The organism is Baekduia sp. (genome assembly GCF_035318805.1).
GTDB lineage: Bacteria > Actinomycetota > Thermoleophilia > Solirubrobacterales > Solirubrobacteraceae > Baekduia.
In genome coordinates this window covers 110,513-167,320 of sequence record NZ_DATHDY010000046.1, presented here as the reverse complement: position 1 = coordinate 167,320, position 56,808 = coordinate 110,513, and the positions used below count along the sequence as shown (strand labels likewise).

The 56,808-nt window shown below is 71.1% G+C and carries 50 protein-coding genes and 1 pseudogene (2 of these 51 only partly in view); 36 read left to right on the top strand and 15 right to left on the bottom strand.

Features of this window, described 5'->3' with window-relative positions:
- From VK501_RS11425 to VK501_RS11410, 4 genes are all read right to left on the bottom strand, one after another.
- Window positions 1-596 carry the 5' portion of an alpha/beta hydrolase gene (locus tag VK501_RS11425; RefSeq protein ID WP_324337539.1) on the bottom strand. 106 nt of this gene lie to the left of the window's left edge, so 596 of the gene's 702 nt are visible here — the first part of the coding sequence; it begins with the start codon at window positions 594-596; its stop codon lies off the left edge, out of view.
- Between the two features lie 189 nt (window positions 597-785).
- The gene (locus VK501_RS11420; RefSeq protein ID WP_349261000.1) at window positions 786-1,538 is read right to left on the bottom strand and encodes an amino acid ABC transporter ATP-binding protein; all 753 of its coding nucleotides are present in this window, start codon (window positions 1,536-1,538) and stop codon (window positions 786-788) included.
- Between the two features lie 11 nt (window positions 1,539-1,549).
- Window positions 1,550-2,515: an amino acid ABC transporter permease gene (locus tag VK501_RS11415; protein ID WP_349260996.1), complete on the bottom strand. Its 966-nt coding sequence runs from the start codon at window positions 2,513-2,515 to the stop codon at window positions 1,550-1,552.
- A gap of 6 nt (window positions 2,516-2,521) precedes the next feature.
- Window positions 2,522-3,445, bottom strand: a complete 924-nt coding sequence (locus VK501_RS11410; RefSeq protein WP_324337536.1) for an ABC transporter substrate-binding protein — start codon at window positions 3,443-3,445, stop codon at window positions 2,522-2,524.
- Between the two features lie 195 nt (window positions 3,446-3,640).
- On the opposite strand from VK501_RS11410, the gene VK501_RS11405 reads away from it, so the two are divergent.
- Window positions 3,641-4,000: a hypothetical protein gene (locus tag VK501_RS11405; protein WP_324337535.1), complete on the top strand. Its 360-nt coding sequence runs from the start codon at window positions 3,641-3,643 to the stop codon at window positions 3,998-4,000.
- On the top strand, window positions 3,997-4,521 hold the full coding sequence (locus VK501_RS11400; protein WP_324337534.1) for a hypothetical protein: 525 nt from the start codon (window positions 3,997-3,999) through the stop codon (window positions 4,519-4,521). Before VK501_RS11405 ends, VK501_RS11400 begins: the two co-directional genes overlap by 4 nt.
- Before the next feature lie 6 nt (window positions 4,522-4,527).
- Here the strand turns inward: VK501_RS11400 and VK501_RS11395 are convergent, their stop codons facing one another.
- From VK501_RS11395 to VK501_RS11385, 3 genes are all read right to left on the bottom strand, one after another.
- Entirely contained in the window at window positions 4,528-5,076 is a 549-nt protein-coding gene (locus tag VK501_RS11395; RefSeq protein WP_324337533.1) for a nuclear transport factor 2 family protein, read from the bottom strand.
- 47 nt (window positions 5,077-5,123) lie between these two features.
- A complete protein-coding gene (locus tag VK501_RS11390) occupies window positions 5,124-5,639 on the bottom strand; it encodes a universal stress protein (RefSeq protein ID WP_324337532.1) in 516 nt (171 codons plus the stop codon).
- A 95-nt stretch (window positions 5,640-5,734) separates the two neighbouring features.
- Entirely contained in the window at window positions 5,735-6,676 is a 942-nt protein-coding gene (locus VK501_RS11385; RefSeq protein WP_414641170.1) for a D-2-hydroxyacid dehydrogenase family protein, read from the bottom strand.
- A 171-nt stretch (window positions 6,677-6,847) separates the two neighbouring features.
- Here VK501_RS11385 and VK501_RS11380 point away from each other — a divergent pair, with 171 nt between their 5' ends.
- The gene (locus VK501_RS11380; RefSeq protein WP_324337530.1) at window positions 6,848-7,561 is read left to right on the top strand and encodes a nitroreductase; all 714 of its coding nucleotides are present in this window, start codon (window positions 6,848-6,850) and stop codon (window positions 7,559-7,561) included.
- On the opposite strand, the gene VK501_RS11375 is transcribed toward VK501_RS11380, so the two are convergent.
- The gene (locus VK501_RS11375; RefSeq protein ID WP_324337529.1) at window positions 7,539-8,171 is read right to left on the bottom strand and encodes a helix-turn-helix domain-containing protein; all 633 of its coding nucleotides are present in this window, start codon (window positions 8,169-8,171) and stop codon (window positions 7,539-7,541) included. The two genes, VK501_RS11380 and VK501_RS11375, sit on opposite strands and share 23 nt — an antisense overlap.
- A gap of 97 nt (window positions 8,172-8,268) precedes the next feature.
- Between VK501_RS11375 and VK501_RS11370 the strand changes: the two genes are divergently transcribed.
- The 12 genes and pseudogenes from VK501_RS11370 to VK501_RS11315 all read left to right on the top strand — a co-directional run.
- Window positions 8,269-9,987, top strand: a complete 1,719-nt coding sequence (locus VK501_RS11370) for an FAD-binding protein (RefSeq protein WP_324337528.1) — start codon at window positions 8,269-8,271, stop codon at window positions 9,985-9,987.
- 151 nt (window positions 9,988-10,138) lie between these two features.
- Window positions 10,139-11,725 carry a 4-hydroxyphenylacetate 3-hydroxylase family protein gene (locus VK501_RS11365; protein WP_349260995.1) on the top strand — a complete coding sequence of 529 codons (1,587 nt, stop codon included), beginning with the start codon at window positions 10,139-10,141 and terminating at the stop codon, window positions 11,723-11,725.
- Between the two features lie 6 nt (window positions 11,726-11,731).
- Window positions 11,732-13,300 (top strand): sugar ABC transporter ATP-binding protein, encoded by a 1,569-nt coding sequence (locus VK501_RS11360; RefSeq protein ID WP_324337526.1) that lies wholly within the window; start codon window positions 11,732-11,734, stop codon window positions 13,298-13,300.
- On the top strand, window positions 13,297-14,412 hold the full coding sequence (locus tag VK501_RS11355; protein WP_324337525.1) for an ABC transporter permease: 1,116 nt from the start codon (window positions 13,297-13,299) through the stop codon (window positions 14,410-14,412). Before VK501_RS11360 ends, VK501_RS11355 begins: the two co-directional genes overlap by 4 nt.
- Before the next feature lie 67 nt (window positions 14,413-14,479).
- Complete coding sequence (locus VK501_RS11350) at window positions 14,480-15,307, top strand: SDR family NAD(P)-dependent oxidoreductase (RefSeq protein ID WP_324337524.1); 828 nt, start codon at window positions 14,480-14,482, stop codon at window positions 15,305-15,307.
- A gap of 331 nt (window positions 15,308-15,638) precedes the next feature.
- Window positions 15,639-16,604 (top strand): substrate-binding domain-containing protein, encoded by a 966-nt coding sequence (locus VK501_RS11345; RefSeq protein WP_324337523.1) that lies wholly within the window; start codon window positions 15,639-15,641, stop codon window positions 16,602-16,604.
- A gap of 169 nt (window positions 16,605-16,773) precedes the next feature.
- Window positions 16,774-18,393: an FAD-dependent oxidoreductase gene (locus VK501_RS11340; protein WP_324337522.1), complete on the top strand. Its 1,620-nt coding sequence runs from the start codon at window positions 16,774-16,776 to the stop codon at window positions 18,391-18,393.
- Entirely contained in the window at window positions 18,390-19,955 is a 1,566-nt protein-coding gene (locus tag VK501_RS11335; protein ID WP_324337521.1) for an FAD-dependent oxidoreductase, read from the top strand. The genes VK501_RS11340 and VK501_RS11335 overlap by 4 nt, the downstream gene beginning before the upstream one ends.
- Window positions 19,952-20,899, top strand: coding sequence for a zinc-binding dehydrogenase (locus VK501_RS11330; RefSeq protein ID WP_324337520.1), 948 nt, complete (start codon window positions 19,952-19,954; stop codon window positions 20,897-20,899). Before VK501_RS11335 ends, VK501_RS11330 begins: the two co-directional genes overlap by 4 nt.
- A gap of 165 nt (window positions 20,900-21,064) precedes the next feature.
- The gene (locus VK501_RS11325) at window positions 21,065-22,153 is read left to right on the top strand and encodes a flavin reductase (protein WP_324337519.1); all 1,089 of its coding nucleotides are present in this window, start codon (window positions 21,065-21,067) and stop codon (window positions 22,151-22,153) included.
- A gap of 124 nt (window positions 22,154-22,277) precedes the next feature.
- Window positions 22,278-22,943 carry a response regulator transcription factor gene (locus tag VK501_RS11320; RefSeq protein ID WP_324337518.1) on the top strand — a complete coding sequence of 222 codons (666 nt, stop codon included), beginning with the start codon at window positions 22,278-22,280 and terminating at the stop codon, window positions 22,941-22,943.
- Window positions 22,944-24,917: pseudogene (locus tag VK501_RS11315) on the top strand (GAF domain-containing sensor histidine kinase); the annotation flags it as partial.
- 17 nt (window positions 24,918-24,934) lie between these two features.
- Here the strand turns inward: VK501_RS11315 and VK501_RS11310 are convergent.
- Together VK501_RS11310 and VK501_RS11305 are read right to left on the bottom strand one after the other, a co-directional pair.
- Window positions 24,935-25,819 (bottom strand): FAD synthetase family protein, encoded by an 885-nt coding sequence (locus VK501_RS11310; RefSeq protein ID WP_324337517.1) that lies wholly within the window; start codon window positions 25,817-25,819, stop codon window positions 24,935-24,937.
- A 150-nt stretch (window positions 25,820-25,969) separates the two neighbouring features.
- Window positions 25,970-27,553 carry an MFS transporter gene (locus tag VK501_RS11305; protein WP_324337516.1) on the bottom strand — a complete coding sequence of 528 codons (1,584 nt, stop codon included), beginning with the start codon at window positions 27,551-27,553 and terminating at the stop codon, window positions 25,970-25,972.
- 217 nt (window positions 27,554-27,770) lie between these two features.
- On the opposite strand from VK501_RS11305, the gene VK501_RS11300 reads away from it, so the two are divergent.
- From VK501_RS11300 to VK501_RS11275, 6 genes are read left to right on the top strand one after another with little or no spacing between them, the layout of a single operon-like run.
- A complete protein-coding gene (locus VK501_RS11300; protein ID WP_324337515.1) occupies window positions 27,771-29,168 on the top strand; it encodes an MFS transporter in 1,398 nt (465 codons plus the stop codon).
- Between the two features lie 59 nt (window positions 29,169-29,227).
- Complete coding sequence (locus VK501_RS11295; RefSeq protein WP_324337514.1) at window positions 29,228-30,508, top strand: acyl-CoA dehydrogenase family protein; 1,281 nt, start codon at window positions 29,228-29,230, stop codon at window positions 30,506-30,508.
- Window positions 30,508-31,440 carry an alpha/beta hydrolase gene (locus VK501_RS11290; RefSeq protein WP_324337513.1) on the top strand — a complete coding sequence of 311 codons (933 nt, stop codon included), beginning with the start codon at window positions 30,508-30,510 and terminating at the stop codon, window positions 31,438-31,440. Before VK501_RS11295 ends, VK501_RS11290 begins: the two co-directional genes overlap by 1 nt.
- A gap of 23 nt (window positions 31,441-31,463) precedes the next feature.
- Entirely contained in the window at window positions 31,464-32,387 is a 924-nt protein-coding gene (locus VK501_RS11285; protein ID WP_324337512.1) for a fumarylacetoacetate hydrolase family protein, read from the top strand.
- Window positions 32,384-33,271 carry a VOC family protein gene (locus VK501_RS11280; RefSeq protein WP_324337511.1) on the top strand — a complete coding sequence of 296 codons (888 nt, stop codon included), beginning with the start codon at window positions 32,384-32,386 and terminating at the stop codon, window positions 33,269-33,271. The genes VK501_RS11285 and VK501_RS11280 overlap by 4 nt, the downstream gene beginning before the upstream one ends.
- On the top strand, window positions 33,268-34,809 hold the full coding sequence (locus tag VK501_RS11275; protein WP_324337510.1) for a CoA-acylating methylmalonate-semialdehyde dehydrogenase: 1,542 nt from the start codon (window positions 33,268-33,270) through the stop codon (window positions 34,807-34,809). Before VK501_RS11280 ends, VK501_RS11275 begins: the two co-directional genes overlap by 4 nt.
- 9 nt (window positions 34,810-34,818) lie before the next feature.
- Here the strand turns inward: VK501_RS11275 and VK501_RS11270 are convergent, their stop codons facing one another.
- Complete coding sequence (locus VK501_RS11270; protein WP_324337509.1) at window positions 34,819-35,445, bottom strand: cysteine hydrolase; 627 nt, start codon at window positions 35,443-35,445, stop codon at window positions 34,819-34,821.
- A gap of 199 nt (window positions 35,446-35,644) precedes the next feature.
- On the opposite strand from VK501_RS11270, the gene VK501_RS11265 reads away from it, so the two are divergent.
- On the top strand, window positions 35,645-36,301 hold the full coding sequence (locus tag VK501_RS11265) for an HD domain-containing protein (protein ID WP_324337508.1): 657 nt from the start codon (window positions 35,645-35,647) through the stop codon (window positions 36,299-36,301).
- A gap of 130 nt (window positions 36,302-36,431) precedes the next feature.
- Window positions 36,432-37,913: a catalase gene (locus tag VK501_RS11260; RefSeq protein WP_324337507.1), complete on the top strand. Its 1,482-nt coding sequence runs from the start codon at window positions 36,432-36,434 to the stop codon at window positions 37,911-37,913.
- A gap of 34 nt (window positions 37,914-37,947) precedes the next feature.
- Here VK501_RS11260 and VK501_RS11255 read toward each other — a convergent pair whose 3' ends face one another.
- A complete protein-coding gene (locus VK501_RS11255; RefSeq protein ID WP_324337506.1) occupies window positions 37,948-38,595 on the bottom strand; it encodes a thymidylate synthase in 648 nt (215 codons plus the stop codon).
- A 238-nt stretch (window positions 38,596-38,833) separates the two neighbouring features.
- On the opposite strand from VK501_RS11255, the gene VK501_RS11250 reads away from it, so the two are divergent.
- Window positions 38,834-39,721, top strand: coding sequence for a LysR family transcriptional regulator (locus tag VK501_RS11250; RefSeq protein ID WP_324337505.1), 888 nt, complete (start codon window positions 38,834-38,836; stop codon window positions 39,719-39,721).
- On the opposite strand, the gene VK501_RS11245 is transcribed toward VK501_RS11250, so the two are convergent.
- The gene (locus VK501_RS11245) at window positions 39,687-40,565 is read right to left on the bottom strand and encodes a nitrilase-related carbon-nitrogen hydrolase (RefSeq protein WP_324337504.1); all 879 of its coding nucleotides are present in this window, start codon (window positions 40,563-40,565) and stop codon (window positions 39,687-39,689) included. The genes VK501_RS11250 and VK501_RS11245 overlap by 35 nt on opposite strands.
- A 148-nt stretch (window positions 40,566-40,713) precedes the next feature.
- On the opposite strand from VK501_RS11245, the gene VK501_RS11240 reads away from it, so the two are divergent.
- Together VK501_RS11240 and VK501_RS11235 are read left to right on the top strand one after the other, a co-directional pair.
- The gene (locus VK501_RS11240) at window positions 40,714-41,958 is read left to right on the top strand and encodes an aspartate aminotransferase family protein (protein ID WP_324337503.1); all 1,245 of its coding nucleotides are present in this window, start codon (window positions 40,714-40,716) and stop codon (window positions 41,956-41,958) included.
- A complete protein-coding gene (locus VK501_RS11235; protein ID WP_324337502.1) occupies window positions 41,958-43,445 on the top strand; it encodes an NAD-dependent succinate-semialdehyde dehydrogenase in 1,488 nt (495 codons plus the stop codon). The genes VK501_RS11240 and VK501_RS11235 overlap by 1 nt, the downstream gene beginning before the upstream one ends.
- On the opposite strand, the gene VK501_RS11230 is transcribed toward VK501_RS11235, so the two are convergent.
- Complete coding sequence (locus tag VK501_RS11230) at window positions 43,442-44,119, bottom strand: GntR family transcriptional regulator (RefSeq protein WP_324337501.1); 678 nt, start codon at window positions 44,117-44,119, stop codon at window positions 43,442-43,444. The two genes, VK501_RS11235 and VK501_RS11230, sit on opposite strands and share 4 nt — an antisense overlap.
- Before the next feature lie 104 nt (window positions 44,120-44,223).
- On the opposite strand from VK501_RS11230, the gene VK501_RS11225 reads away from it, so the two are divergent.
- The 9 genes from VK501_RS11225 to VK501_RS11185 are packed head-to-tail and all read left to right on the top strand — an operon-like array spanning window position 44,224 to window position 54,751.
- On the top strand, window positions 44,224-45,894 hold the full coding sequence (locus VK501_RS11225) for a PucR family transcriptional regulator (RefSeq protein ID WP_324337500.1): 1,671 nt from the start codon (window positions 44,224-44,226) through the stop codon (window positions 45,892-45,894).
- 52 nt (window positions 45,895-45,946) lie between these two features.
- On the top strand, window positions 45,947-46,945 hold the full coding sequence (gene speB, locus VK501_RS11220; protein ID WP_324337499.1) for an agmatinase: 999 nt from the start codon (window positions 45,947-45,949) through the stop codon (window positions 46,943-46,945).
- Complete coding sequence (locus tag VK501_RS11215; protein WP_324337498.1) at window positions 46,942-47,694, top strand: glucose 1-dehydrogenase; 753 nt, start codon at window positions 46,942-46,944, stop codon at window positions 47,692-47,694. The genes speB and VK501_RS11215 overlap by 4 nt, the downstream gene beginning before the upstream one ends.
- A gap of 19 nt (window positions 47,695-47,713) precedes the next feature.
- Window positions 47,714-48,826: an alcohol dehydrogenase catalytic domain-containing protein gene (locus VK501_RS11210; RefSeq protein ID WP_324337497.1), complete on the top strand. Its 1,113-nt coding sequence runs from the start codon at window positions 47,714-47,716 to the stop codon at window positions 48,824-48,826.
- 5 nt (window positions 48,827-48,831) lie between these two features.
- The gene (locus VK501_RS11205; RefSeq protein ID WP_324337496.1) at window positions 48,832-49,581 is read left to right on the top strand and encodes a hypothetical protein; all 750 of its coding nucleotides are present in this window, start codon (window positions 48,832-48,834) and stop codon (window positions 49,579-49,581) included.
- Window positions 49,581-50,531: a hypothetical protein gene (locus VK501_RS11200; RefSeq protein ID WP_324337495.1), complete on the top strand. Its 951-nt coding sequence runs from the start codon at window positions 49,581-49,583 to the stop codon at window positions 50,529-50,531. The genes VK501_RS11205 and VK501_RS11200 overlap by 1 nt, the downstream gene beginning before the upstream one ends.
- A gap of 34 nt (window positions 50,532-50,565) precedes the next feature.
- Window positions 50,566-52,170: an APC family permease gene (locus tag VK501_RS11195; RefSeq protein WP_324337494.1), complete on the top strand. Its 1,605-nt coding sequence runs from the start codon at window positions 50,566-50,568 to the stop codon at window positions 52,168-52,170.
- Between the two features lie 11 nt (window positions 52,171-52,181).
- Window positions 52,182-53,615, top strand: coding sequence for an aminobutyraldehyde dehydrogenase (locus VK501_RS11190; protein WP_324337493.1), 1,434 nt, complete (start codon window positions 52,182-52,184; stop codon window positions 53,613-53,615).
- A complete protein-coding gene (locus VK501_RS11185) occupies window positions 53,615-54,751 on the top strand; it encodes an MBL fold metallo-hydrolase (RefSeq protein ID WP_324337492.1) in 1,137 nt (378 codons plus the stop codon). Before VK501_RS11190 ends, VK501_RS11185 begins: the two co-directional genes overlap by 1 nt.
- 41 nt (window positions 54,752-54,792) lie before the next feature.
- Here the strand turns inward: VK501_RS11185 and VK501_RS11180 are convergent, their stop codons facing one another.
- Window positions 54,793-55,245 (bottom strand): hypothetical protein, encoded by a 453-nt coding sequence (locus tag VK501_RS11180; protein WP_324337491.1) that lies wholly within the window; start codon window positions 55,243-55,245, stop codon window positions 54,793-54,795.
- Between the two features lie 158 nt (window positions 55,246-55,403).
- On the opposite strand from VK501_RS11180, the gene VK501_RS11175 reads away from it, so the two are divergent.
- Window positions 55,404-56,808: the 5' portion of an NAD(P)/FAD-dependent oxidoreductase gene (locus tag VK501_RS11175; protein ID WP_324337490.1), read on the top strand. It continues 116 nt past the right edge of the window; the window shows 1,405 of its 1,521 coding nt (coding positions 1-1,405); its start codon is at window positions 55,404-55,406; its stop codon lies beyond the right edge, outside the window.

The following is a 56,808-nucleotide window of genomic DNA, read 5'->3' as shown; positions in this document are numbered from 1 at the left end:
GTCGCACCCGCCCGCTCAGCCATCGAGCGCTGGGCCGGCGGTGGGATCATCCGGTCGTCGGTTGCGACGAGGTACCAGCTCGGCTTGCTCCGCCATGCCGCCTCGCTGATCGTGCCACCCAGGGCGTCGACGCCCCACGGCACCTGTGAGTCGGCCATGAACGCGGCCAGTTCGGCCGGCACGTCGGCCGCGAACGACGCGTGGAACTTGTCCCGGTCGAGGAACAGGAAGCCGTCCTGCGGCGGCAGGATCGGCGGCACAGGCGCGCCGGGCGGCGGATCGGCGATCAGCGTGTTGACCGACTCGCCCGTGTCCGGCGCGAACGCCGCGATGTAGACGAGCGCCGCGACGTTCGGATCGTTGCCCGCCTCGGTGATCACTGCTCCGCCATAGGAGTGGCCGACGAGGATGACCGGTTCGCCCTGCGCGTCGATGACGCGCTTGGCCGCGGCGGCGTCCCCTTCGAGCGACAGCGTCGGGTTCTGGACGATGCTGACGCGGTAGCCGTCGTTCTTCAGCAGGCGGTAGACCTCCTGCCAGCCAGAGCCGTCGACGAAGCCCCCGTGGACGAGGACGACGGTGCCTGCTCCACTCATGATGGCCTCCTTCGAGAGGTACGAGAGACGACGCCGATCCTAGGTCGCGCGAAACACGGCGTCAATCGTGTCCCTGGTTGGGCGCGTGTCCCGCTGCTCCTTCGGAACGCGAGCGGTGGCGCCCGGGGCAACCCAGGGGGCCACCCGCCACAAGGAACTTGCCAGATGCCGAGGCTGAAATCGGGCTGGTCACAGGACCTTTGACAGGAACGACCGGGTGCGCTCGTGGCGGGGGTTGTCGAACAGCTCGGCGGGCGGGCCGGACTCGACCACAACGCCCTCGTCCATGAAGACCACCGCGTCGGCGGCGCCGCGGGCGAACCCGATCTCGTGGGTGACGACCACCATCGTCATTCCGGCGGCCGCCAGCTGGCGCATGACATCGAGCACGTCGCCGACCAGCTCGGGGTCCAACGCGGAGGTCGGCTCGTCGAAGAGCATGAGCTTCGGCTCCATCGCCAGCGCGCGGGCGATCGCCACACGCTGCTGCTGGCCGCCGGAGAGCTGCGACGGGTAGCTGCGCGTCCGGTCGCCGAGCCCGACGCGCTCCAGCAGGTCCGTGCCGCGCTCGATGGCCTGCGACTTGGACATCCGCTTGACGAGCATGGGCGCTTCGATGACGTTCTCCAGCGCGCTCATGTGCGGAAACAGGTTGAACCGCTGGAAGACCATCCCGATCTCCGCGCGCTTGCGGATGATGTCGGCCTCGTGCAGCTCGTAGAGCTTGTCGCCCTCCTCGCGGTAGCCGACGAGCTCCCCATCGACACGCAGGCGCCCGGCGTCGATCTTCTCCAGGTGGTTGATGCAGCGCAGGAACGTCGACTTGCCCGAGCCCGACGGCCCGAGCAGGCACATCACCTCGCCCGGCTGGACGTCGAGCGTGATGCCCTTGAGCACCTCGAGACGCCCGAAACGCTTGCAGACCGCCTCGGCCTTGACCATCGGTACGCCGCTCACGGGCTCGCCCCCTCCTCTCGGCGCTGCGGCGGCCGTATGTAGCGCAGGTTGGTTCGCAGCCGCTGCCACGGCGTCATCGGAGCCTGGCGCGCGGAGCCCCGGCCGAAGTGGCGCTCGACGTAGTACTGACCGATCGACAGCACGGAGGTCACGGTCAGGTACCAGAGGCTGGCGACGATCAGGAGCGGGATCTGCCGGTAGTTGACCGCGTAGATGAGCTGCGCCGAATACAGCAGTTCCTGCGTGGCAATGACGCTGACCAGCGAGGTGGTCTTAAGCATCGAGATCGTCTCGTTGCCCGTCGGCGGGATGATCACCCGCATGGCCTGGGGCAACACGATGCGGCGCATGGTCTGCAGCCGCGTCAGGCCGAGCGCCTGGGCGGCCTCGTTCTGGCCCTCGTCGACCGACAGGATGCCGGCGCGCACGATCTCCGCCATGTAGGCGCCCTCGTTGAGACCGAGCGCCAGGATGGCCGCCGCGAACGGCGTGATGATGGTGTTGGCGTTGCCGCTGATGAGCTCCGGGCCGCCGAACGGCACGCCCAGCGAGATGCGTGGATAGAGCGCCGAGATGAAGCTCCAGAACAGGATCTGGACCAGCACCGGCGTCCCGCGGAAGAGCCAGATGTAGAAGGAGCTGGCGACGGAGACGAGTGGGTTCGGCGAGAGCCGCATCACCGCGAGGAGCACGCCGAGCGCGATACCCACTGCCATGGCGATGGCGGTGAGCTCCAGCGTCAGCACGAGGCCGTGCAGAATGCGGCCGTTGAAGAGGTAGTCGCCGACCGTCCCCCAGCCGAACCGCGGGTTGGTTGCCACGGAATGCACGGCGACGACGATCAGGAACAGCACGACGGCGCCGGAAGCCCAGCGCCCCGGGTGGCGCAACGGCACGGCCCGGATCTCCTCGGGCCGCGCCGTGCGCGGAGGTTCGTGGGCGGACTCGCCGACGGTCGCCATCGCGTCTCAGCTGATGGCCCCGTTGATCACCGGCGTCTTGATGGCGCCGGACGTGATGCCCCACTTGGCGAGGACGTTCATGTACGCGCCGTTCTTGATCAGGTCCTGCAGCGCCGCCTTGACGACCGGCGCCATGCCGCTGTCCTTCGCCATCGCGATGCCGTACGGCGCGGTGCCGTAGGGCCGGCCGACGAGCTTGAACTGCCCGCTGGACTTCTTGACCTGATAGTCGGCGACGGGCGAGTCCGCCATGCCGACCTGCGCGCGCCCGCTGGAGAGCGCGAGGTTCGCGCCGTTCTGATCGGGGAAGGTCAGGACGGTCACCTTGCCGCCGCTGCACTTCTTGCTCTGGCCCTCGGCGTCGGCCTGCTGCGTGGTCCCCTTCTCCACGGCAACGGTCTTGCCGCAGAGGTCGGCGAGCGTATTGACGGTCAGCCCTCCCTGCGCCTTGACGTAGAACGAGGTCCCGGCCGAGAAGTAGGTGACGAAATCGACCGTCTTCTCCCGCTCCCTGGTGTCGGTGAACGACGACATGCCGAGGTCGTACTTGTGGGCGGCCAGACCCGGGATGATGCTGTCGAACGTCGCGTTCTTGACGTCGGCCTTGAGGCCCAGGACGCCGGCGAGCGCCTTGGCGAGGTCGGCGTCCATGCCCTCGACGGTCTTGCCGTCGGAGCCGATGAACTCGTTGGGCGGATAGGTGGCATCGGCGCCCACCGTGAGCGTGCCCTTGCTCCTGACCGCCGCCGGCACCTTGGAGGCAAGCGCGGCGACGACGCCGGACGCCGACGAGCCGGCGGTGCTCGTCTGTGCCGGCACACTCGATCCGGAGCTCGAGCTCTTGCTCGAGCTGCCGCAGGCCCCGACGGCGACCGCGCACAGCCCCACGGCCGCGGCCGTGGCGATCAGGCGGGAAACAGTCCTGGTCATTCTTGGTCCGCCCTTCCTACTCATGATGCGCCCGCTCAGCGCAACTTTACGCCTGTTCGAGAGCTCCCGGCGGGACATCCCGCGGGCCAAGACCTGGCGGAGCCGACAGCGCGCGCTGCCTCGGGGTTCCCTCTCGCGCCACGGAGCTCTACGGTCGAGGTACCACGGCCCGGGTTCCCGAACGAAGGAGAGCCGATGGACACGCTGGAGCGCTTGCGCGAGCTGCATCCCGACGGCGCCGCCCGGCTGGCGCACCTGAACACGGTCGCCTCGGGCGTGACCGATCCCCAGCTCCTCGCGCTCTGCGTCACGTGCGCCGACACGATGCTGCAGGGCGCGTCCTACGACATCCCGTCGGAGCTCGACGCGCGCGAGGTCGCCGCGCTCGAGTTCACCGAGCAATTCGTGACCTCGGTCGGCGACGTCTCCGACGAGCAGGTCCAAGCGCTGCTGGAGCACCTCTCCCCCGAGGAGCTCTACGGGTTCATCGGCGCGCTCTACGTGCGGGAGATGACGCGCCGCGTCGAGCTCGTCGCCGGGCGGGTGCTGCGATGAGCGCGCCCGGCTCTCGCATCGACGCCGGGAGCTCGGACTTCCTCGTCGGCGGCGCCCTGGACGAGGCGATGGCTGCGTTCACCCGGGCCGTCATCCTCGCCGACCGCGTCGACCCGCTGATCTCGGAGCTGGTGCGGTTGCGCTGCGCACAGGTCCACGACTGCCGTCTGTGCCGCTCGATGCGGATGCAGGACGCGCTCGACGCAGGGCTCGACGACGCGATGGCCGCGAGCATCGCTCGCTACGAGACCGGCGGCTTCTCCGGCGCCGCGGTCGCCGCCCTCCGGCTGACCGACGCCATCATCCTGGCGCCGTCGCTCGCGGACGATGCGCTTGCCGAGGAGCTGCATCGTCACTTCGACGATGCCCAGATCGCGGAGATCTGCCTGGACGTCATGAAGTGGAGCTACCAGAAGATCCTGGTGTCGCTGCGGCTCGAGACGCCGCCGTGGAAGGAGACCGCGATCCTCTCCTTCGATGCGCACGGCGACCCGGTGATCGGCGGGCCGGTCGGGACATAGTCGCCATCAGGCATCGCCACGGAACCGCCGCTGGAACACCGCGTAGGACGGGTCTTCGGGCGAGCGCCGAGCCGGCGAGTCCGACGTGCTGCCGGGCGCCGGCAGCACCTCGAGCTGGATCGCGACATCGTTCACGAGCCGGCGGGAGTCGACGGCCCAGGACCCGCCGCGGCACGACCAGCGGTCGATGTAGCGGATGCTCAAGACGTGCGGAGTGCGCCCGGTCATCTCGCGCAGGAAGACGATCGCCTGGGCCTCGCTCACCGCCGTCTCGGGTGTCGACAGCTCGATCAGGACGTTGGTGATGTGGTGGACGTGACCGAGAAACGCCTCGTGGCTCGCCCACACGAAATCGATGAGGCCGTCCGGGTCACCGCGGTAGTGGGGGCTGTAGTCCGCCGTTCCGTCCGCGTGCCACAGGTTGCGCGTCAGCGTTCGATCCATGCGATCGATGCCACGGCAGTAGGCGTAGAGCTGCTCGGTGATGGCCTGCTTGGCGAGCAGCTCGGCCATCGGATCGATAAGCGGTTCTGTGTGGATCTGCGTGTCGGACATGTCTGCTTTCTCGAGACGAGTGACAGGGTTCAAGGCTGTGTGAGCCCTCAGGCGGGCACCGACGAGAGCACCAGGACGGGCGTCAGCTCCGCGGTCGTACGGAGCAGCGCCCGACGGAGGCGGCGTCGCGCCAGGCGTCGTCCGACGGTGCGCCCGACGATCGCCAGTTGATGGCTGCCGAGGACGAGGTCGTTCCAGATCGCACCGCTGGCATCACCGCGCACGACACGGATCGCCACGTCGAGGCCGGCCGGCACGCTCCCACGCGCACGAGCGATCATCTGCCGTGCGTGCGCCGACGTGTCGTGATCGCCCTCGACGCGTGTCACGACGGCGACGGCGGTGCCGGAGGCCCACAGGACGAGCAGACGCTTGGCGGGTGCAGGAACCACCATCAACGTGAGCGAGCACCCTCGCGAGCGAGCGAGATCCACTCCGCATTCGAGCGCGGCCCACGACGACCGCGAGCCGTCAAGGACCACGAGGATGCGTCGCGGCACGAACGGGTCGAACGCGAGCGGTGCTTCAGCTACGTCAGAGGCGGAGAGCACGCTGCCGGTCATGGCCGTGATCTACCGGCTCAGGCACTGCGGCGCTACGAGCCCGCGACCAGGACTGGCGCAAGCGTCAGCGTCATGAGATCGCGAGCGCCGCGCGCTCACGGCGTCTCGATCACGCGAATCGGACGACCTGCGCGCCAGGCCAGGATGTCCTCCACGACCTGCTCGTACCAGACCTCGTAGGTCTGGCGCGTGACGAAGCCGATGTGCGGCGTGAGGACCGTGCGCGGGGCCGTGGCGAGCGGATGATCAGCCGCAAGCGGCTCCTGGTCGAAGACGTCGAGACCGGCTCCGCCGAGCTGGCCGTGGTTGAGCGCATCGACCAGCGCGTCCTGGTCGACGATCGGTCCACGCGAGGTATTGACCAGGATCGCGCTCGATTTCATCAGTGCGAGATCGTCGGCGCCGATGAGCCCACGGGTGCGCTCGCTGAGAACGAGATGGACGGTCACCACGTCGGAGCTGCTGAGCAGCTCGTGCTTGCTCACAGCGCGGACGCCCACCGCGCTCGCCGCGTCCGGCGACAGGTTCTGGCTCCAGGCCAAGACCTCCATGTCGAACGCCTGCCCGAAGCGGGCGACCTGCGTCCCGAGGCGCCCCAGCCCGACCACCCCGAGCTTCAGCCCGTTGAGCTCGGTTCCGATCGTGGTCTGCCATCGGCCTGCGCGCAACGCGCGATCCTCGTGGGGGACGTTGCGCATCAGCGCGAGGACCAGCGCCCATGTCAGCTCCGCGGTGCTCGAGCTCTTGGGAGACGCGGCCTGGCCCGGCGCAGCCGCCGTTCCGCATACGAGCACGCCGTGCGCGGAGGCGGCCTCGACGTCGATGGCCACGTTGGCGTGGCCCGTGGTCACCACGAGCGCGAGCTTCGGCAGGCGCGCGAAGAGCTCTGCTCCGAGCGCGGTCCGCTCGCGCATGGCCACCACCACGTCCGCGTCCTGCAGCGCTGCCGCGAGGACGGGGACGCCCTCGAGGTGGTCGTTGAAGGCGCTCAGGCGCAGATCCTCGCCGGCGGCGATCAGGCGGTCCCAGGGACCCATCGAACGAGCGACGTCTTGGAAGTCGTCGAGGATCGCGACGTTGAGCACGGCGGTCCTCCTATCAGGACGACGGGCTCCGCCTGGCGCATCCCGCGGCGGCGCTAGCGAAGGCGACAGGTCGACGCAGCAGCGCTGCCGCTGCCGATGCTGCGGCAGCTACGGTGGCGCCGGATGTCGACGACGATGCCCATGCGCAACCTCGCGGAGCAGCTCATCCGGTCGCGGCGCTCGGTCCGTGCCTTCCGGCCCGATCCGGTGCCACGAGACGACCTCGAGGCGATGCTCACGTTGGCTCGCTACGCGCCGTCGAACGCCAACATGCAGCCGTGGCTCGTCGAGGTCGTCGCCGGCGCGACCCGCGACCGGCTCAGCGAGGCGCTGGTGTCCGCGATGACCGAAGGTCGCTATTCGATCGACTTCCACAACAGCGACGAGATGTACACCGACAGCCATTCCCAGCGCCGTGAGGCGATGGGCGAGCGGCTGTACGAAGCGCTCGGGATCGCGCGGGACGACACGGAGGGACGAAACGCGTGGTATCTCGACAACCTCCGGTTCTTCGGCGCCCCCCATGCGGTGCTGCTGTTCATGTCTCCGAAGGCCAACGAGCGCATGGCCAACGACGTCGGGATGTACGGCCAGACGCTGATGCTGGCCATGGCGGCGCACGGCGTGAGCAGCTGTCCTCAGGCGATCCTCGGCTTCTTCGCCGACACCGTGCGCGAAGTCCTAGGGGTACCCGCGGACAACCGGCTGCTGTTCGGCATCTCCTTCGGCTACGCCGACGACGCGTCTCCCGTCAACAACATCGACATGCCGCGCGTGCCGCTCAGCGAGAGCACGCGCTGGCACGACTACCCCGTCAACCGCCGGAGCGCTTCGTGAGCTCGGCCGGCCAGACCAGCCGACGGTCGAGCGTGCCCCTGGCGCCGGCGTCGGCGATGGCCTCGAGCAGCAGGACCATCGCCCGCGTCGCGCGCTCGTCGAGCCGGTCCGTCTGCACGTGCACCGTGCCGGCGATCATCTGGATGAGGAGCAGGCTGTCCTCCAGCCGGAGGTCCGGTCGTACGCGTCCTGCGGCCTGGGCCTGGCGAAGCGGCTCGGCGAGCGCCTTCAGCCACTTGTCTCCGACCTCGACCTTGAGGTCGTCTTCGGCGCCGGGTCTCTGGAACACGTCGACGAAGCCTCGGTCGTGAGCCATCATCTGCGTGGTGGCCAAGACGCCGACGACGTAGGCGTCCGCGGGGTCCTCGACTTCTCGAACGATCTTGTCGAGTAGCTCGATGTTGTCGTCGAATATGCCGCGAACCAGGCTCTCGCGGGTCGGGAAGTGGCGGTGCTGGGTGGCGCGGCCGACCCCGGCCTCGCGCGCGACCGCGTCCAGCGGCGCGTCCAAGCCATCGCGGGCGAACACCTGGCGAGCCGCGACGAGGATGGCGTCGCGGTTGCGGATGGCGTCGGCACGCCTCGGACGTTCGCTGCCGGGGGTGGGCATATGCAGGGAATGGTAATGATGAGCGCAAGAAACGGGCACGACTGCCCGGTTAGTGGTAGTGTCGGCGCCGCGCCACGAACACAGGGGGAGATTTCGGGTGGCTGAGTTCGATCGAACTGTCGATGTGCTGATCGCCGGGTCGGGCGCGGCAGGGCTCGTCGCCGCGCTCGCGGCGGACTCGCACGGGCTCAGCTCGCTGCTCGTCGAGAAGTCCGACAAGATCGGTGGCACGTCCGCCTACTCGGGTGGCGGCGTGTGGATCCCGAACAACGTCGTGACGCAAGCCGACGGCTTGAAGGACTCCTTCGAGGAGGCCCTCACCTACATGGAGGACATCATCGGGGACGCAGGGCCGGCCTCCTCCAAAGAGCGCAAGCTGGCCTTCCTGGAGGAGGGTCCCAAGATGATCTCGTTCCTCGTCGATCTCGGGTTCAAGTGGCGGCGGGCCACCGGCTATTCCGACTACTACCCCGACCGGCCGGGCGGCAAGGCCGAGGGGCGCGGCATCGAGCCGCAGGTCTTCGACGTCAAGCTTCTCGGGGAGTGGCGGCAGCACCTGCGCCTGAGCCTGCTCCCGCCGCTGCCGATGTACACGAACGAGGCGGCGTCGTTCGCGCTGATGGTCAAGACCGGGAAGGGCCTGCGGACCGCGCTGCGCGTCGGCGGCCGCCTGGTCGGACGCCGGCTGATCGGGCAGCGCCCGATGACCAACGGCCACTCGCTCGTGGCGCAGCTCCTGCTCCTCAACCTCCAACGCAACCTCCCCGTCTGGCGGAGCTCGCCGCTCGTCGAGCTGATCGTCGAAGACGGCGAGGTCGTCGGCGGCGTGATCGAGCACGAGGGCAGGCTCCTGCGCGTCCGGGCGACGCGCGGGGTCGTCCTGACCGCCGGCGGCTTCGCCAGGAACGCCGAGATGCGCGCGAAGTACCATCCGGCGCCGGCCAGCGCCGACTGGACCTCCGCGCCTCCGGACGACAACGGCGATGCCATTCGCGCCGGCATCGGCATCGGCGCGGCGACGGCCCTGATGGACGACGCATGGTGGGGACCGACGCTCGTCGACCCGGCGACCGGTCACGCGAGCTTCATCCTCTGGGAACGCTCCTTCCCGCACGCGATCATCGTCGACGAGGCCGGCGAGCGGTTCATGAACGAGTCGGAGTCCTACGTCGACGCCGGCCACCAGCAGTACGAGCGAAACGAGATCGTCAAGGCGATCCCGGCGTGGCTGATCGTCGACTCCGACCATCGGCGCCGCTACCCGATGGCGACCCTTCCGCCGGGCCTGACGCCAAGGTCCGCGCTCAAGTCCGGCTTCATCACCAAGGCCGGATCGCTGGAAGAGCTCGCGCAGAAGATCGGCGTCGATCCGACGGGGCTTGGCAGCACCGTCGAGCGCTTCAACGAGATGGCGATCAGCGGCATCGACGAGGACTTCGGCCGCGGCCGCACTGCCTACGACAACTGGTACGGCGATCCGTCCAACACCCCGAACCCCAATCTCGGCACGATCGCCAAGGCGCCGTTCTACGCGCTGCAGATCTGGCCGGGCGACCTCGGGACGAAGGGTGGGCTGCTCACCGACGAGCTCGCGCGAGTACTGGATGAGGCCGGCGAGCCGATCCGCGGCCTGTACGCCGCAGGCAACACGAGCGCGTCGGTGATGGGCCGCACGTACGCGGGACCCGGCGCGACCATCGGGCCGGCCATCACGTTCGCCTACATCGCCGTCAACCACCTGGCCAGCGGGCGGTCGTTCTCGGCCGACGTCGCGGCCGAGTCGGTCGACGGCGCCGTCGTGGCCACCCCCCGGTAGCGGGCGAGACGCAGCGCGTCTCGCCATCGGTGTCGCTAGTCCCCGAGGGGAACGCGTATGCCGCCGTCGCCGCCGCGGTTACGGTCCGCGAAACGCCGGGTTCTGTCTCGTGGCAGCCCCGCCCAGGACCAAACGAAGGAGCCACTACGCGATGAGCACGACGGAAGATCCGGCTGCGACTGCTGAGGACGCATCGGGGTCGCGCCTGAACTCGCGTCGGCCGATGACCGGTGATGAGTACCTCGAAAGCCTCCGTGATGGCCGCGAGGTGTGGCTGAACGGAGAGCGGGTCAAGGACGTCACGAAGCATCCGGCGTTTCGGAACGCGGCACGGTCGACGGCGCGTCTCTACGACGCGCTCTGGGACGACAAGAAGGCCGACGTCCTGCGTGCCGAGACCTCGACCGGCAACGGTGGCTTCACCCATCCGTTCTTCCGCCCCGCGCGGAGCGTCGACGACATGGTGGCCGATCAGACCGCCATCGCCGAATGGGCGCGGATGATGCACGGCTTCATGGGCCGTACGCCCGACTACAAGGCGGGGCTGTACGGAGGGATGGAGCTCAACGCCGACTTCTTCTCCCCGTACGAGGACAACGCCCGGGCGTGGCATCGGCTCATGCAAGAGCGGATCCCGTACGTCGCGCACGCGATCGTCAACCCGCCCGTCGATCGCAACCTTCCGGCCGACGAGGTCGGTGACGTGTTCGTGCACGTCGAGGGCGAGACCGACAACGGGTTGATCATCTCGGGCGCCAAGGTCGTCGCGACGAACGTCCCCCTGACCAACTACTGCTTCGTCGGGTACGTGGGCGCGCCGCTGAAGAAGAAGGACTTCGCCGTCATCTTCACGGTCCCCATGGACGCTCCGGGGGTCAAGGTCATCGCGCGCTCCTCATACGAGCACGCAGCGGCGTTGCACGGCAGCCCGTTCGACTACCCGCTCTCCAGCCGCCTGGACGAGAACGACGCGATCTTCATCATGGACCGCGCCGTCATCCCGTGGGAGAACGTCCTCGTCTACGGCGACACCGAGAAGGCGAGCATGTGGGCCGGCGCGAACTCCGGCCAGGCGCACCGGATCTGGTTCCACGGCGCCACCCGCCTCGCCGTCAAGATCGACCTCATCGCGGGGCTGATGCTCAGGGCGGTGCACATCAACGGCACCGACAACTTCCGGGGCGTCCAGGCCAAGGTCGGCGAGATCATCGGCTACCGGAACCTGTTCTGGAGCCTCTCCTCCGCCATGGCTCGGACGCCGGAGCCCTGGCTGGACGGCCACGTCCTGCCGGACTTCGACGCATCGGTGGCCTACCGCCTGTTCTCGTCGACCGCCATGCCCCAGATCCGGAGCCTGGTGCAGACCTCGCTGGGCAGCTCCCTGATCTACCTCAACGGGCACGCCAAGGACTTCAAGACGCCGGAGCTGCGACCGCTGCTCGACCGCTACCTGCGGGGGTCCAACGGCCATGACGCGGTCGACCGGGTGAAGACCCTCAAGATGCTGTGGGAGACCGTCGGCAGCGAGTTCGCCGGCCGCAACGAGCTGTATGAGCGGAGCTACACCGGCAGCGAAGAGGACGCGCGCATCCAGGCCGGGTGGTTCTCCGACGCGCGCGGTCTCAGCGACCAGCTCCGCGGCTACGCCGAGGCGGCCATGGCCGAGTACGACCTGGACGGGTGGACCGTCCCGGACATGCTCAACCCCGACGACCTCGAACGCCTCGCCCGCGACTGACATCCCATGGCCAGCGCAGACGTCGTGACGACCGCTGAGCCAGCCGCCGGGGCGCCCCGTCCGTCGGGCCTGGTCATCGAGAACCTGAGCAAGACGTTTCCGAGCGTCGTCGCGCTGGACGAGTTCGGCGTGGACGTCGCGGCCGGCTCGGTGCACGCGCTGGTCGGGCCCAACGGGTGCGGCAAGTCGACCTTCGTCAAGGTCCTGGCGGGGATCCACAAGCCGGACGCGGGCGCGAGGATCTGGGTCGACGGCCAGGAGATCGACGCCGGATCGGGGAGCGCGGCCGACGCGGCGGGGGTGCGCTTCGTGCATCAGGATCTCGGCATCATCGAGCCGCTGGACGCCGTCGACAACGTCGCGCTGGGGCTGGGGTACCAGCGCGGCCGGCTCGGCGCCATCTCCTGGAGGTCGCAGCGTCGCCAGACGCAGGCGCTGCTCGATCAGTTCGGTGTCAGGGTCAGCATCGACGTGCCGTTGGCGCTCGCCAGCCCCGTGGAGAGGACGGCGGTGGCCATCGTCCGCGCGCTGGCGGGCGGCGCGCCGGGGCGTGGGCTGCTCATCCTCGACGAGCCGACGGCAGCGCTCCCCCATCGCGAGGTCGACCAGTTGTACAACCTGGTCCGCGACGTCAAGGCGACGGGCGTGTCGGTCGTCCTCATCTCCCATCGTCTCGACGAGGTGGTGGCGATCGCCGACACGGTGAGCGTGATGCGCGCCGGGAAGATCATCGGCGGCGGCCCGGTCGCGGAGATGGACGTGAGCACGATGGCCGGCATGATCGCCGGCGGGAGCCACCTGGTCGCCGGCGTTCCCGATCGCGCCGACGACGAGCCCGTGTCGGACCGGCCCGTCGTGCTCCGGGCCCGGCAGATCTCCGGCCGGCACCTTCGTGGGGTGGACCTCGAGCTTCGCGAGGGTGAGATCGTCGGCGTCGCGGGACTCCTCGGCTCAGGCCGTGAGGAGCTGCCGTACGCGGTGGCCGGCGCTGCGGGCGTCGAGATCGACGCGGAGTGGGAGGTCGACGGCGAGACGTTCGAAGCGATGACGCTCGAGCGCGCGGCGGGCCTCGGCATCGCCCTGGTTCCGGCGCAGCGAGCCCGCGAGAGCGTGGTCGCCCCCTTCGCGGTCTTCGAGAACCTGTCGCTCCCGGCGCTTGGGCGGCTGCGCCGCGGCCCGCTGCTGAGTCCCGGACGCGAGCGCAGCTTCGTCCGCGAATGGCTCACGGCGATGAACGTCCGTGCGAGCGCCGAGCGCAGCCCGATCACCGTGCTGAGCGGCGGCAACCAGCAGAAGGTGGTGCTGGCCCGCTGGCTCGCCATGAATCCGAAGCTGCTCGTGCTGTCGGAGCCGACCGCCGGGGTCGACGTCGGTGCGCGAACCACGTTGTATGAGTTGATCCGGGCAAGGGCCGCCGAGGGTCTGACCGTCCTCGTCGCGTCCTCGGACGCGCTGGACCTGGTGCACATGTGCGACCGCGTGCTGGTGATGCGCAACGGCGTCGCCGCGGCGGAGCTGCGCGGGGCTCGTATCACGGAGGCGGAAATGGTGGACACAATGGAGGGGGTCGTATGAGTCAGACAGTCACGCTGGACCCGGGGTCACCGGTCGAGAACCCCGCGGTGCCGGACATCGAACAGCCTCCGCGCCGGTCGCTGACGAGCAAGTTGTCCTTCGGCAACATCGGCGCGCTCTACGTGTTCGCGATCATCATCGTCGTCTTCTCCGTCTGGGCGCCCGACACGTTCCCGACCTGGACCACCGTCCGGACGATCGTCAACCAGAACGCGATCGCGGGCATCATCGCGCTGAGCCTCGTCATCCCGCTGTCGGCGGGGGCGTTCGACCTCTCGATCGGGGCGATCATGGGCCTGGCGAGCATCGTCTGCGCCTGGCTGCTGGTCAAGAAGGGCATGCCGGTCGTTCCGTCGATCTTGATCTCGATCCTCGTCGGCCTGCTCGCCGGGCTCATCAACGGGGCCCTGGTGGTGGTCGTCGGCATCGAGTCCTTCATCGCGACGCTGGCCACCGGCTCGCTGATGACGGCCGCCGTCTCGATGATCAGCGACTACACGCCGATCAACGGGCCGAAGCTGTCGGCTCCGGGCTTCAGCAACCTCGCCAACGCCTCCGTCGTCGGCGGCATCACCACGTGCGCGTTCATGTTCTTGATCGTGGGGCTCGTCCTGTACGTGTTCCAGGAATACACGGCCACGGGGCGCCGGATGTTCGCCACCGGGTTCAACCTCGAGGCGGCGCGGCTCACCGGCATCCGCACCAACCGGCTGCGCTTCGTCGGCCTCATGGTGTCGGCGCTCGTCGCGAGCATCGCCGGCGTCCTGATCACCGCGCAGATGCAGGTCGGTCAGCCGGACGTCGGGAACCCGTATCTGCTCAACGCCTTTGCGGCGGTGTTCCTCGGAGCGACGCAGTTCCGCAGTGGACGCTTCAACGCGGCCGGCACGCTGGTCGCCGTGCTCCTGCTGGGGACCGGCAAGACCGGGCTGATCCTGGTCGGGGCTCAGCCCTGGGGCGGTGACATGTTCGTCGGCGTGGTCCTCATCGGCGCGTTGGCGCTTGCGGCCTACGAGCGGGTTCGCGGCCAGCGCAGGCTCCTCGCCGCGCGCCGCCGCGCGTCGAAGCGGCGGCGGGGAAGCACGTCGCAGGGCAGCGCCGCGGCCGGCTGACGGCATCGAGCGTGTCACGCGCGCGTGTAATAAGGCACGCGCGGCCTGGGAGGATCGCATGGGGAAGTTGGACGGAAAGACCGCCTACATCACGGGCGGAGCGAGCGGCATGGGCCGCGCCAGCGCGCGGCTCTTCGCTCGCGAAGGAGCGTCGGTCCTCGTGGCCGACATCCAGGAGGCCGCCGGAGAGGCGGTCGTCGAGGAGATCGTCGCAGCCGGTGGGACGGCGGTGTTCCAGCGCACGGACGTCACGCGTGAAGGCGACATCGTCGCGTTGATCGGCCGAGCGGTCGACGAGTTCGGGGCGCTGCACATCGCCTATAACAACGCTGGGGTCGGCGGCCCGTGGGGCATCGAGAGCGCCTCGGTCGAGGAGCTCGACCGCGTCTGGGCCGTCGTTCTCCGCGGATCGCTGCTCGGCATGAAGCACGCCGTTCCCGCGCTCCGCGCGGCAGGCGGCGGAAGCATCTTGATGACGGCGTCCGGGGCCGGCATCCGCGGCCGCGGCGACCAGCCCGCCTACTCCGCGCTCAAGGCGGCCCTCGTGAACCTCGCCGCGAGCGCTTCACAGCCGCTCGCCCAAGACCGCATCAGGGTCAACGCCATCGCGCCCGGCTGGATCCGGACGCCGATGATGGAGGCTGGGTTCCCCGACGCCGGTGATCGCCTGCGTGACGCTCTGCGCCTCATCCAGCCCTATCCGGAGCAGGGCGCTGCCGAGCACATCGCGGCGGCGGCGCTCTTCCTGGCCAGTGACGACGCCGCGTTCATCACGGGCGTGACCCTGCCGGTCGACGGTGGCCTTCTCGGGATCGCCCCGGAGCTGCCCGACGGCGCGGCTGCCCTCGGCGCCCTCGCTGCCGACCCGAGCGCAGCTGCGGCGCCCCGGGGATGACTGGCGTCACCGCTAGTTTCAAACGGCACCAAGCCACTCACCCCGTCGAGCCTCGGTAGACAAGCGCTCAACCAAGCGAGCTGAACGCAAGCTCGCGCACAGGAGGAGAGTGTTGGCAGTGCACGTTCTTGAATGGGTCAGCTCGAGACGGTCCGGTGCGCGTCTTGCGCTCGGCACCGCGCTCGTCGCCTCGGCGGTGGGTGTCACCGCATGTGGCAGCAGCGGCGGAAGCGGGGCCAGCGGTGGCGACGCCACGGCGGCGTCGCAACCCGCCTCCGGAGACAACGCCGCGCAGATCGCGGCGTTGACCAAGCGTCCTACGCACATCGCCGTGACGGTTCCTGTCGGCAAGCCGATCCCGACGGGCAAGAAGGTCATCTACATCCCGCCCCCGTTGGGCGACCAGAAGCCTGCCGAGAAGATCCTGGGGCAGGCCGCGCAGGTCCTGGGCTGGACGTCGTCGGCGATCGTGCCGACCAGCGCCACGACGTCGGCGTTCGCGGCGAGCATCGACGAGGCGCTTCGCCAGAAGGCGGACGCGATCATCTTGGTGTCATTCCCCGGAACGGCGCTGGCGGGGCCGATCGGGCGAGCCAAGGCGCAGGGCGTCCCGGTCATCAACCTCTACGCCAGCGAGCCCCCGGGGACGGTGCCGGGGATCGTGGCCCAGCCCTTGGGGAAGAGCTACACGATCAAGGTGGCGGAGAAGACCGGCGAGCTCCTGGGGCTGATGGTGCCCCCGGGTTCGACGGTCGGTGAGGCCGCGCTGCTCGTGGTCACCAAGGCGAGTGACTACCAGCTGGCGACCGAGCGCGGCGTCAAGAAGTCGTGTCCGACGTGCAAGTACGCGGCGAACATCACGCTGGCCGCGCAGGCCAAGGACTATGTGCCGAACATGGTGACCTTCATCCGCAAGGAGAACCTCAAGGGCCTGTACATCCTGAACGGCCCGCTGAGCAACGGGCTGGGAGCCGCCATGCGAGCCGCCGGTGAGGATCCGAGCTCGGTGAAGGCGCTGGCGGGCGCGATCGGCTCGGGGGATGGCAGCGCCCAGCGCGTCAACAGCAGCGAGGCGCCGCTCGCGGCCGGCTACGTGTGGCCAGGCGCCGAGGGCATCTGGTACGGCGTCGATGCGGCAGTGCGCGCGCTGGCCGGCGTGCCGACCAAGCCGTCCGACGCGGACGCCGACCCGTACATCGTCCTCCCGGGGAAGATCCCGAGCGAGGTCTTGAACAGCCCGTCGCCCGTGGCGGTCACCGACTACCAGGCGGAGTTCGCGAAGCTCTGGGGCAAGTAGGCCAGCGCTCGCACCAAAGCCTCGTCGTGTCCGGGCCGCCCCTGTGGGGCGGCCCGGCGCTTGCGGTGGGGTGACTGGCGTCACCGCTAGTTCGAGCGCTTGTCCGGGGGTCGCGCCGACCGCGGGCCGGTAGACCAACGCCCGCAACCCGGACGGACAGGAGAGACGGTTGACCAGCAAGAAGGTTCGGACGAGGCCGCTGCCCGAGAGCGTGGTCGAGTCGTGGGATCACGAGGCGGACGTCGTCGTCGTCGGCTACGGCATCGCGGGCGTGTGCGCGGCCCTCGCCGCGGACGAGCGCGGTGCCGATGTCCTGGTCCTCGAGCGCGGTGGCGGCTCCGAGGGCCTGTGTGGCGCGATCTTCTACCTCGGTGGCGGCACGGAGATGCAGCACGCCGCCGGGTACGAGGACACGCCCGAGGCCATGCGGACGATGCTGCGCTCCGCGCTGGGTGCGGGACTCGTCGACGAGGTGAAGCTCGACGCGTACTGCGCCGGCAGCGTCGAGCACTACGACTGGCTGGTGCGGTCGGGCGTCCCGTTCGTCACGGGTCCGGACGAGGAGGGCACGGACTTCACGGCGGCGATGGAAGACGGCTACGTCGTCATCGGCGCGCAGGAGTACGCGGGCCATGGGCTCATCTGGGCGGGGGCGGAGGCGTCCTTCCCGAACGACGAGCTGGCGCCGCCCGTTCCGCGTGGGCACATCGCGCGGGACGTTCCGAAGGACGAGGACCTCTACGAGGGCGCTGCGACGAAGGCCCTGCTCCGCACCGCGGATGCCCGCGGGATCAAGGCGCTGTACAACATGGGCGCCGAGCGTCTCGTGATCGACGGCGCCGGCGTCGTCGTCGGCGTCGAGTGCCAGTCCTACGACACGACGGTCCGGGTTCGGGCGCGCTCCGGCGTCGTCCTCGCGACCGGCGGGTTCGGCTACAACGAGGAGATGATGGCGCTGCACAGCCCGCTGCTCGTGGAGCAGGGCGCCATGCCGCAGGGACACGAGGGGCAGGACGGGCTGGGGATCCGCATGGGCCAGGCCGCCGGCGCCAACGCCGTGCGGATGGACGCTGCGGACGTCACGCTGGCGATGACGCCGCCGATCACCGTCCGGGCAGGCCTGCTCATCAACGAGCTGGGTCAGCGATTCGTCAACGAGGACGCCTACTTCGGTCGCATCGGGATCGACGTGATGCGCAACCAGAGGGGCGTCGCCTTCCTCCTGTTGGACGACGCGACGTACCTCCCGGGCGCGACGTTCCGCCGGCCCCGATGGATCGCCGAGTCCTTGGAGGAGCTCGAGCGCGAGGCCGGCTTCCCGCCGGGGTCCCTCGTCGGCACCGTCGACTACTACAACAAGCACGCGGCAGACGGCAAGGATCCGCTGCTGCACAAGCGCCCGAAGTGGCTCAGGCCGCTGGAGCCTCCGTTCGCGCTCATGGACCTGAGCGCCATCCCGAAGCCGGGCGGAGGAGAGGGCGTCAGCTACGTGCGCATGCCGGGCGGGGACGTCGCGGATCTCCGCAACCTCGCCGGCATCGTGACGCTCGGCGGCCTGCACACGAACGTCGACAGCGAAGTCCTCGATCCGGAGGGCGAGGTCATCCCGGGCCTCTACGCGGCCGGTCGCTGCAGTGCCGGCCTCGCGGTCTACGGCTATTGCAGCGGCGTGTCGCTGGGGGACAGCTCGTTCTTCGGCGCCCGCGCGGGGCGGGTCGCCGCTGCCCGCGCGGCGGCGTTGAGCGGCACCTCGAGCCGCGTCTCGGCGCTCGGGGGTCTGGACGCATGAGCGGGAACGGAACCGCATCGCCGAGCTCGACGATGGAGTGCGACGTCCTGGTCGTCGGCTCCGGCGGAGGGGCGCTGACCGGTGCCTATGCCGCCGCGTCGGCCGGGCTTCGCACGATCGTCGTCGAGAAGACCGGGGTGTTCGGGGGCACGACGGCGTACTCCGGAGCAGGTCTGTGGCTGCCCGACACCCAGGTGCAGCGGCGGGCCGGCGTCGAGGACTCGGCCGAGGATGCCCGTACCTACCTCCGGGCAGTCGTCGGTGACTACGAGGTGGAGCGCCAGGAGGCGTACATCGCCACCGCCGGCGAGCTGGTGGCGCTGCTCGAGAGCGATCCGAACATCGAGTTCGAATGGCGATCCTTCCCCGACTACTACCCGGTGCCCGGCCGGCGCGAGAGCGGTCGAGCGATCTACCCCGTCGACCTGCCCGACGCGGACGTCGGCGAGCTCCGTGACCTCATCCGTCCGGATGCGGGGCCCGATCGCGCGGGAGAGGCCCATCGTGAGGACCCGTACGTGGGCGGCCGGGCGCTCGTCGGCCGGTTGTTGATGGCCCTGCGCGGCACGGGCAACGCCGAGCTGCTGACCGAGACGACCGCCCGAGCGCTGACCGTCGAGGACGGCCGGGTCGTGGGCGTCGAAGCGGTCGACGCCGGTGGCCGCTCGATCACGATCCGGGCCGCACGTGGCGTGCTCCTGGCGGCCGGCGGCATGGAGGCCGACGCGCTGCTGCGCACGGAGCATCGCATTCCCGGCAGGGCCGCTTGGAGCATGGGGCCGCGGGGGGCCAACACCGGCGATCTCGTCCAGGCGGCGATCGCCGTCGGCGCCGACACCGCCCTGCTCGAGGAGGCGTGGTGGTGCACCGGCGTCGAGCTGCCCGACGGCGCCGCCGCGTTCATGGTCGGCGTTCGCCGTGGCGTGATGGTCGACGACCGCGGGGAGCGCTTCGTCAACGAATGCCTGCCCTACGATCGCTGCGCCCGGGCCATGATCGAGCACGGAGCCGAGGTGGCTCACCTCGTCTTCGACTCGTCGGAGGGCGGGATCCTTCCCGCCGTGGTCATGCCCGAAGTGGCGGCGGCCGAGCACCTGGCGGCCGGGACGTGGGTGACGGCGGCGACCATCGAGGGTGTCGCCGAGCAGATCGGCGTGCCGGGCGATGCCCTGCGCGCCACGGTCGAGGAGTTCAACCGCAGCGCGGCCAACGGCGTCGACGAGGCGTTTCACCGCGGCGAGGACGCGTTCGACCTGTTCTTCTGCCCGCCGGGCGACGAGCCCGACGGGCCGGCCAACCCGGCGCTGCGCCCGGTCGCACAGCCCCCGTTCTACGCGGCCAGGATCGTCGTGAGCGATCTCGGGACCAAGGGCGGCGTGCGGACGGACGTCGATGCGCGCGTGCTGCGGGCCGATGGCTCGCCGATCGAAGGCCTGTACGCGGCGGGCAACACCAGCGCCTCGCTGACGGGTCACGCATACCCGAGCCCCGGCCTGCCGCTCGGGACCGCCACGGTCTTCTCCTATCGCGCAATCCAGCACATGACCAAGGAGCTCGTATGACATCGGTTGCCGTTCCGGCGGTCGTCCGGGGGCTCGTGCCGTCCCCCGACGACGACACGTTCGTCGTGCTTCGAGAGCTTCCGGTCCCGGAGCCGCAGGACGGCGAGGCGATCGTCGCCGTCGAGACGTTCTCGATCAACCGCGGCGAGGTCCTGATGCTGTCCGGACCGCCGCCGGGGTGGCGCCCGGGGCTCGACCTGGCCGGACGGGTCGTGCAGGCCGCCGCCGACGGAAGCGGCCCGCCGGAGGGTGCGCGCGTGGTCGGCCAGGCGCCACTCGGCAGCTGGGCGACGGCGGTCGCCGTGCCGACGAGCGCCCTGGCCGAGCTTCCGGACGCCGTCTCCTTCGAGCAGGCGGCGCCGCTGGGAGCGGCGGCGCTCACCTCCCTGCGGATGCTCCGCTACGCGGGCTCGGTGGCCGGCCAGCGGCTGCTGCTGACCGGCGCCGCCGGCGGTCTCGGCCACTTCTTCGTCGAGCTCGCGACGCTTCAGGGGGCGCGCGTCACGGCCGTGGTGGCCTCCCAGGAGCGTGGTGCGCGGCTGCTGGAGCTGGGCGCCGAGGCGCTGGTGACGCACGTCGCCGACGCCGAAGGGCCGTTCGACGTGGTCCTCGACTCCATCGGCGGGACGTCGCTCACCACGGCGCTCACGAAGGTCGCGCCGGGTGGGCTCGTGCTGTGGTTCGGGCAGGCGGGCGGCGAGCCCGCCGTCTTCGACATGTACGCCTTGGGAACTCCCTCGCTGGCGCGGATCGTCCCGTTCAGCTTCTTCAACAGCGGCGGCTCGTACGCCGACGACCTCGCCACGCTCGTCCGCCTCGTTGCGGCGGGTCACCTGCATCCGGAGATCAGCACGGTCGCGGACTGGGCCGAGACGAACACGCTGCTGGTCGAGCTGCGCGATCGCCGCCTCCGCGGCAACGCGGTCCTCAGGATCAGCGGCTGAGGGCGCGGCCGCCGCGGCGATGACCATCGCTCTCGCTAGTTCGCCCATCCGGGGCCGGGTCCAGGCCCGGTCCGGCGACTAGCGTCGAGCGCACGACCGATGCACGCGCCCTCCCGCAGACTCCCCCCCGAAGAAGCCCTGTCCGGCGCGCCGAACGCACGCCTGGTGGCCAGCGACTTCCGCGCGGTGATGGGGCGGTTCGCGAGCGGCGTGACGATCGTGTCGACGCGCGAGGCGGGGGAGAACTACGGGGCGACGGCGAGTGCCTTCACCTCGCTCTCGCTCGAGCCGCCGATGGTGCTCGCGTGCCTGTTTCGTGGAGCCGCCACCGAAGCGGCGATCCGCCGGTCGCGGCGGTTCGGCGTCAGCATCCTTCGCGACGACCAGCAGGTGATCGCCGAGCGTTTCGCGTCGCGGCACCCGGATCGCTTCGCGTCCATCGACCATCGCCACGGGGAGCTCGGCGTGCCGCTCGTCGACGGCGCCCTCGCGCACGTCGAATGCCACGTCACGGAGACCGTGATCGGAGGCACGCACACGGTGTTCATCGGCACGGCGTCGAGCGCCGCACGGTACGAGGGTCGCCCCCTCGCGTACTTCGGGGGCGCCTTCGGCCACTTCCTCGTCGGCGACGACGCTGCGGTGTACAAGGCGCTGCGCGCCATGATCGTCAGCGAGGCGCTCTCGCCGGGCCATGCGCTGTCAGCCGAGGAGCTCGCCCGCCAGCTGGGCGGAGAGCCCGGGTCCGTGCTGGCCGCGCTGAAGCGCCTGGCCACCGAAGGGCGCGTCGCCCGCGAGCCGGACGGCACGTACGTCGTCGGCGGACTCGACCAGCGCGCGGCGCTGGACATGATCTCGGCCTGCCGCACGATCGAGGTCGGGGTGGCCGAGCTGACCGTGGGATGGGTCGAGGACGCTGAGCTCGATGCGCTCGACGAGCTGTCGTCAAGCCCTTGCGAGGCGCTGCCGCAGCGAGCGCATGACGGGCCGGTCCGTCCCGCGAGCGGGTTCCACGAGCGTCTCGTCGCGCTGGCCGGCAACCCGCGGCTGCTGGATCACTATCGCGAGCTCTCCACGGCCGCGGCCTACGCCGGGCCGGTGCATGCCGAGCACCCTGATCCTGAAGACCATCGTGCCATCGTGGCCGGCTACCGGGAGGGCGATCTCCCGACGGTGATCGCCGCCATCGATCGGCATGCACGCCGGCTTCGCGAAGCGTGGCAGCAGGCCGCGCCGCTCCCCGAGCGCCGATAGGGGATGACGCCAGTGCCTCGGCCCGCAGCAGGCTCGCTCCACTGGCAGACAGGGTTGGGCACGGGTAGAGTCGAGCGGGGGCCGTTGTGACGGGCGTTTACGACGCGGCAGGGGAGGATCGGTTGTGCGGGTCTTGATCGTCGACGACCACGAGGTCGTCCGGAACGGGATCGTCGCGTCGCTTCGCGCGAGCCCGCGGTACCGCATCGTCGGGGCGGCCGGTACGGGTGCCGACGCCGTCTCGCTGGCCAGGCGCGTGCGGCCCGATGTCGCCATCGTCGACCTTCGCCTGCCCGACATGACCGGCGAGACGGTGTGCCGGCAGCTGATCGCCGACACGCCAGGCATCGCCGTGGTGATGCTCACCACCTACCTGAGCGACGACACCGTGCGATCCGCGCAAGCGGCCGGTGCGACCGCCTACGTCACCAAGGCCGCGGGGATCGCGGTGCTGAAGGAGACGCTCGAGGCGATCGGGTCGGGCGCGCACAGCTCGCTCTCGAGCGACAGCGCCCCGGTGATCGTCCATCGCCTCGACCGCCTGGCGAGCGGCCGTGCCGCCGGCCACCTGACGACGCCCCACCAACGACGTGTCCTTGCGCTCGCCGCAGCGGGCCTGACCAACGGGCAGATCGGCGAGCGGCTCAACATCTCGGAGTCGACCGTCCGCTTCCACATCCAGAAGCTCAAACGCATCTTCTCGGTGCCGAGCAGGACGGCGCTGGTCGTCCGAGCGGTGCAGGACGGCGTGATCGCGCCCGGGCCGGAGGACGGGGAGCTGGCGAGCTAGATGAGCCCACCGCCGGAGGACGCGGTCCCGACTCCGCTGGCGGCCGCTCAGCTCGACTCGGAGGATCTGACCCTCCTGGCGACCGAGGCGCGCGCGGCGCTGCGCTGCCCGGCCGTCCTCATCACCGGACGCGATGCGCGGGATCGGACGACCATCGTCGGGTCCGCGGGAGTGACCGCACAGGACACGCGGGTGCTGTGGCCGATCGTGCTGCAGGTGGACCGCCACCAGGAGGAGCTCGTCTCGCCGGGAGTCGGTGTGCCGTTCGTCGCGCTGCTGCCCACCATCGGCGTCGGGCACGGCCGCGAGGTTCGCCGCATCGTCATGTTCGTCGGCGGCAAGCGCATGGGCGGGTTCCACCTCATCAGCTCGGTGGACGCGCCGTGCGACGACGGCCTAGCGTCGGACTTCGCGCGCCATGCCGCCATCGCGATCGCCCGGCGACGGCTGCGCCGAGGCAGCAGCGCGCACCTCGAGCGACGGATCGCACGCGCCGACGCGATCCTCGACTTCGCCGCGGCCGTCTCGAACGTCGGCTTCGACAGCCTCGTCGGGAGGATCGAAGCCGCCGTGCGCAGCGTCTTCGGGCCGGTGCGGACGCGCGTGTACCTGCACAACGCCGAGAGCGACGCCTTGGAGGCGCTCCCGAACCCGCAGCGAACCGCTGCCGAGCAGCCGCTCGAGCCGATCGCGGCCAACGACATGCGCATGGGGATCGCGCGGGTCTTCGCGCTCGGCCGCTCGTACATGACCAACGGCCCCGTCGAGGACGACCCGATCGAGCGTGCGCCGACGTGGACGCCGTGGCCCGCGTCGTTGCTGACGGTGCCGCTGTTCGTGTCGGGGCGGGCGAGCGGCGTGCTGCAGATCGCCGACAAGCCGCGCGGCTTCGTGATGACCGACGTCCACGACGCCGAGCTGCTGTCGCGCCCGATCGCCGTCGCGGTCGAGCTCACCGCGACCCTGCGGCGGCTTCGCGTCCAGAGCGAGATCGAGGCGGTGCTGTCGGACACGACCGCCCTGCTGCGGCCGGCGACGGACGTCGGCGCCAAGCTGCCCCAGGTGATCGCCGCCATGCGGAGCGCCACGGCGTCGACCGTCCTCATGTTCGCCTCCCGGCACGCTCCCCTGGTCGTCGCGAGCTCCGGGCCGACGCCGCCGTCTCAGGAGGACTTCGTCGCGTGGCTGACGAGTCAGCTCGAGGAGGACCCGCTGGGGCTGGGCACCGACGTCGGCTGCCGCGCGCTGCTCGTGGCTCCGGTGAGGATCGGACCGCAGCAGATCGCGACGCTCGCCGCCATCGCCAGTCCGGCGACGGTGTTCGGGACCGCCGAGCGACGCGGTCTCGCTCGCCTCGCGAACGTGATCGCGTTGTCGCTGGCGGGGGAGCGCGATCTCGCTCAGCGAACCGCGCTGGCGCGGATGGAGGAGCGCCAGCGCGTGGCCGACGAGCTGCACGACGAGGTCGCGCAGCTGCTCTTCGCGGCGCAGATCCAGCTCGACGAGGTGATCGACCTGCCGGGAACGACCGAGGAGGTCCTCGACCGCGCGGTCCTCGCCAACTCGCTGCTGCTGCGCAGCGACGCGACCCTGCGCCGGGTGATCACGGAGCTGCCACAGCGATCGAGCGCGCTGCTCAGCGACCGTCTCGAGGCGTTGCTGGAGGAGACGCAGCGCACCTTCCGTGCCGAGATCCTGTCGACGATCGGCGCGGACGCGGTGCAGGCGGCGACGGAGAGCTCGCACGAGACGCACGACATCCTGGTCGGCGCTGCGCGCGAGTCGTTGGTGAACGCGGCAAAGCACGCGGGGCCTTGCACGATCGAGATCGGATTGCACGTCGTCGGAGCCGAGACGCTGCGGCTGTCGGTCAGCGACGACGGGGTGGGCCTCGCCGACGAACGGGCGGCGGCCGGGCTCCCCGGCCATGGCCTGTCAGCGTTGCGGCGGCAGGTCGCGGCGGCTGGCGGATCCGTTCACGTCGCCGCTCGTCAACCGGTCGGCACGTCGGTGGTCGTCGATCTGCCGCTCCGGCCGCGCTCCACATCGGAGGCAGGACCGGTCATCGACGTCGAGGCCGCGGGGCTGGATTCGGGCGCGACGGCCTCGACGACGGTGTCGACGAGCTCGAGCCGCGCCGGAGCACCGTCGCCGGCGACCGGCGGCATGATCTCGAAGCCACCCCGCCAGGGCGAGATCGCGACGTCCGAGCGCCGGCCGCGGTGATCGACGGCCAGCCGGCCGAGGTACGCACGGGGCGCCGGGACGACCGCGCAAGGGTCGGGTGAGAACACGGTCTTGCCGTCCTGGCGGATGACGGTGCCCGAGAGCTCGAACGGTCGACCCAGGAGCGTCGCGGCTTCTCTGGGCCGGCCCGCGCGGACCGCCTCGCGGATGCGCGTGGACGAGACGGGCTCACCGGTATGCATGACCGTCGGTGCGATGTGCGTGGTGAACGCCGCAGCATCTCGAAGCAGCTGCGGCGTGCCCTCCCCCCGGCGGCCGAACCGGAAGTTCTCGCCCACCGAGACGTGACGGACCCCCAGCCGGTCCTCGAGCCAGCTGGTGATGAACTCGCTCGGTGACATCGCGGCGACGATCGCATCGAAGTCGATCACGATGAGCTCCTGGACTCCCAGCTGGGCGACCACCTCGAGCCGCTGCTGCAGGGTGGTGAGCAGGTGACGGGGCTCGGCACGGCCGAGCACCATCGCCGGCGGCGGGTCGAAGGTCAGCACGCTGCGGGCGCCGCGGATCACCTCGCGATGGCCCAGATGGACTGCGTCGAACACGCCGATCGCCAGGCTCCGCGGACGTCTCGTGACGTCCTCCAGGTGCACGATGCGGGCGCCGGGTGCCCGGTCTGCGAGGGTCATGCCCGAGATAGAAGCGGGAGTTCGCGACGGCGCAAAGGTCCTGCGCGGCACAGCTGGCGGATGCGGCAGTCACGCCGGCCGATCGCACCGACCGCGCACGGACGCCGGGGCGGACTCTGGAAGGCCGGCCCCGGCGCCTGCGCGGCAGGGTCAGCTCGTCGAGCCCGCCATCTCGCCCGCCGCGTCGGCGACGGGGACGCTCGGCAGCGACACGCCGCCGCGACCGAGACGGCGGCCCTGCGGGATCAGCAGCGCGAGGATGCCTCCGACCAGCGCGACGCCGGCGGCCACGAACAGCGCGGCGGTGAACCCGCCCTCCTCGTAGAGGTTGACGCCCGGGGCGACCTGCAGCGCGACCGCCGCGGCGAGGATCACGTAGGAGATCTGCTGCATCATGCCCCCGATGATCCCGTCGGCGGTGCCGACGACGCCTCCGGCGACGGCCCGCTGATCCTCGGGAACCGCGAGCAGGATGAGGTTCGGGCGCGCGGCGAGCACGAGCAGGCCGGCGCCGCCCAGCGCGTACCCGACGACGTAGTGCCAGATCTCCGAGTGCAGCAGCGCGAGGAAGATCATGTGGACGATGACGAGCGCGGACCCGATGAAGATGTGGTTGCGGAATCCGATGGACCTCGCCGTCAACCCGACGAAGAAGCCGCCGACGATCACGAGGATCCCCGCCGGGGCGAAGACCAGCGCGATGTCCGTCGAGCCCAGGCCCTGGCCGTACGCCGGCGCCGCCGCGCTCGGCGTCGCCAGCATCTGCGGGACGAGATAGGCGCCCATCGACGTCGCCGCCACGACGCACGAGATCGAGATCAGGGGTGCCCACATCGGCCGGCGGGTCAGCAACCTCATGCTGATCAGCGGTTCCGGCGCCTGGCGCTGCTGGAAGAACCAGCACACGAGGAGGGCGAACCCGCCGATCGCGACCAGCAGGGTCCGGGCGTTGCCGTAGCCCCAACCCTGCGCCTGGGAGATCGCGATCTGCACCGCGAGCACGCCGCTCGCGAGCAGCAGCGCGCCGAGGTAGTCGATGGAGCCCTTGGTCCGCAGCGGCGACTCGGGGACGAGCACCGCCACCAGCAGCAGGCCGACGACCGACACGCCGCCCATGAGGACGAAGACGGAGCTCGTGCCGTAGTTGTCGACCAGGAGCGACGCCAGCAGCGGGCCGGCGATCACGACGACGCCGATGCCGTTGGTCGAGATCGCGATGCCCAGCGACCGCCAGCGGGGCGGGAACACGTCACGCATGAGCGCGAAGGTCAGCGGGGCGAACGCGATGGCGACGCCCATCAGCGCCCGGCCGACCAGCAACACGAAGAAGCTGTTGGCGAGGATCCCGATCAGCGCGCCGACGGCCGCGATCACCGCCGTGATCACGAGCGTTCGCTTCTTGCCGTAGATGTCGCCGATCTTGGCGAGGATCGGCGTGGCGACGGCGCCCGACAGGGAGAACACGGTCAGGATCCACACGATCTGGGACGTCTGGTACTCCGCCGCGAACGTGGGGAGGATCGGCGCGAAGACGGTGATGGCCAGCGCCGACTGCTCGCTGAGGAGCACCAGCGCCAGCGTGACCGCCACCCAGAAGCCGCCTGAGCGTGCCTGGAGCCGGACGATCTCGGCCTGCTGCGCTGGGTCGACGGCAACGTCGTCGACTCTGGAGGCCGGATCGATGACCTCTTCCAACCCGGCGTCATTCAAACGCGGTGGGACGTCTGACTCCATGATTCTCTCCTATCGCGGCAGCCGAGTCCGGTGACGGATTCGACCAATGGACCCTGCACTCGGCGCCTGCCTACCACAGCCGTTCGAGCCGCCCGGCTCCGCGTCGGCGCAGGCTGTCGTTCTCGATGGTTGTGCCGGCGCCGGCTCTCGGGAGCGCGTGAGCGTCGGCTAGACCGAGCCCGTGCCCCCTGCGAAGAGCTCGGCTCGAGGGACCCGCGTGCTGCTGGGAGCCCTCGGGCTCTCCACGTTCACCGTGTCGATCGCGGCGACGACCGTCGTGCCCGCGCTGTCGGTGATCCAGCGGACGTTCGACGTCACCGCGAGCGACACGGCCTGGTTGGTGACGGCGTACTTCCTCGTCGCCTCGACGGCCACGCCGATCCTCAGCCGCCTCGGCGACATGCGCGGCAAGCGCAGCGTGCTCGTCGCCGCGCTCGCGGCGTTCCTCGCCGGGTCGATCGTCTGCGCGCTGTCGCCCAGCCTCGCCGGGGAGATCCTGGGGCGCGCGCTGCAGGGCCTCGGCGCCGCGGTCTTCCCGCTCGCCTACGGGATCGCTCGCGATCAGCTGGAGCCGGAGCGCGTGCCGACCGCGATCGGCTTCCTCGCCGCGACGCCGGCCGTCGGGGGCGCCCTCGGGCTGCCCTTCGGCGGGCTGATCGCGGAGCACGCCGACGTCTCGGCGATCTTCTGGGCGCAGGGGCTGCTCGGCCTGGTCGCCCTGGGCACGTGCTGGAAGGTGCTGCCCGACTCCGGCACCCGGATCCCCGGCCGTGTCGACCTGCGCGGCGCGGTCGTGTTCTCGATCGGGTTCGGCCTTCCGCTGCTGGCGGTCTCCCGAGCGAACGTCTGGGGCTGGGGCTCGCCGACGACGCTCGCCTGCTTCGCGGTCGGCCTCGTGATCCTGGCCGCCTGGACCAAGCTCGAGCTGCACACCGACCAGCCGCTGGTCAACATCCACACGCTCCGGCGCCGGCCGGTCTTCCTGACGAACGTCACGACGATCGTGGCGGGCTTCGGGTTGTTCGGGTCCTTCATCCTGCTTCCCCAGCTCGCCCAGGTCCCGACGAGCACGGGCTTCGGGCTCGGGCTCACCGCGTCGGCCGCCGGCCTGCTGCTCGTCCCCAACGCGGTCGTCAACGCGATCACGTCCTCCCAGTCCGGACGCGTGATCGGCCGCTGGGGCGCGCGGACGCCGCTGCTGGTCGGGTGCTCGATCGCCGTGGTCGCGTTCGGCCTCCTCACGGTCCTCCACGGGAGCGCGATCTTCATCGTGCTGTGGAGCATGCTGCTCGCGGTCGGCGTCGGGCTGAGCTACCCCGCCATGCCGACGTTGATCCTCGACGCGGTCGAGCTGCACGAGACGAGCGAGGCCAGCGGCGTCAACACCATCATGCGCAACGCCGGCGCCGCGGCCGGCAGCGCCGTGGCCGGGAGCGTCCTGGCGGCGCACGTCGCCCCGAACGGCCTGCCCACGGACGCCGGCTTCGCCCTCGCGTTCCTGATCGCCTCGATCGTGAGCGCGGTGGCCGTGCTGATCGGCCTGAGGATCCCGGTCAGGGCGCGGATGCCCGTGCCGGTGCTGGCATTGTCGATAGCGCCGCGCGAAAACCGCTGACAGCCTGAACACTCGCCGATAGCTTCGGCCATGTTGTCGGCCAACGATCGAGGTCACGCATGTCCGATGTCATCAGCCAGCCCGCCGCGGAGGGCGTCACGCCCGAGATGCTGCTCGAGCGGGCCGCCGCACTGCGGCCGCAGCTGCGAGAGGAGCAGGCGGCCGCCGAGCTGCGCGGCACCTACTCGCCCGAGATCCACCAGGCGTTCCGCGAGGCCGGGTTCTACTCGATCCTCGTGCCGCGCCGGTTCGGCGGCCTGGAGCTGGACCTGACGACCTACTACCGCGTGATGATCGAGGTCTCGCGCGGCGACCCGGGCAGTGGCTGGTGCCTCACGCTCGGCTCGAGCCACGCCCTCGTGGCCGGCAGCTTCTTCTCGGAGACGGCGCAGAGGGAGTTCTTCACCGATGGGAACTACTGCGCTCCACACACGGCGGTCGGCCCCGGCATCCTGCTGAAGGAGACCGAGGGCGGCTACCTCGCCAGCGGGCGGGTCGACTACGGCTCTGGCGTGCCGTACTCCGAGTGGGTGCTCGCCGGGGCGTTCCTGGAGCAGGCCCCGGGGGAGACGGGCTTTCCGCGCATGGTCAACATCGCGCTACCGATCGCGCAGGTGACGGTGCTCGACAACTGGGGCGGCGACCGCACGCTCGGCATGCGGGCGAGCGGCTCGAACTCGATCGTCGTCGCGGACGTGTTCGTCCCGGAGCATCACGTCGTGCCGGGCAACTGGCACGAGGGCTGGGACCCGACCGTGCCGACGCCGGGCATCGAGCTGCACGGCAACCCCATGTACCTCGGGCGCGCCCATGCGACCTACCACACGTCGATCGCGTCCGTGCAGGTCGGAGCGGCCAAGGCGGCCCTGGACGAGTTCGAAGAGCAGATGTTGACGCGGAAGGCGGTCGCGCCGCCGCCGATCCCACGCTCGGAGGACCCGCACAGCCTGCGGATCCACGGTCAGGCAGCGGCGCTCACCGACTCGGCGGAGGCCCTGATCGACGCGGTGACGCTGCGCTACACGGAGCACGCCGAGCGCTGGGCGCAGACCGGCGAGCTGTTCGACATGCAGAAGGTCATCGCGCTATATGCGATGGCGCAGCAGGCCGGCGCGCTCGCGGCCGAGGCCGTGGAGCTGATGTACCGCAGCGCCGGATCATCGGCCTCCGTGCCGGGCAGCCGGCTGGCCCGCTACTTCCGGGACACCGCGATGTACCGCGGACACCAGTCGTCGCAGCGCGAGACGTACTGGGCGCGGATGAGCGCGGTGCGGCTCGGGCTCGAGGAGGGGCTGTTCAGCTCGTTCATGAAGGCCGCAGCCAACGAAGGAGGCAAGTGATGTCGATGCCCGAGAACCCCATGTCGGTCTGGGTCTCGCAGGTGATGGGACGTGAGGTGAAGGTGCCGTTCGCACAGTCGGTCGACGATCTGGTCGTCGACCGAGGGGAGAACCGCTTCCTGCACCTCAACGTGGACCTGCCGGCCACCGTCGAGCTCCACGAGCACGTCGTGCTGCGCGAGGGGCCGGTTCGGGAGATCAGCGCGGAGATCTACGTCCCGCAGGTCGACGGAGCGCCACCCGTCCTCCTGTTCGTCCACGGAGGCGGCTGGTTCAAGGGCAGCGCGGAGGACGAGCGCAAGCTCGGCATGCAGATCGCCGAGGCGGGGTTCGTCGTGGTCAACCTGGACTACGCGCTGGCTCCCGAGCATCCGTTCCCCGCCGGGCTCGAGGACGTCCTGTATGCCGTCGAATGGATCACCTCCAACATCGGCGAGTACTCCGGCGACCCCGACCGGTTGGCCATCGCCGGCGCCTCGGCGGGTGCGAACCTCGCCGCGGCGGCGACGGGCGTCCTGCACGCCGACCCCTCGGCCGACGGGCCGCGTGCCAGCGCGCTCCTGTTGTTGTACGGCATCTACGACCTCGGGCCGATCGGACAGTTCCCCGGCCCGAACCCCGTCTTCGAGGCCTACCTCGGCGAGTCGTGGCGCGAGCGTCTCGACGACCCGCGCGTGAGCCCGATCCGCGCCGCCCTCGAGCACTTCCCCCCGACCTACGTCTCCTGCGGGGACGAGGACCAGGCGCTCGGGATGTCCCTCGCGATCGTGGGGGCGCTCGCCGCCGCGCACACGCCGGTCACCGCGTCGGTCGTCGCGGGGGCGAACCACGTCTTCCTGAACATCCCCGACGTCATCCCGGGCGCGGGTCCGGAGCTGGACCGCATCACGCGCTGGCTCGACGCACAGCTGTCTACCACCGTGGTCGGCTAGATCGCTCAGACAAGGAGAGCATCATGAGACTCGTTACGTATGAATCCCCTGACGGGCTGCGCGCCGGCATCCTCGTCGGCGAGCGGATCGTCGACGCCGTGACGGCCGCAGAGCAGGCCTCGCTGCCCGACGCCAGCACGCTGAGCAGCGTCCGCGCCTTGATCGGGCTCGGCGCCGGCGATCTCGCGGCGCTCGACGGCGCCGCGGCGGGGCTCGCCGACGAGGGCCTGCACCTGGCGTCGGTGACCCTCGGCCCGCCGGTGCCGGATCCCGACAAGATCATCTGCGTCGGGCTCAACTACCGCGAGCACGCCGCCGAGGCGCAGATGGCCGTCCCGGACTATCCGGTGCTCTTCGCCAAGTTTCGCAACGCGCTGATCGGAGACGGGCAGGCGGTCGAGGTCTCCGATCTCAGCGACGAGTGGGACTACGAGGCCGAGCTCGGGGTCGTCATCGGGCGGCGCGCCTCGGGTGTGGCCGCCGCCGACGCCCTCGAGTACGTCGCGGGCTACATGCCGTTCAACGACGTGAGCGCCCGCGACGTCCAGCTCCGCTCTCCGCAGTGGACCACCGGCAAGGCCATCGATCGCACGGCACCCTGCGGGCCTGCGCTGGTCCTGGCCGACGAGGTGCCCGATCCGCAGGCCCTGGCGCTCAAGCTCACGCTCAACGGCGAGGTCCTCCAGGAGGCGAGCACGGCCGAGATGATCTTCCCGGTCGCGACGCTGGTCGAGTACATCAGCCGGTACATCACGCTCGAGCCGGGAGACATCATCGCCACGGGCACCCCCGCCGGCGTCGGGTTCAAGCGCGACCCCGTCGTCCGGCTCAAGCCCGGCGACCTCATGGAGACCGAGATCGAGGGCATCGGCAGGTTGACGACCCCGATCATCGAGCGGCCGGCGCGGGACGCCGAGCGCGCCACCACGGCGGTGACCGCCCGATGATCTCGCGCATCGGGCACATCGCCTTCACGGTGACCGACCTCGAGCGATCCGTCGCCTTCGCGCAGGACGTGGTCGGTCTCCGCCTCGAGGCGCAGGCGGACGGCGTCGCGTACCTCACGTCCAACGCGCGTCATCACCAGCTCCGCCTGACGCAGGGCGACGTGCACGCCTGCTCCTCGATCGGGCTCGACGTCGCCGATCCGGCGGCGCTCGAGGCCGTGGCCGAGCGGGCGACGCAGGCCGGCCTCGCGGTGGACTTCGACCGGCAACAGCACCCGGGCATCGAGCGCACGCTGTGGATCGACGTCCCGGAGGGGCCGACCTTCGAGCTCTGCGCGGGCGTGGCCGCGGTGGCCGATGACGCGTATCCGGTGCACGGCGTGCGTCCCAAGAAGTTCGGGCACGTGACGCTGGCGTCCACCGATACGGCGGCGCTCGAGCAGGTGCTGACGGAGACGTTGGGCTTCCGCGTCTCGGATCGCATCCCGGGCGTCCTCGCCTGGCTGCGCTGCAACACCGACCACCACGGCATCGGCCTGGTCACCGGGGAGTCCTCGGGCGTCAACCACTACGCCTTCGAGCTCGAAGGCTGGGGCTCGTTCGAGGCGCTCGCCGACCACGCCATCCAGCACGGCGTCCGGTTGATCTGGGGACCGGGCCGGCACGGGCCGGGAGCGAACCTCTTCTGCTACTTCGAGGACGCCGACGGCTCGATGGTCGAGTGCTTCTCCGACATCCTCAAGGTCGAGGACGAGGCGACGTACTCGCCCAAGGACTGGCCGAACGACGCGACGAGCCTGAACCGGTGGGGCCCTGGGCCCGACCCGGTGTGGTTCGACTACAGCACGCCGTTTCTGTCCTCGCTGCTGGCGCCGGCGCGATGAGCGAGACGCTGAGCATCGCCTCGCAGGCCGCGACGGGCGACGGCGCCGACCCGGCGCTCGTCACGCACTGGATCGACGGGGCGCCCGTGGCCGGTGGGGGCCGGACCCTCGCCATCACCGATCCGGCGCTGGGGCGCGGCGTGCGCAGGGTCGAGCTCGCCGACGAGGCCCTGGTCGACCGGGCGGTCGCGTCGGCCGCCGCGGCCGCCGAGCTGTGGGGCGAGGTTCCGCTGCCCAAGCGCGTCGAGCGCCTGCGGACGATGCGCAACCTGATCTGGGACCGGCGTGCCGAGCTCATCGAGCTCATCGGGGCAGAGCACGGCAAGGTCCAGTCAGACGCGATGGGGGAGCTCCAGCGAGGACTCGAGGTCGTCGATCTCGCGTGCTCGGCCTCGCTCGTCGTCCGCGGGCGCTACAGCGACCAGGTGGCGACCGGGGTCGACGTGTACTCCATGCGTCAGCCACTGGGCGTCTGCGTGGGCATCACGCCGTTCAACTTCCCCGCGATGGTGCCGTTGTGGATGTTCCCGGTCGCCCTGGCGGCTGGGAACGCCTTCGTGCTGAAGCCGTCCGAGCGCGATCCGTCGGCGCCGCGCTACCTGGCCGAGCTGGCATCGGAGGCGGGGATCCCGCCCGGCGTCCTGAACGTCGTCCACGGCGACAAGGTCGCCGTGGACGCGCTCTGCACGCATCCCGACGTCGCCTCGGTGAGCTTCGTCGGCTCGACGCCGATCGCGAAGTACGTGTACGAGCGGGCCACCGCCGCCGGCAAGCGTGCGCAGGCGCTGGGCGGAGCCAAGAACCACATGGTGGTGTTGCCGGACGCCGACCTGGACGTCGCGGCCGACGCCGTGACCTCCGCGGCGTACGGATCGACCGGGCAGCGCTGCATGGCCATCTCGACCCTCGTCGCGGTGGGCGGCGTCGGCGACGCCCTGGCCGCGAAGGTGCAGGAGCGCCTCGGGGCGATCCGGACCGGTCCGGCCAGCGACGTCGACGCCGAGATGGGTCCGCTCGTGAGCGGCGCTGCGCGCGACCGCGTCCACGACGCCATCGGCTCGGCGGAGCGCGAGGGTGCGGCGGTCGTCAGCGACGGCCGTGACGTGAGCGTGAAGGGCCACGAGGACGGGTTCTTCGTCGGTCCGACGCTCATCGACCACGTGGCACCCTCGATGGAGGTCTATCGCGAGGAGATCTTCGGGCCGGTGCTCATCATGCTGCGCACCGAGACGCTCGACGAGGCGCTCGCCCTGGTGAACGCCAACCCGTACGGCAACGGCGCGGCGGTGTTCACCTCCGACGGCGGGGTGGCCCGGCACTTCAAGCGGAAGGTCACGGCCGGGATGGTCGGCGTGAACGTCCCGATCCCCGTCCCGGTGGCGTTCTACAGCTTCGGCGGGTGGAAGGACTCACTGTTCGGAGACCGCCATCTGTACGGCGAGGAGGGCTTCGACTTCTACACGCGGGCGAAGGTGGTGACGGAGCGGTGGCCCGCGGCCGTCTCGGACGGCGTGGGGCTCGCCTTCCCGGGCCGGTAGGCGGGTCCGTCAGTCCGCCGCGACCGGGGCGCCGTGCAACTGATCGGTGAACGCGTCCGACGTCATGACGTCGGAGAACATCGGGTAGTCGAACCGGATCGCGTTCTCATGCTCCTCGTGTGACGTCGCCGCGACGCAGTCCGACAGCGTGATGACCTCGTAGCCCTTCTCGTAGCCGGTCCGCATCGTGGACTCGACGCAGCAGTTCGTCAGGAAGCCGCCGAGCGCGATGGTGGTGATGCCACGTGCGCGCAGGATGAAGTCGAGGTTCGTCGTGGCGAACGTGTCCAGGCCGCGCTTGCCCTCGACGACGACGTCGCCCGCCTGGGGCGCGAGCGCGTCGACGATCTCCGCGCCCCACTCGCCCTTGACGAACGCCGTGGAGTCGACGACGCCCTTGAGGATGCCGTACGGGTGGTCCGACAGCTCGCCGTAGCCCGGGGCGAAGGTGATGGGCGCGTGGACGATCGTCGCGCCGGCCGCGCGCGCGGCCTCCGCGAGCCGGCGCGTGTTCTCGAGCATGCCGGTCTTCTCCATCACGCCCTGCACCGCGCCGTGGAGCGCACCTCCGTCCGACGTGAAGTCGTTCTGGTACTCGATCAGCACGACCGCGGTGCGCTTCGGGTCGACGGGCACGGGAGGCTCCTTTCCAGCGGGCAGGACGTACTGCCGACTGTAACTCGCCGAGCGCGGCGCGGCGACCAGGACGCACGGCCGCACGGCACGCGATGACCTTCGGCCAGGTCGCACCGGACCTTCGGCCACACATCGCCGCGCCGGCCCGCCATAGCCTCGGGATCGACCCACAGCGTCTCAAGGGAGTTCAACCGATCCCATGACCGACCTTCACCGACCCGTCACGACCATCGCCGGGATCAGGATCCCGGACAGCAGCCTCGCGGAGGACGTCACGCAGTTCGTGCGTGACACGTCTACGCAACTGCTGTACGACCACTCGCGGCGGGTCTTCCTCTGGGGTTCACTGGTCGGTGCCGAGCGCGGACTCCAGTTCGACCCCGAGCTGCTCTACGTCGGGGCGATGTTCCACGACATCGGGCTCGTCGAGGGCCACCGCAGCCCCGACGAGCGGTTCGAGATCGACGGGGCCAACGCGGCCCGGCGGTTCCTCGAGGAGCGGGGTGTCCCGGAGCAGGACGTGATGACGGTCTGGGAGTCCATCGCCCTCCACACCACGCCGGAGATCCCCCGCTACAAGCAGCCCGAGGTGGCGCTGGTGACCGCCGGCGTCGAGCTCGACGTCCTCGGCCAGGGGTTCGACGACGTGGCCGCGGCGGTGCGCGACGAGGTCGTCGCCGCCCACCCGCGCACGGGCTTCAAGGCGGGCATCGTCGAGGCGTTCGCCGACGGGATGCGCTTCAAGCCCGAGACGACCTTCGGGACGATGAACACCGACATCCTCGAGGCCAAGGTCCCCGGCTACGTCAAGCCCAACTTCTGCGACTACATCGCGAACTCCGGCTTCCGCGAGTGAGACCGACGGCCGGCGACATGCCCCGTCGATCAGGTGATCGCGGATGCCGCTCACGCGGCACCGGGCCCACATCAACTCTGCACCGACGCAACCACTCGAACGTTCCGCAACGCGCCAGGAGGCCGCTTCCATGACCGACGACCTACGTCCACCCACCGCCACCAACGACTCCGGGATCCCGACGCCCAGCGACGAGTTCTCGCTGACGGTCGGCCCGGGCGGCCCGACGGTGCTGCACGACCACCACCTCGTGCAGAAGATCCAGCACTTCAACCGCGAGCGCATCCCCGAGCGCGTCGTGCACGCCAAGGGCAGTGGGGCGCACGGATTCTTCGAGGTGACCGCGGACGTCACCGAGTGGACGAGCGCAAGCTTCCTGTCGGAGGTCGGCAAGCGCACGCCGATGTTCGCGCGCTTCTCGCAGGTCGCCGGCGAGCTGGGCAGCGCCGACACCGTGCGCGACCCGCGCGGCTTCGCGCTGAAGTTCTACACCGACGAGGGCAACTACGACCTCGTCGGGAACAACACGCCGACGTTCTTCGTCCGTGACGCGAGCAAGTTCGAGGACTTCATCCACTCACAGAAGCGGATGGCGGACACCGGGATGCGGTCCAACGACGCGCAGTGGGACTTCTGGACGCTGTCACCGGAGACGGCGCACCAGGTGACGATCCTGATGTCCGACCGCGGCACGCCGCGCGCCTACCGGCGCATGAACGGCTACAGCAGCCACACGTACTCCTGGAAGAACGCCGGCGGCGAGCGGTTCTGGGTCAAGTACCACTTCAAGACCGTCCAGGGGGTCGAGAACTTCACGCTGGCCGAGGCCGATGCGATGGTCAGCGAGGATCCCGACTTCCTCCGTCGCGACCTCTGGGACGCGATCGCCGCCGGCGACGCCCCCGAGTGGCGCCTGGAGATGCAGATCATGCCCTTCGAGGACGCCGCGGACTACCGCTTCAACCCGTTCGACCTGACCAAGGTCTGGCCGCACGCCGACTACCCGCCGATCACGATCGGCCGCATGGTCCTCGACCGCAACCCCGCCAACCACTTCGCCGAAGTGGAGCAGTCCGGGTTCGCGCCCGCGAGGCTGGTGCCCGGGATCGGCCTGAGCCCGGACAAGATGCTGATGGGGCGGGTCTTCTCCTACCACGACACGCACCTGCACCGCATCGGCGCCAACTACGAGCAGCTGCCCATCAACGCGCCGCAGTGCCCCGTGCACTCCTACAACAAGGACGGCGCGATGACGTACCGGCACGCCGGCGCGCAGCCCGTCTACTCGCCGAACTCCTACGGGGGCCCGCGGGCCGATCCGAGCAAGGAGCTGCCCAGCTGGTCGGTCGAGGCGGCGGAGATCGGTCGCTACGCCTACGAGAAGCACGCCGACGACGACGACTTCGTCCAGCCCCGGGCGCTGTACCGCGACGTGATGACTCCGACCGACCGCGACCACCTCGTCACGAACATCGTCGCGCACGCGGGCGACCGCGTCTCCGCGGACGTCCAGCGGCGCGTGATCGAGTACTGGACGAACGTGGATGCCGAGCTCGGAGGCCGCGTCGCGGCCGGCCTCGGCTACTCGGAGGCTGCGGCTTCGGCCGCGTGAGATCCCCGGACGCCGCGGCGCTGCCCGCGGCGTCCTACGCCACCGGATCGGCCACGTCTGCGAGCTGCGCCATCAGCGCCCACTCGGGCTGGTAGACGTGGGCCGACTTGGCGTGCACGGTCAGGCGGCCGAGCGCGGCGCCGAGCTCGGTCGCGACGTGCTCCTGGAGGCGGGCCAGCTCGACGAGGTTGCCGTAGGCCTTCTTGCCGAAGTCGAGGCTGTGGGCGTAGACGACGAGTTCCAGCGCGCCGCCGGGCAGCCAGAAGTCGAGCATGCTCACGCACGGGACGTAGGCCGTGTCGGTCAACGGCTGGAAGGTCGTGATGGTCGCCGATCGCGACGCGGGGTCGGAGCGCAACCGCTCGACGACCCACGCGATCTGGTCGCGGCCGGCGCCCGCGTAGTTGAACAGCCGCACGGCGTAGCTCTTGGCGTCGCCGAGCTCGGGCACGTCCTTCTGGACGAAGAAGTTCTCGTGCATCCACGCCAGCCACTCGGCGTCGCCGAGCTCGGCGATGATGGGATCGTCGGACGACGGGTGCTCGACGGCGAGGGTGAGGAGCGCGAGCTCGCGGGTCGGCTGGTCGTCGTAGCTCGCGAGCGCGCTGCGCTGGAGGATCGCGCGCGAGACGCGCAGCCAGCCCTCGCCGAGGGTTGGCGCGTCGACGACCACGATGCTCATGCGGTGAGTCTGTCACGGGGCTGCCGTCCCGGCACGCGCACGCTCGGGCCGGAAATGGCCGCCAGGGCGACGAAGGCGTCGAGAGCTGCGACGACACCCTTCGACCGTGGGGAGGACGCACGCCGGCGGGCCTGCAGGGGAGGGGGAGGGGCCCGCCGACGTGGTCTGATCGGGAGGCTCGTGCTTGGCCCGCCTGAAGTCCAAGACATAGATGATCTTGCTTCAATACCGTTGCGGCATGGAGATCCGGCAGCTGCGGTACCTGGTGGCCCTGGCCGAGGAGCGGCATTTCACGCGCGCTGCCGCGCGTGCCAACGTCGCGCAACCCGCGCTCTCGCGGCAGATCCGGTCGCTGGAGGTCGAGCTCGGGGTCCCGCTCGTCGATCGCACCTCGCGGCGCGTGTCGCTGACCGACGCCGGCGAGCGGCTGGTCGAGCGCGCTCGGCGCATCCTCGACGAGCTCGAGGCCGCGCGGGCCGACGCGCAGGATCTGCGTCAGCTGCTCCGGGGCCGTGTCAGGTTCGGCGTCAGCGCGACACCTGGACCGGTCGACGTGGTGGCGTTGGTGGCGGCGTTCCATCGCAGTCACCCAGGCGTCGAGCTCGACGTCCGCGACGCGCTCAGCTTGGAGCTCGCGCGGCGGCTGCGGGCCGACACGCTGGACGTGGCGCTCCTCACCGCGGTGGGGGAGGACGACCGCCGGCAGCTCGAGCTCCTGCTGGTCGACGAGGAGCGCCTGGTGCTGTGCGTCGGCAGCGGCCATCCGCTGGCGGCGCGCAAGCGCGTCGCGCTCCGCGATCTGCGAACCGAGCGCTTCGCGGTCTTCCCGGTCGGCGCCACCATCCGCACGCTGGTGGAGCGCGCCGCGGCGGAGGCGGGCTTCGAGCCGCAGGTGGCGTTCGAGTTCAGCAACACCGCACGCATGCGCGCGCTCGTCGTGGAAGGCCTCGCGGTGGCCATCCTCCCGGCCTCCCAGGCCGGCGCCCCCGGCGAGGGAACGGTGGCCGTCGGCCTGGCCGAGCGGTCGCTGGTCCACCAGGTCTTCCTCGGCCGGCGCCGCGACCGCGAGCTGTCGCCGGCGGCACGGGCGTTCATGGCGACGTCGAGAGCGCATCTGGAGGTGTGATCGCCGAAGCGCGAGCCACGGCCGGCAGGCGATAGAGCTCCGGCCGGCGATCGGCGAGGACGTCGTTGCGTTCGGTCAGCCGCTTGTCGCGGGCGAGCCCGAGGCGGCAGGACGCGAGCGCGACGCCCGCCACGGGGCCGTCGAGCGGACCGGCCAGCGGCCATCCGTCCGGGTCGACGACGACCGACGCGCCCACCCACTGGGCGCCGCGTTCCTCCCTGGCACGATCACACGCCGCGATGAAGATCCGGTTCGTCGCCGCGAGCGCCTGCACTCGCACGACCTCCATCGGCCGCTCGTCGTCGGGTCGCGGGAACGCCGGCCAGTTGGTCGGGGCGCAGAGCAGCTCCGCGCCGGCGACGGCGACCTGGCGCACGTACTCGGGGAACTCGAGGTCGTAGCACACCATCATGGCCAGCCGGCCGAAGGCCGTGGACACCACCGGAGGCGGCCGGTCGCCGGGCGCGAAGAGCAGCTTCTCGCGGTCCCACAGGTGCGCCTTGCGATGGATCGCGCGCACGCCGCTGCAGTCGGCGAGGACCGCGCTGTTGTGCAGGCGTCCGTCGGCGCCCTGCTCGCAGAAGCCGCCGACGACGACGATGTCGAGCTCCGCGGCGAGCGCCGCCCACGACCGGACCGTCGGGCCGTTCGTGGACTCGGCGAAGCGGCGGGCCTCGCGCTGGTCGGTGAACGCATATCCGCTGGACGCGAGCTCCGGCAGGACCACGATGTGCGCGCCGCGGCCCGCTGCAGCCCGAACCGCCGCCGCTGCCGTCGCGCGGTTGGCGTCGGGATCGCCCAGGACGATCTCGAGTTGGCAGCACGCCACGACGGCCTCGCTCATCCGCGCACGCTACCGCGGCCCTGGTGAGCGACGCAGCCGAAACTGTGCAAGAGCGGGCGAAGGCGTTTGCCCACGTTGTGGGTCGCGGCCCGCATGGCGACATCGCACACTGCCTCGCGTGCAACGACTCTGGCATCCCTTCGCCGACATGAGCCGCGTCTCCGGAGCCGAGGTCAACCTCGTGAGCGGAGAAGGCTGCTTCGTCGAGGACGACGGCGGCAGGCGCTACCTCGACGCATCGGCCGGCCTCTGGTACTGCAACGTCGGGCACGGCCGGCGCGAGATCGCCGATGCGGTCCACCGGCAGATGACCTCGCTCGCCGCCTACCAGACCTTCGACGTGTTCGCCAACCCGCCGGCGCTCGCCCTCGCCGAGCGCGTGGCCGCCCTGGCGCCGGTCGACGGCGACGCTGTGGTGTTCTTCACCAATGGCGGCAGCGATGCGGTCGATACAGCGGGCAAGATCGTCCGTCGCTACTGGAGCCTGCGTGGGCGGCCCGAGCGGACGACGGTCGTCGCGCGAGGCGGCGCCTACCACGGGATGAACGCGTACGGCACGAGCCTCGCCGGCATCGAGGCCAACGCCGCGGGCTGGGGCCCGCTGGTTCGCGAGGTCGTGCACGTGCCCGCGCACGACGTCGGCGCGGTCGCCGAGCTCTTCGAACAGCGCGGGTCGACCATCGGCGCGTTCATCGGCGAGCCCGTGATCGGGGCCGGCGGCGTCCACCCGCCGGTCGACGACTACTGGCCGCAGATCGCCGACCTCTGCCGGGAGCACGACGTCCTCCTGATCGCCGACGAGGTCGTCACCGGCTTCGGCCGTCTGGGCCGGTGGTTCGCCAGCCAGCGGTTCGGCGTCACACCCGATCTCGTCCTCACCGCGAAGGGCATCACGTCCGGGTACCTCCCCCTCGGCGCGGTGCTCTGCGGCGAGCGCGTCCGGCAGACGATGTGGGCCGGCGACGCCGGGCCCTTCCGCCACGGCTACACCTACTCCGGGCACCCCAGCGCGTGCGCGGCCGCGATGGCCAACCTCGACATCATCGAGCGCGAGGGGCTCGTCGAACGCGTCGGGGCGCTCGAGCCGGTGCTCGAGGCCGCGCTGGCGCCGCTGTCGGCGCATCCGCTGGTCGCCGAGGTCCGCAGCGCCGGCCTGCTCGCCGCCGTCGAGCTGGACGCCGAGGCGTTGCGTCAGCGCCCGGGACTCGTCGACGACGTCGTGCGGGACGCCCGCGAGGCGGGCGTGCTCGTGCGCGGCCTGATCGGCCGGTCGCTGCAGATCTCGCCGCCGTTCGTCATCACCGAGACGGAGATCGCGCAGATCGCCGCCGCGCTGCGCGCCGCGCTCGACGCGGCCGCCGACCGCCGGCCCGCCGGCGCCGAGGCGCGCTGATGAGCGCCGCCGCCGCCGCCGGCGCCGCGGAGCGCGCCGTGATCGACGCGGTCCCCAAGGAGCTGTTCATCGGGAGGTGGCGACCCGCGGCTTCGGGTGCACGGTTCCCGGTGCGCGACCCGTCGACGGGGCAGGTGCTCTGCGAGGTGGCGAAGGCGTCGGCCGGCGACGCGGTGGCCGCCCTGGACCTCGCGGTCGCCAGCCAGCACGACTGGGCGGCCGTGCCGAGCCGTGAGCGCGCCGAGATCCTGCGTCGCTGCTACGAGCGGCTGACCGCCGACGCCGAGTCGCTCGCGCTCCTCATCACGTTGGAGATGGGCAAGCCGCTGGCCGAGGCGCGGGGCGAGGTCGCCTACGCGGCGGAGTTCCTGCGCTGGTTCTCCGAGGAGGCCGTGCGGATCGGCGGCCGCTACGCGACCTCGCCGGAGGGGACGCTGCGGATGCTCACCACGCGCCAGCCCGTCGGCCCCTGCCTGCTGATCACGCCCTGGAACTTCCCGCTGGCGATGGGCACGCGGAAGCTCGCCCCGGCGCTGGCCGCCGGCTGCACCGCGATCCTCAAGCCGGCGGCGCAGACCCCGCTGGCGAGCCTCGCGCTCGTGCAGATCCTGCGCGACTGCGGACTGCCCGACGGCGTGGTCGGCGTCGTCCCCACGACCGACGCGCGCGGCGTCATCACGCCGCTGATCGAAGACGGCCGGGCCCGCAAGCTGTCGTTCACCGGCTCGACGCCCGTCGGCCGGTCGCTCTCCGAGCAGTGCGGTCGCCGGCTGATGCGCGTCTCCATGGAGCTCGGCGGCAACGCGCCGTTCATCGTCTTCCCCGATGCGGATCTCGAGCAGGCCGTGGCGGGCGCGGTGGTCGCCAAGATGCGCAACATCGGCGAGTCGTGCATCGCGGCCAACCGCTTCTACGTCCACGCCGACGTGGCCGACGCGTTCACCGCGGGCCTCGCGGAGGGGCTGGCCGGCCTGCGCGTCGGGCGCGGCACCGAGCCCGGCGTGCAGGTCGGGCCGCTCATCGACGACGTCGCCGTGCAGGGCGTCGACGCGCTCGTGCGCGACGCCGTGGACCGCGGGGCACGGGCGGTCGTGGGCGGCGAGCCGGTTCCCGGCGCCGGCCACTTCTACCGCCCGACGGTGCTGACGGGCGTCGCCGCCGACGCGCGGATCCTGCACGAGGAGATCTTCGGGCCGGTCGCGCCGGTCGTGACGTTCCGCGACGAGGACGAGGTCGTCGTGCGCGCCAACGCCACGCCCTACGGCCTGGTGTCCTACGTGTTCACCGACGATCTCGACCGGGCGCTGCGCCTGGGCGACCGCCTCGACAGCGGCATGATCGGCGTCAACGTCGGCGTGGTGTCCAACCCGGCCGCGCCGTTCGGCGGCATCAAGGACTCGGGGCTCGGGCGCGAAGGTGGCGCCGAGGGGATCGACGAGTACCTCGACGTGAAGTACCTCGCGATCGCCAACCGATCAGGAAGCTAGATCAGCTGCAGCAGCCGGTCGCGGTTGGTGTCGAGGAGCTCGGCCAGCAGCGTCCGCGCCCGCGCGACGTCGCCCGCCACCAGGCTGTGGTGGATCACCGCGTGCTCACGGGCGATCTGGCGTGGGTCCTCCTCGTCCTGGTTGCCGCGGTAGAGCATCGAGAAGTACAGCGACACCGCCGTCAGGACCGTGCGGAAGAAGGTGTCGATCCGCTCGCTGTCGAGCAGGCCGACCAGCGCCGCGTGGAACTCCAGGTCGCGATCGGTCAGGAGCACCCAGTCGCGGCCCGTGGCCGCCTCCTCGAGGGCGACGACGGCGCGGGCCACGGCCGCGCGGCGCTCCTCGGGAGCGTGCTGCCAGGCGTCGACGGCGCTCAGCTCCAGGACGTCGCGGGTGCGGAACACGTCGACGACGTCGGCCGGGGTGGGCTCGAAGACCACCGCGCCGCGATGGCGGTGGTGGACCGCGAGGCCGTCGCGCACCAGCGCGGTGATCGCCTCGCGAACGGTGTGGCGCGAGACGTCGGCGGCCGACGCGATCGCCACCTCGCGGAGCGCCTCACCCGGCGCGATCTCACCGCGCAGGATGGCGGCCCGCAGCTCGCCGGCGAGCTGGTCGCCGGCCGATGAGGTCTCGATTCTGGGGATCCCGCTGAACGGCTGAGAAGAGGCCATGCTCCACGTTTGTCGGTTGTTCGATTGTCGAACAATTGCTACCTTACCGCCTCCATCCACCGGAGCGCGCTGAGGAGTCGAGCCGATTGGAACCGTATGTGGGAATGCTGCTGACGGTGGCGCCGTTGGATCGCGCCGAGGTGCTCGCCGGCGGCCGGCTGGTCGGCGAGCGGCCCGTGTCGTGGGTGACGGTCATCCATTGGCCCGCCGCGGAGTTCGCGCGGGCGGGTGAGCTCGTCCTCACCACCGGCGTCGGGTGCTCGGAGGCGGAGCTGGCGGAGTTCGTCACGACGCTGGCGGCGCGCGACATCGCGGCGCTGTGCATCAGCCGGCCGTTCGACGAGGAGATCCCCAGGTCGGTCTGCGAGGCCGCCGACGCCGCCGGGCTGCCGCTCCTGCGGCTGCCGTGGTCGCTGTGCTTCACCGACGTCAGCCGCGCCGTGCTCGACGAGGTCGTCGCGTCGCGCTACCGCGCAGAGCTCGACGGACCGGGTGGGCTCCAGCAGAGCTGCAACCGGGCCCTGCTCGAAGGTGACAGCTTCGACGGCCTGGCGGCGGAGCTCGAGCGCTGCACGGGCCGGCCCGCGCTGATCTTCGATCGCAGCTTCCGGCTGGTCGGCCATGGTCCTGCCGGGGCACGCGCCGTGGACGGACGGCGGCTGCCGACGCTCGACGACGTCGCCACCGCGGCGGATCCGCAGCGCCAGGACGCGCTCATCGAGCTGCTCGCGGCGCAGCGCCCCCAGAGCTTCCGCGACCTGCCCGCTCCGTGGATGGGCCCGGCGTGGGGACTGCGCGCGAGCGCGCGCGGGCGCGCGCTCGGCTTCGTCGCACTGCTCGGCGAGGCGGGCGACGACGCCGTCCCGCCGCCGCTGGAGGCGCGCGCGCTGGAGGTGGCCGCCGAGTCGGTCGCCATCGAGATGCTCCGGGTGCACGCGACCGCCGACGGCGCCCAGTCAGACATCCTCCGTGACCTGCTCTCCGGCGCCGAGCAGCACGCCGTGGCCGACCGCGCCCGGGGCCTGGCCATGGAGCTCGCAGACCCCTGGGAGCTCGCGGTCGCACGCCAGAGCCCGTCGATCCTCGGCGCGCTGGAGAGCCTGCGTCAGCGGGCGCGGCGAGCCGGCCTCGAGCTCGTCGAGTGCACGATCGGCGACGCGACCGTGCTCGCGGCCCCCGCAGCGGCCGAGAGCGCGGCGCGGCTCCACGCGCTGGTGCGGCAGGTCGCGCAGCAGTACGCCGACGGCACGGTGGCCTGGGGCCTGGCGGAGGGCGCGGCGCCGCTGCGCGACGCGCCACGCATGCTGGCCGAGGCGGAGCGGGCGCTGCGCGTGGCCCGCAGCTTCGCCTCCGAGGAGCCGGTGGCCGACCCGCACCGGCTCGGGCCCTACATGGTGCTCGGCGCCCTGGGCGACGACGACTACGCGGCCGGCGTCGCGTACGCGCTGGTCGCGCCGCTGGTGGACTACGACGAGCGGACGGGACGCAACCTGCTGCAGACCCTCGAGGTGTTCCTCGACGAGAAGGGCAACACGAGCGCCTCGGCGCGGCGGCTGTTTCTCAACCGCCACTCGCTGCTCTACCGCCTGCGCAAGATCGAGGAGCTGGCCGGCCGTTCGCTGGAGAGCTCGCAGGACCGGTTCCTGCTGGAGCTCAGCCTCCGGCTGCACCGCTACGGGACCGCGCACCTCGACGGCGACCGGCGGCTGATCGACCGCCCGCCGCGTGCGGCGGTTGCAGCCCACACATCCGTGGATGGGGTCCCCGCGCTTTGAGCCAACTTGTCGGATGCCGCCTTCGCCCCCCGCAGAGAGAGTTGTCCCACGCATGACCGCCACTTCTGACCACGTGACCCAGGGCCCGCCGTACGGACCGGCCGATGCCCTCCGCGCCCCGCGCTACACGGGCATCAGGACGTTCGCCCGCTGCCCGCACGTCACCGACATGCGCGGTGTCGACGTCGCGGTCCTGGGCGTCCCGTTCGACACCGGAACCAGCTTCCGCGTCGGCGCGCGGTTCGGACCCGAGGCCGTCCGCTCGGGGTCGACGCTGCTGCGTCCGTACAACGCCAACCTCGAGGTGGACGCCTTCGCCGATCAGTCGGTGGTCGACGCCGGCGACCTCGAGATCACCCCCGGCGACGCCGTCACGTCGCTGGGTCAGATCGCCGCGGGGCTCGAGCGCGTCGTGCGCGCCGGCGTCACGCCGATCGTGCTCGGCGGCGACCACACGATCGTGCTGGGCGAGCTGCGTGCCCACGCCGCGGTGCACGGCCCCGTCGCGCTGGTGCTCCTGGACGCCCACGTCGACACCGGAGACGCCTACTACGGCCAGCGCTACTTCCACGGCACGCCGTTTCGCCGTGCGGTCGAAGAGGGCCTCCTGCAGCCCGAGCGGTCGGTGATGGCGGGCATGCGCGGGTCGATCTACGACGACCGCGAATGGGAGAACGCACGCGATCTCGGCTTCGACGTGATCCCGTGCGAGGAGCTGGCGGCGCTCACGCCGGCCGAGTACGGCGACCGCGTCCGCGCGCGTGTCGGGGACGCCCCCGCGTTCCTGTCGTTCGACATCGACGTCGTGGACCCGGGGTTCGCCCCGGCGACCGGAACGCCCGAGGTCGGCGGCCTGCTCCCGCGCGAGGCGCTGCGCTTCGTGCGGAGCCTCACCGGCGTGGACTTCCGCGGCTACGACGTCGTCGAGGTCTCGCCGCAGCTCGACGGCCCCGCGCAGCCGACCGCGCTGCTCGCCGCCAACGTGGCCTACGAGTTCCTGGGGCTGAACGCGCTGGCCCGGCAGGCGCGCGACGCGCAGGGAGCGTCATGAGGCTCGAGGGCAGGTGCGCGATCGTCACCGGCGCCACGCAGGGAATCGGCCTGGCCACGACGCAGCGCCTGCTGGACGAGGGGGCGCGGGTCGTGATGGTCGCTCGCAACCGCGAGCGGTGCGAGGGCGTGGTCGCCGAGCTCGGTGAGGAGCGCGTCGCCTTCGTGGCCGCGAGCATCGACGACGCGGGCACGGCCGCCGCCGCCGTGACGCTCGCGCAGGAGCGGTTCGGCCCGCTGGACATCTTGGTCAACAACGCGGGCATGGACTACACCAGCGACCTGCTCACCACGCCGATGGCCGACGTGGAGCTCGTGTTCGCGGTCAACTTCTTCGGGGCGCTGCGGATGCTGCAGGCGGCTGCCCTGGCGATGGCCGGCCGCGGCGGCAGCATCGTGAACGTGACGTCGCAGCAGGCGAACGTCTACGTCGACTCGCTGGCCGTGTACGGCGCGAGCAAGGCGGCGCTGCAGACCCTGACGCGGGGCGCGGCGGTCGAGCTGGCCCCGCAGCGGATCCGGGTCAACGCGGTCGCCCCCGGCCTCACCGACACCCCGATGATCACCACCTGGGTCGACGACCAGGCCGACCCGGTCGCGTTCCGCGCCGCCGAGGCCGCACGGATCCCGATCGGGCGCCTGATCGACCCAGGCGAGGTCGCCGCCGCCATCGCCTACCTTGCCAGCGATGAAGCCGCATCGGTGACCGGAGCCTCGCTCGCGGTCGACGGGGGCTACACCGCCCGATGACCCATTGGAGGAACTCCCCATGCGCGCAATGATCTTCACCGGTGCCGACCGTCCGCTCGAGCTCACCGAGGTGACGCTCGCCGCGCCCGGCCCGGGCGAGGTTCGCGTCCGCGTCGAGGCGGCCGGGGTCTGCCACAGCGACATGCACGTCCGTGTCGGCGAGTGGGAGTCACCGACGCCGCTCGTGCTCGGCCATGAGGGCGCCGGCGTCGTCGTCGAGGTCGGCGAAGGCGTCGAGGAGCTCGTCGAGGGCGACCACGTGATCCTGTCGTGGATCGCGCCGTGCGGGCGCTGCCGCTTCTGCCTGGCCGACCGGCCGACGCGGTGCACCGTCCTCGGCGAGCGCGTCGCCCCGGGCGCCGTGATGGCCGACGGCACGACCCGCCTGCGCACCGCCGACGGAACCGACGTCCATCACTACCTCGGCGTCGCCTCGTTCGCCGAGGAGGTCGTCGTGCCGGCCAGCGGAGCGATCCGCGTGGCCGACGACATCCCGTTCGACTGCGCCGCCATCATCGGCTGCGCGGTCGCCACCGGCGTGGGCGCGGCCCGCACCACGGCGGCGGTCACGCCGGGCTCCACCGCGGTCGTCATCGGCTGCGGCGGCGTGGGCCTCTCGATCGTCCAGGGCGCCCGCATGGGCGGCTGCAGCCGCATCGTCGCCGTCGACCTCGTGCCCGAGAAGCTCGCGACCGCCGCGGCCGTCGGCGCCACCGACACGATCGACGGCAGCCAGGACGACGTCCTGGCGACCCTGGCCGAGCTGCTGCCGGACGGCGCCGACTACGCCTTCGACGCCATCGGCTCCGCCCGCGTCACCGAGCAGGCCGTCGCGGCGCTCGGCGTGGGAGGCACGGCGGTCGTCGTCGGCATGGCCCCGCAGGGCGTCCAGGCGACGTTCGACCTGCTGGGCCTGGCCGAGAACGACCAGCGCATCGTGGGCTGCAACATGGGCGGGGTCAGGCCCCGCGTCGACTTCCCGATCCTCGTGGAGCAGTACCGCTCGGGCGAGTTGCGCCTGGAGGAGATGATCACCGGCCACCGGCCGCTGTCGGAGGCCGACGCGGCCTTCGACGATCTCGCCGCCGGACGGGCGCTGCGCACGATCCTGCAGCCGTCGAGGGGTGCATGACGGTCATGGACGTCGAGCGCCCACGCACGCCTCCCGATCCGGTGCCCGACCTGGATGCGCTGGGGCGGGCCCTCGTCGAGGCGGGCGACGCGGCCGGCGTCTCGCTGCGGATGGTCGGCGGGATCGCGGTGCGGTGCCTCTGCCCGTCGGCGGTCGACGGACCCCTGGCGCGCACCTGCAAGGACATCGACCTGGTCGCTCGCGCCAGGCAGCGGCCCGAGATCGACGCGGTGCTCGCCGGGCTCGGGTACCTCCCCGACGAGGAGTTCAACCTCTACCAGGGGGGCATCCGCCTCAACTACGCGCACCCCGAGACGCGCGCGAGCGTCGACGTCTTCCTCGACCGCCTGACGATGTGCCACCGGTTGGAGCTGGCCGACCGGCTGGAGCTCCGGCCGCTGACCCTGGACCCGGCCGACCTGCTGCTCTCCAAGCTGCAGATCGTCCAGACCAACGAGCGCGACCTGCAGGATGCGACGGCGCTGCTCAGCGACACCACCGTCGACCCCGATCGGATCGCCGGCGTCCTGGCCGCCGACTGGGGCTGGTGGCGCACGTCGACCGAGGTGCTGGACCGGGTCGCCGCGTACGCGGGCGAGCTGGGTCACCGCGACGTGGGCGGCCGCGCCGCGGCCGCCGCCGCGCAGCTGCGCGAGGCGATCGACGAGCGCCCCAAGAGCCGCAAGTGGAAGCTGCGCGCGCGCGTCGGCGAGCGCGTGACCTGGTACGAGCTGCCCGAGGAGGTCGAGGACTGATGCGCATCTACTTCACCTCCGACATCCACGGCTCGGACAAGTGCTGGCAGAAGTTCCTGCGCTGCGGCGAGTTCTACGAGGCCGACGTCCTGATCGTCGGCGGCGACATCACCGGCAAGTTCATGGTGCCGATCGTCACCGAGCCGGACGGCAGCGTCACGTGCCTGTTTCATGGCGTCCAGCACGCGGTGCGCAACGACGACGACCTCGTCGACGTCAAGCGGCGCATCGCGTGGGCCGGGTCGTACGCGCTGGAGGTCACGCGCGAGGAGCACGACCGCTACGAGCAGGACCCCGATGCGGTCGCACGCGTCTTCAACGACCTCGTGCGCGAGCGCGTCGAGCGCTGGATGGCGATGGCCGACGAGCGGCTCTCGGCCGGCTCGGTGGAGTGCTACGTCAGCGGCGGCAACGACGACGAGCCGGAGATCGACGAGATCCTGAACGGCGCCGCGCGCGTCGTCTGCCCCGAGGGGCGGGTCGTGCGCGTGGGCGACCAGTTCGAGATGGCGGGGCTGGGCTTTGCCAACCAGACGCCGTGGAACTGCCCGCGAGACATCTCCGAGGAGGAGCTCGCGCGGCGCATCGCGGAGCTCGCGGCGCAGGTGCAGGACGTGGAGTCGGCGATCTTCGACTTCCACGTGCCGCCGTACGACTCCGGCATCGACACGGCGCCGCGGCTCACCGACGAGCTGCAGATCGTCAACAACGCCGGCGGCGAGCCGGACTTCATCCCCGTCGGCAGCGTCGCGGTGCGCAACGCGATCGACACGTACCAGCCTTTGCTGGGCATCCACGGGCACATCCACGAGTCGCAGGGCATCCGTCAGCTCGGCCGCACCACCGTGGTCAACCCGGGCAGTGAGTACCAAGAAGGCATTCTCAACGGCGTGCTGATCGATCTGGATCGACGCTCTGGCATCAAGCGCGCTCAGCTCGTGAGCGGCTGAGCGCGCTCAATCCGCTCCAGTAAAGGATTTGGTCATGCATTCGGAAGCACCCGCCCCCACCGGGGCCCCGAAGCGACCCGCCGGCCTCTTCGTCCGGCAGAGCTCGGGGCTCGTACGCGAAGTCAGTACCGCGGACACGCTCTTCTACGGCATCGCCCAGATGGGCCTCGCCTTCGTCATCTTCACGATCCTGTCGTGGGCGTTCTACCCGGGCGCCTCGATCGTGCTGTCGACGGCGATCGCCCTCGTGGGCACGCTGGCTGTCGGCATCACCTACGCGCTGTTCAGCATGGCCTACCCCCGGTCCGGCGGTGAGTACGTCTTCCTCTCCCGGGTCGTCCATCCGATGGTGGGCTTCGTCGTGAGCTTCAGCCAGACGTTCTGGGAGGCGTTCTACATCGGGCTCAACGGCGCGTTCGTCGCGCTGTTCGGCCTGTCGCCGCTGTTCTCCACGCTCGGCGTGCAGACCGGCAGCGGCGCGCTGACCGACATCGGCACGTGGTTCTCCGGCAAGGTCGGCATCTTCGTGACGGGCACGGCCGTCGTGCTGATCTTCGCGTTCATGCTCACGCGGGCTACGCGCTCGTTCTTCCGCGTGCAGCGGACGGTCCTGATCATCGGGCTGGCGAGCCTGACGCTCAGCCTCGTGGTCGTCGCGCTCGGCGCGGTCGGGGTGTTCGACTTCCGCGCGCACTTCGACCAGGAGGCGGGCGCGGGCGCCTACGCCCACGTCATCGCCTCCGCACAGAAGGCCGGCACCGACCTGAGCCCGGGCTTCAGCCTCGGCCAGACGTTGAACTTCATGGTCTGGCCGGCCTTCTCGATCCTCTTCGCGGTGCTGTCGGTGTCCTTCGGCGGGGAGATCCGCAACATCAAGCGCAGCCAGATGATCGGCATCCCGGGGTCGATGATCATCGCTGCGGTCATCCTGATGCTGGTCCCGTTCCTGCTGACCGAGGCGGTCGGGAGCGACTTCCTGCGGGCGACCAGCACGGGTGAGTTCCCCGACGGGCTGCCGAACTACGCCAACACCCTGAGCTACCTGGTGGCCGACAGCGTCCCGCTCACGATCCTCATGGGCATCTGGACCGTCGTCCTGATCCCCTATGGCGCCGCGACCGCGATGCTGTACGCATCGCGCGCCGTGCTGGCGTGGGGGGTCGACGGCCTCGCGCCCGCCAAGGTCGCCAAGGTCGACCCGCGCCACCACGCCCCGGCCAACGCGGTGATCGTGGTGGCCGTCGTCGGCGAGATCATCCTCGCGCTCTACGCGTTCACCGACCTGTTCGTCGTCCTCTCCGGGCTGCTCGGATTCGCGATCGCCTTCTGCGCGGTGACGCTCGCCGGCATCGCCTTCCCGTGGCTGAAGTCCGACGTGTTCCGAAGCTCGCCGGCCGCCATCCGCTTCCTCGGCATGCCGCTGATCACCTTCACGGGGGCGGTCGGCTCGATCTTCCTGCTCTTCATCATCTACCGCACACTGGTCGACGACGCGCAGGGGGCGAACACCCCCACGTCGATCCGCACCGCGATCGGCGTGCTCGTCGTCGGCTGCGCCTGGTTCTACGTGGCCCGCATGCTGCAGCGCCGCCGCGGAACCGACATCGACCGCCGGTTCAGCGAAATCCCCATCGAATAGAGGTTCGACGAATGCACGACCACGACTACGCGCTGCTGATCGGCGGCGACCGCGTCGGCGGGCTCGACGCGGCGACCCGTGCGGTGATCGACCCCTCGACGGGCGAGACCATCGCCGAGGTGCCGGAGGGCGGGCCGCGCGACGCCGACCGTGCGGTGGCGGCCGCCCGGGCCGCCGCGCCCGGCTGGGCGCGGACGCCGCCGGGCGAGCGCGCCCAGGCGCTGCTCGACCTCGCCGACGTGATCGATCTCAACGCTGAGGAGCTCGCAGCGTTGGAGACGCTCGACGTCGGCAAGCCGAGCAGCGTCAGCGCCGACGAGCCCGGGCTCTCGACGGATGCCCTGCGCTTCTTCGCCGGCGCCGGACGCGTGCCGGAGGGCAGGTCGGTGGGCGAGTACGTCGCTGACCACACGTCGATGATCCGCCGCGAGCCGCTCGGCGTGGTGGCGGCCATCACGCCCTGGAACTACCCGCTGATGATGGCCTGCTGGAAGATGGGCGCGGCGCTGGCGGCCGGCAACACGCTCGTGCTCAAGCCGTCAGAGGAGGCGCCGCTCTCGACGCTGCGCCTGGCCGAGCTGGCAGCGGGCCGCTTCCCGCCCGGCGTGCTGAACGTCGTGCAGGGGACGGGGTCGGAGGTCGGGGCCGCCCTGGTGCGCCATCCCGACGTCGACATGGTCTCCCTCACGGGCGACGTGGCCACCGGCATCCAGGTGGTGCGCGACGGAGCGGAGACCATGAAGCGCATGCACCTCGAGCTCGGCGGCAAGGCGCCGGTGGTCGTCCTCGACGACGCCGACCTGGAGGCCGTCGTCGCCGCGGTGCGCATGGCGGGCTTCATGAACTCCGGGCAGGACTGCACCGCGGCGACGCGGGTGATCGCCACCGCCGCGGTGCACGACGAGCTGCGCGAGCGCCTCGCCGCCTCGATCGGCGAGATCGTCATGGGCGCGCCGGCCGACGCGGCGACCGAGATGGGTCCGGTGGTCTCCGCGCGCCAGCAGAACCGTGTACGCGGCTTCATCGACCGGGCGGCCGCCAGCGGAGCGGAGATCGTCGTGGGCGGAAGCGATCACGACGGTCCGGGCTGCTTCGTGGCGCCCACGCTGATCGCGGTAACCGACCAGGCGTCGGAGATCGTGCAGCGCGAGATCTTCGGTCCCGTCGTGACGATCCAGCGAGCGGCCGACGCGGACGAGGCGATCCGCTGGGCCAACGACAGCACCTACGGGCTGGCGTCCTCGGTCTGGACCGAGCGCCTCGCCACCGCCATGGACGCCTCCCGGCGGCTGGACTTCGGGACCGTGTGGATCAACGACCACATGATGTTCGCCAACGAGATGCCGCACGGCGGCTACGGGCGATCGGGCAACGGCTGCAACCTGTCGGCCTACGCGCTCGAGGAGCACACCCGGATCAAGCACGTGATGGCGAGGATCGCCTGATGACCAAGCTGCTCTGGCCGGAGGTGCGGACGCCGGACGGCATCTCGCTTCCCGGACTCCACTGCACCTCCTCGGGAGGTGAGATCTACCCGGGGCTCTCCTCCACGGTGTCGTTCATCATCAGCGGCGGGGAGGTCGCGATGGTCGACTCGGGCTTCCGCACCGTGCCCGAGTACCCGTCCGGGGTCCTCGACCGGATCTGCGAGATCCTCGACCGGCCCGGTCTCACCCTCAAGTACCTGGTGCAGACCCACTGGCACCTGGATCACGTCGGCAACAGCCAGTACATCAAGGAGCGCTACGGGGCGAAGGTCGTGTGCCACCGCATCGAGCGGCCGGCCGTCGAGGACCCGTTCATCGCCTCGCGCCCCGAGTACCTGGAGTCCTTCGGAGGCGACCTCGGCGAGATCGCCGCCGATCTCGGCCTGTCGGGCCCCGGCGACCTGCTGACGCCCGAGGAGCTGGTGCGCGACCACTGGAACTTCCCGGTGCAGGTCGACGAGGTCGTCGACGACGGGGACGTGCTGCGGGTCGGAGACGTCGAGCTCCGGGTCCTGCACACGCCTGGGCACAGCCCCGGGCACCTGTCGCTCTACAACCCGAGCACGCGCAGCCTCTACCTCGGCGACGTCTGGTACTTCCCGTCTCCCTGCCACCCGTGGCCGGCCGGCCGGGCCGACGAGCACGTCGACTCGATCGAGCGCTGCCTGGCCCTCGAGGCCGAGTACCTGTTCCCGGGGCACAACCTGCCGCGCAGCGGCGTCACGGACACGCGCGACTACCTGCTCGACCTGCGGATCAAGTACCAGCAGCTGGTGCGCGGCATCCTCGTCGCGCTCGCCCGCTTCGGCCCGCTGAGCCTGGTCGACCTCCACGCGGAGGTGCTGCCGATCAAGGACACGTTCAACTTCTCCCACGACGGCTGGTACACGTTCAGCATCAACGCGATGCACTGCTACGTGCGCTGGCTGCACGAGCAGGGCAAGGTGCTCCGCGAGGTCGACGGCGACGGGACGGTTCGCTGGGCTGTGGCACCGGACGCCGCGCCCGAGATCGTGCATCCGACGGGCGGCTACGAACGCGATCGGGAGCTGATCGAGCGCCTGACGCGCCCGGGTGGTGCGGTGGTGGCCTGAGGGCGCGCCTCAGGCCACCACCGTCGGAGACGCGGTCTGCCCTACTTCTCGATCTTGTTGCCCTTGGTCCCGAGGACGTACCACTCCGCGCCGAAGGCGTTGAGGCCCTCCCCGGCCGTGGCGCCGGGCTTGTTGTGGTCCATGATGAACGTGTACAGCGGGTGGCCGTTGTAGGTGACCTGCGTGGTGCCGTCCGAGCGCTTGGTCGTGCCGAGCTTCGCGGAGGCTGCTCCGCCCGAGGCCTTGGGGTGGCCCTTGGTCAGCAGCGGCGGCCACGCCTGTGCGCACGCGCCGGTGCAGGCGCTCTTGCCGTTCTTGTCCTTCATGAAGAGATAGAGGGTGACTCCCTTGGCGTTGACGAGGATCTTGCCCAGCTTCGTGGTGCGCACGCCGACCTTCGCGGGCGAGCTCGGGCTGGAGGCGGCAGCGGCGAGGCCGGCCGTGGCCCCGAGCGCGAGGACGGCGGTGAGGACGAACGCGGTGAGACGCGACATGGTGCTCCGATGGGTCGTCGCCGGACTGGGAGGCGTCCGGATGTACGGGGAGGACCGCCTCGACGCGATGGTCCTTCCCCTTCGCGGAGCGTCCTAACGGGATCCCAACACAAGGACGCGCGCGGCTGTACGGTGACGTCCGTGGGTAGGGGCGGGTGATGACACGGGTCGTGGTGATCGGAGCCGGCCACAACGGGCTGGTGAGCGCGGTGCACCTCGCTGCCGCCGGGCTGGACACCCAGGTGCTCGAGCATGCGCCGAGGCCGGGCGGCGCGACGTCGTCGTCGGAGCGGACGCTGCCGGGCTTCGTCCACGACGATCATGCGGCGTTCGTGCCGATGACGGTCGCCTCGCCGGCGATGCGGGAGCTCGAGCTCGAGCGCGAAGGGCTCACGTGGATCACGCCCGCGACGGCGATGGCGCATCCGTTCGACGACGGGACGGCGATCGCCCTGCATCGTGACGTCGCGGCGACCGCGTCGTCGCTGGGAGCTGCGGGCGCGGGTTGGAGCGAGGCCATGGCGCAGCTGCTGCCGCGGGCGTCGACGCTGGTCGAGACGATCCTCGCGCCGCTGCCGCCCGTGCGCGGCTCGCTCGTGCTCGCGGCATCGCTGCGCCGCGACGGCCTGGACTGGGCGCGCCGGATGCTCGGCTCCGTCGAGGCGCTCGGGCTCGAGCTGTTCGACGGCGACCGGCGGGCGACCGCCTGGCTGTCGGGGTCGGCGCAGCACTCCGGCCTGCCACCGTCGACGGCCGGCAGCGGAGCGTTCGGACTCCTGCTCCAGGTCTTGGGGCACAGCCACGGCTGGCCCGTCCCGCAGGGCGGCATGGGCTCGCTCAGCGCGGCGCTCGTCGCCCGCGCCGAGCGCGAGGGCGCCCGCGTCCGCTGCGACGCGCCGGTCGCGCGCATCCTGACCCGCGGCCGGCGGGTGGTCGGGGTGCGCCTGGCCAGCGGCGAGGAGATCGCGGCCGACGCGGTCCTCAGCACCCTGAGCGCGTTGCCGCTGAGTCGCATGCTGGAGCCCGGCGCGCTGCCCGGCCGTCTGGAGCGACGGCTGCGGTCCTGGCGCTACGGAACCGGAGCGTTCAAGCTCGACTACGCCCTCTCCGGGCCGGTGCCGTGGACCGCGCCCGAGGCGCGCGAGGCGGCGGTGGTGCACGTGGCCGGAACGTTGACGGAGCTCGGGGCCGCCGCCCACGCGGGCGCGCGCGGCGAGCTGCCCGAGCGTCCCGCGCTCGTGGTCGGCCAGCAGTCGCTCTTCGATCGCACCCGAGCGCCGGAGGGCCGGCACACGTTGTATGTCTACGCGCACGTCCCCGCGCGCTACGACGAGGAGGACGCCGAGGTCGTCGACCGCATCGAGGCCCAGCTCGAGCGCTTCGCACCGGGCGTCGCCGAACGCGTGCTGGCCCGCGCCGCGCGCGCGCCGCGGGAGACCGAGGCCGAGAACCCCAGCATGGTCGGCGGCGATCTGGGCGGCGGGACGCTGGAGCTCGACCAGCAGCTCATCTTCCGGCCGGCTCCGGAGCTGGCTCGCTACCGCACGCCGCTGCGGGGGCTGT

Coding starts and splice junctions, on each gene's coding strand:
- VK501_RS11230 (WP_324337501.1), bottom strand. CDS start 44,119: ATGGCCTCTTCTCAGCCGTTCAGCGGGATCCCCAGAATCGAGACCTCA.
- VK501_RS11260 (WP_324337507.1), top strand. CDS start 36,432: ATGACCGACGACCTACGTCCACCCACCGCCACCAACGACTCCGGGATC.
- VK501_RS11380 (WP_324337530.1), top strand. CDS start 6,848: ATGTCGACGACGATGCCCATGCGCAACCTCGCGGAGCAGCTCATCCGG.
- VK501_RS11390 (WP_324337532.1), bottom strand. CDS start 5,639: ATGACCGGCAGCGTGCTCTCCGCCTCTGACGTAGCTGAAGCACCGCTC.
- VK501_RS11185 (WP_324337492.1), top strand. CDS start 53,615: ATGACCAAGCTGCTCTGGCCGGAGGTGCGGACGCCGGACGGCATCTCG.
- VK501_RS11295 (WP_324337514.1), top strand. CDS start 29,228: ATGTCCGATGTCATCAGCCAGCCCGCCGCGGAGGGCGTCACGCCCGAG.
- VK501_RS11415 (WP_349260996.1), bottom strand. CDS start 2,515: ATGGCGACCGTCGGCGAGTCCGCCCACGAACCTCCGCGCACGGCGCGG.
- VK501_RS11335 (WP_324337521.1), top strand. CDS start 18,390: ATGAGCGGGAACGGAACCGCATCGCCGAGCTCGACGATGGAGTGCGAC.
- VK501_RS11355 (WP_324337525.1), top strand. CDS start 13,297: ATGAGTCAGACAGTCACGCTGGACCCGGGGTCACCGGTCGAGAACCCC.
- VK501_RS11215 (WP_324337498.1), top strand. CDS start 46,942: ATGAGGCTCGAGGGCAGGTGCGCGATCGTCACCGGCGCCACGCAGGGA.
- VK501_RS11375 (WP_324337529.1), bottom strand. CDS start 8,171: ATGCCCACCCCCGGCAGCGAACGTCCGAGGCGTGCCGACGCCATCCGC.
- VK501_RS11305 (WP_324337516.1), bottom strand. CDS start 27,553: ATGGAGTCAGACGTCCCACCGCGTTTGAATGACGCCGGGTTGGAAGAG.
- VK501_RS11285 (WP_324337512.1), top strand. CDS start 31,464: ATGAGACTCGTTACGTATGAATCCCCTGACGGGCTGCGCGCCGGCATC.
- VK501_RS11395 (WP_324337533.1), bottom strand. CDS start 5,076: ATGTCCGACACGCAGATCCACACAGAACCGCTTATCGATCCGATGGCC.
- VK501_RS11225 (WP_324337500.1), top strand. CDS start 44,224: ATGCTGCTGACGGTGGCGCCGTTGGATCGCGCCGAGGTGCTCGCCGGC.
- VK501_RS11195 (WP_324337494.1), top strand. CDS start 50,566: ATGCATTCGGAAGCACCCGCCCCCACCGGGGCCCCGAAGCGACCCGCC.
- VK501_RS11400 (WP_324337534.1), top strand. CDS start 3,997: ATGAGCGCGCCCGGCTCTCGCATCGACGCCGGGAGCTCGGACTTCCTC.
- VK501_RS11240 (WP_324337503.1), top strand. CDS start 40,714: ATGAGCCGCGTCTCCGGAGCCGAGGTCAACCTCGTGAGCGGAGAAGGC.
- VK501_RS11385 (WP_414641170.1), bottom strand. CDS start 6,676: ATGGGTCCCTGGGACCGCCTGATCGCCGCCGGCGAGGATCTGCGCCTG.
- VK501_RS11210 (WP_324337497.1), top strand. CDS start 47,714: ATGCGCGCAATGATCTTCACCGGTGCCGACCGTCCGCTCGAGCTCACC.
- VK501_RS11250 (WP_324337505.1), top strand. CDS start 38,834: ATGGAGATCCGGCAGCTGCGGTACCTGGTGGCCCTGGCCGAGGAGCGG.
- VK501_RS11310 (WP_324337517.1), bottom strand. CDS start 25,819: ATGACCCTCGCAGACCGGGCACCCGGCGCCCGCATCGTGCACCTGGAG.
- VK501_RS11235 (WP_324337502.1), top strand. CDS start 41,958: ATGAGCGCCGCCGCCGCCGCCGGCGCCGCGGAGCGCGCCGTGATCGAC.
- VK501_RS11290 (WP_324337513.1), top strand. CDS start 30,508: ATGTCGATGCCCGAGAACCCCATGTCGGTCTGGGTCTCGCAGGTGATG.
- VK501_RS11190 (WP_324337493.1), top strand. CDS start 52,182: ATGCACGACCACGACTACGCGCTGCTGATCGGCGGCGACCGCGTCGGC.
- VK501_RS11275 (WP_324337510.1), top strand. CDS start 33,268: ATGAGCGAGACGCTGAGCATCGCCTCGCAGGCCGCGACGGGCGACGGC.
- VK501_RS11180 (WP_324337491.1), bottom strand. CDS start 55,245: ATGTCGCGTCTCACCGCGTTCGTCCTCACCGCCGTCCTCGCGCTCGGG.
- VK501_RS11420 (WP_349261000.1), bottom strand. CDS start 1,538: ATGGTCAAGGCCGAGGCGGTCTGCAAGCGTTTCGGGCGTCTCGAGGTG.
- VK501_RS11200 (WP_324337495.1), top strand. CDS start 49,581: ATGCGCATCTACTTCACCTCCGACATCCACGGCTCGGACAAGTGCTGG.
- VK501_RS11205 (WP_324337496.1), top strand. CDS start 48,832: ATGGACGTCGAGCGCCCACGCACGCCTCCCGATCCGGTGCCCGACCTG.
- VK501_RS11365 (WP_349260995.1), top strand. CDS start 10,139: ATGAGCACGACGGAAGATCCGGCTGCGACTGCTGAGGACGCATCGGGG.
- VK501_RS11410 (WP_324337536.1), bottom strand. CDS start 3,445: ATGACCAGGACTGTTTCCCGCCTGATCGCCACGGCCGCGGCCGTGGGG.
- VK501_RS11360 (WP_324337526.1), top strand. CDS start 11,732: ATGGCCAGCGCAGACGTCGTGACGACCGCTGAGCCAGCCGCCGGGGCG.
- VK501_RS11330 (WP_324337520.1), top strand. CDS start 19,952: ATGACATCGGTTGCCGTTCCGGCGGTCGTCCGGGGGCTCGTGCCGTCC.
- VK501_RS11245 (WP_324337504.1), bottom strand. CDS start 40,565: ATGAGCGAGGCCGTCGTGGCGTGCTGCCAACTCGAGATCGTCCTGGGC.
- VK501_RS11255 (WP_324337506.1), bottom strand. CDS start 38,595: ATGAGCATCGTGGTCGTCGACGCGCCAACCCTCGGCGAGGGCTGGCTG.
- VK501_RS11405 (WP_324337535.1), top strand. CDS start 3,641: ATGGACACGCTGGAGCGCTTGCGCGAGCTGCATCCCGACGGCGCCGCC.
- VK501_RS11280 (WP_324337511.1), top strand. CDS start 32,384: ATGATCTCGCGCATCGGGCACATCGCCTTCACGGTGACCGACCTCGAG.
- speB (WP_324337499.1), top strand. CDS start 45,947: ATGACCGCCACTTCTGACCACGTGACCCAGGGCCCGCCGTACGGACCG.
- VK501_RS11265 (WP_324337508.1), top strand. CDS start 35,645: ATGACCGACCTTCACCGACCCGTCACGACCATCGCCGGGATCAGGATC.